At 71.3% G+C, this 57,671-nt stretch carries 56 protein-coding genes (1 of these 56 only partly in view); 43 read left to right on the top strand and 13 right to left on the bottom strand.

Annotated features, from left to right (window positions below):
- A protein-coding gene (locus K377_RS25430) for an ABC transporter substrate-binding protein (protein WP_111665814.1) crosses the window boundary here: on the top strand, positions 1-517 show its final stretch. 1,088 nt of this gene lie to the left of the window's left edge; 517 of the gene's 1,605 nt are visible here — the last part of the coding sequence; its start codon lies beyond the left edge, outside the window; the stop codon is at positions 515-517.
- Positions 518-589: 72 nt separating this feature from the next.
- On the opposite strand, the gene K377_RS25425 is transcribed toward K377_RS25430, so the two are convergent.
- The gene (locus K377_RS25425) at positions 590-1,261 is read right to left on the bottom strand and encodes a response regulator transcription factor (RefSeq protein WP_111665813.1); all 672 of its coding nucleotides are present in this window, start codon (positions 1,259-1,261) and stop codon (positions 590-592) included.
- 38 nt (positions 1,262-1,299) lie between these two features.
- Positions 1,300-2,220: a PD-(D/E)XK nuclease family protein gene (locus K377_RS25420; RefSeq protein ID WP_111665812.1), complete on the bottom strand. Its 921-nt coding sequence runs from the start codon at positions 2,218-2,220 to the stop codon at positions 1,300-1,302.
- Positions 2,221-2,398: 178 nt separating this feature from the next.
- Here K377_RS25420 and K377_RS25415 point away from each other — a divergent pair, with 178 nt between their 5' ends.
- From K377_RS25415 to K377_RS25405, 3 genes are all read left to right on the top strand, one after another.
- Complete coding sequence (locus K377_RS25415) at positions 2,399-3,877, top strand: site-2 protease family protein (protein ID WP_111665811.1); 1,479 nt, start codon at positions 2,399-2,401, stop codon at positions 3,875-3,877.
- Positions 3,878-3,942: 65 nt separating this feature from the next.
- Positions 3,943-4,848, top strand: a complete 906-nt coding sequence (locus K377_RS25410) for a tRNA (adenine-N1)-methyltransferase (protein ID WP_111665810.1) — start codon at positions 3,943-3,945, stop codon at positions 4,846-4,848.
- A gap of 184 nt (positions 4,849-5,032) precedes the next feature.
- Positions 5,033-5,662, top strand: coding sequence for a hypothetical protein (locus K377_RS25405; RefSeq protein ID WP_237551405.1), 630 nt, complete (start codon positions 5,033-5,035; stop codon positions 5,660-5,662).
- Between the two features lie 66 nt (positions 5,663-5,728).
- Here the strand turns inward: K377_RS25405 and K377_RS25400 are convergent, their stop codons facing one another.
- Complete coding sequence (locus tag K377_RS25400) at positions 5,729-6,043, bottom strand: ferredoxin (RefSeq protein WP_111665808.1); 315 nt, start codon at positions 6,041-6,043, stop codon at positions 5,729-5,731.
- A 275-nt stretch (positions 6,044-6,318) separates the two neighbouring features.
- Here K377_RS25400 and arc point away from each other — a divergent pair, with 275 nt between their 5' ends.
- The 6 genes from arc (at position 6,319) to prcA (ending at position 12,119) form a co-directional block, all read left to right on the top strand.
- Positions 6,319-8,085 (top strand): proteasome ATPase, encoded by a 1,767-nt coding sequence (gene arc / locus K377_RS25390; protein WP_111665806.1) that lies wholly within the window; start codon positions 6,319-6,321, stop codon positions 8,083-8,085.
- Between the two features lie 268 nt (positions 8,086-8,353).
- Entirely contained in the window at positions 8,354-9,865 is a 1,512-nt protein-coding gene (dop, locus tag K377_RS25385; protein ID WP_181512639.1) for a depupylase/deamidase Dop, read from the top strand.
- A 140-nt stretch (positions 9,866-10,005) separates the two neighbouring features.
- Positions 10,006-10,224 (top strand): ubiquitin-like protein Pup, encoded by a 219-nt coding sequence (locus K377_RS25380; protein ID WP_111665804.1) that lies wholly within the window; start codon positions 10,006-10,008, stop codon positions 10,222-10,224.
- Positions 10,225-10,319: 95 nt separating this feature from the next.
- Positions 10,320-10,496, top strand: a complete 177-nt coding sequence (locus K377_RS25375) for an endonuclease domain-containing protein (protein WP_375605953.1) — start codon at positions 10,320-10,322, stop codon at positions 10,494-10,496.
- On the top strand, positions 10,448-11,293 hold the full coding sequence (prcB, locus tag K377_RS25370; protein ID WP_111665802.1) for a proteasome subunit beta: 846 nt from the start codon (positions 10,448-10,450) through the stop codon (positions 11,291-11,293). Before K377_RS25375 ends, prcB begins: the two co-directional genes overlap by 49 nt.
- 61 nt (positions 11,294-11,354) lie before the next feature.
- On the top strand, positions 11,355-12,119 hold the full coding sequence (gene prcA, locus K377_RS25365; RefSeq protein ID WP_111665801.1) for a proteasome subunit alpha: 765 nt from the start codon (positions 11,355-11,357) through the stop codon (positions 12,117-12,119).
- Positions 12,120-12,176: 57 nt separating this feature from the next.
- Here the strand turns inward: prcA and K377_RS25360 are convergent, their stop codons facing one another.
- Complete coding sequence (locus K377_RS25360; protein ID WP_111665800.1) at positions 12,177-13,226, bottom strand: LacI family DNA-binding transcriptional regulator; 1,050 nt, start codon at positions 13,224-13,226, stop codon at positions 12,177-12,179.
- 158 nt (positions 13,227-13,384) lie between these two features.
- Here K377_RS25360 and K377_RS25355 point away from each other — a divergent pair, with 158 nt between their 5' ends.
- The 17 genes from K377_RS25355 to K377_RS25275 all read left to right on the top strand — a co-directional run bounded on the left by K377_RS25355 (position 13,385) and on the right by K377_RS25275 (position 30,628).
- Positions 13,385-14,644 (top strand): MFS transporter, encoded by a 1,260-nt coding sequence (locus tag K377_RS25355; protein ID WP_111665799.1) that lies wholly within the window; start codon positions 13,385-13,387, stop codon positions 14,642-14,644.
- 9 nt (positions 14,645-14,653) lie between these two features.
- Positions 14,654-16,015, top strand: coding sequence for a Pup--protein ligase (gene pafA / locus K377_RS25350; RefSeq protein WP_026246688.1), 1,362 nt, complete (start codon positions 14,654-14,656; stop codon positions 16,013-16,015).
- Between the two features lie 136 nt (positions 16,016-16,151).
- A complete protein-coding gene (locus K377_RS25345) occupies positions 16,152-17,162 on the top strand; it encodes an FKBP-type peptidyl-prolyl cis-trans isomerase (protein WP_111665798.1) in 1,011 nt (336 codons plus the stop codon).
- A 61-nt stretch (positions 17,163-17,223) separates the two neighbouring features.
- Positions 17,224-17,598, top strand: a complete 375-nt coding sequence (locus K377_RS25340) for an FKBP-type peptidyl-prolyl cis-trans isomerase (RefSeq protein WP_111665797.1) — start codon at positions 17,224-17,226, stop codon at positions 17,596-17,598.
- A gap of 162 nt (positions 17,599-17,760) precedes the next feature.
- Entirely contained in the window at positions 17,761-18,714 is a 954-nt protein-coding gene (locus K377_RS25335) for a YafY family protein (RefSeq protein WP_111665796.1), read from the top strand.
- 17 nt (positions 18,715-18,731) lie between these two features.
- Positions 18,732-19,688 carry a YafY family protein gene (locus K377_RS25330; RefSeq protein ID WP_111665795.1) on the top strand — a complete coding sequence of 319 codons (957 nt, stop codon included), beginning with the start codon at positions 18,732-18,734 and terminating at the stop codon, positions 19,686-19,688.
- 67 nt (positions 19,689-19,755) lie between these two features.
- The gene (locus tag K377_RS25325) at positions 19,756-20,025 is read left to right on the top strand and encodes a hypothetical protein (protein WP_181512642.1); all 270 of its coding nucleotides are present in this window, start codon (positions 19,756-19,758) and stop codon (positions 20,023-20,025) included.
- A gap of 9 nt (positions 20,026-20,034) precedes the next feature.
- On the top strand, positions 20,035-20,232 hold the full coding sequence (locus tag K377_RS25320) for a hypothetical protein (RefSeq protein ID WP_111665794.1): 198 nt from the start codon (positions 20,035-20,037) through the stop codon (positions 20,230-20,232).
- A gap of 259 nt (positions 20,233-20,491) precedes the next feature.
- Entirely contained in the window at positions 20,492-20,785 is a 294-nt protein-coding gene (tatA, locus tag K377_RS25315) for a Sec-independent protein translocase subunit TatA (RefSeq protein WP_111665793.1), read from the top strand.
- 61 nt (positions 20,786-20,846) lie between these two features.
- Positions 20,847-21,797, top strand: a complete 951-nt coding sequence (gene tatC, locus K377_RS25310; RefSeq protein ID WP_181512638.1) for a twin-arginine translocase subunit TatC — start codon at positions 20,847-20,849, stop codon at positions 21,795-21,797.
- A gap of 42 nt (positions 21,798-21,839) precedes the next feature.
- Positions 21,840-22,730: a diacylglycerol kinase gene (locus K377_RS25305; protein ID WP_111665792.1), complete on the top strand. Its 891-nt coding sequence runs from the start codon at positions 21,840-21,842 to the stop codon at positions 22,728-22,730.
- Between the two features lie 43 nt (positions 22,731-22,773).
- Complete coding sequence (locus K377_RS25300) at positions 22,774-25,581, top strand: RNA helicase (RefSeq protein WP_111665791.1); 2,808 nt, start codon at positions 22,774-22,776, stop codon at positions 25,579-25,581.
- Between the two features lie 353 nt (positions 25,582-25,934).
- Positions 25,935-27,578 carry a sensor histidine kinase KdpD gene (locus K377_RS25295; RefSeq protein WP_111665790.1) on the top strand — a complete coding sequence of 548 codons (1,644 nt, stop codon included), beginning with the start codon at positions 25,935-25,937 and terminating at the stop codon, positions 27,576-27,578.
- On the top strand, positions 27,575-27,982 hold the full coding sequence (locus K377_RS25290; protein WP_111665789.1) for a roadblock/LC7 domain-containing protein: 408 nt from the start codon (positions 27,575-27,577) through the stop codon (positions 27,980-27,982). Before K377_RS25295 ends, K377_RS25290 begins: the two co-directional genes overlap by 4 nt.
- On the top strand, positions 27,979-28,434 hold the full coding sequence (locus K377_RS25285) for a DUF742 domain-containing protein (protein ID WP_111665788.1): 456 nt from the start codon (positions 27,979-27,981) through the stop codon (positions 28,432-28,434). The genes K377_RS25290 and K377_RS25285 overlap by 4 nt, the downstream gene beginning before the upstream one ends.
- Entirely contained in the window at positions 28,415-29,068 is a 654-nt protein-coding gene (locus K377_RS25280) for an ATP/GTP-binding protein (protein ID WP_375605952.1), read from the top strand. The genes K377_RS25285 and K377_RS25280 overlap by 20 nt, the downstream gene beginning before the upstream one ends.
- A 54-nt stretch (positions 29,069-29,122) precedes the next feature.
- A complete protein-coding gene (locus tag K377_RS25275) occupies positions 29,123-30,628 on the top strand; it encodes a cytochrome P450 (protein WP_111665787.1) in 1,506 nt (501 codons plus the stop codon).
- On the opposite strand, the gene K377_RS25270 is transcribed toward K377_RS25275, so the two are convergent.
- A complete protein-coding gene (locus tag K377_RS25270) occupies positions 30,622-31,590 on the bottom strand; it encodes a pseudouridine synthase (protein WP_111665786.1) in 969 nt (322 codons plus the stop codon). The genes K377_RS25275 and K377_RS25270 overlap by 7 nt on opposite strands.
- Positions 31,591-31,738: 148 nt before the next feature.
- Here K377_RS25270 and K377_RS25265 point away from each other — a divergent pair, with 148 nt between their 5' ends.
- Positions 31,739-33,196: an FG-GAP-like repeat-containing protein gene (locus tag K377_RS25265; RefSeq protein ID WP_111665785.1), complete on the top strand. Its 1,458-nt coding sequence runs from the start codon at positions 31,739-31,741 to the stop codon at positions 33,194-33,196.
- A gap of 150 nt (positions 33,197-33,346) precedes the next feature.
- Positions 33,347-34,195, top strand: coding sequence for an SDR family NAD(P)-dependent oxidoreductase (locus K377_RS25260; protein WP_111665784.1), 849 nt, complete (start codon positions 33,347-33,349; stop codon positions 34,193-34,195).
- On the opposite strand, the gene K377_RS25255 is transcribed toward K377_RS25260, so the two are convergent.
- Positions 34,192-35,028, bottom strand: a complete 837-nt coding sequence (locus K377_RS25255; protein ID WP_111665783.1) for a siderophore-interacting protein — start codon at positions 35,026-35,028, stop codon at positions 34,192-34,194. The two genes, K377_RS25260 and K377_RS25255, sit on opposite strands and share 4 nt — an antisense overlap.
- Positions 35,029-35,078: 50 nt before the next feature.
- Complete coding sequence (locus tag K377_RS25250) at positions 35,079-36,038, bottom strand: 5'-3' exonuclease (protein WP_237551427.1); 960 nt, start codon at positions 36,036-36,038, stop codon at positions 35,079-35,081.
- A gap of 251 nt (positions 36,039-36,289) precedes the next feature.
- Here K377_RS25250 and K377_RS25245 point away from each other — a divergent pair, with 251 nt between their 5' ends.
- The 6 genes from K377_RS25245 to K377_RS25220 all read left to right on the top strand — a co-directional run bounded on the left by K377_RS25245 (position 36,290) and on the right by K377_RS25220 (position 42,753).
- Complete coding sequence (locus K377_RS25245) at positions 36,290-37,405, top strand: glycine betaine/L-proline ABC transporter ATP-binding protein (RefSeq protein WP_111665781.1); 1,116 nt, start codon at positions 36,290-36,292, stop codon at positions 37,403-37,405.
- Positions 37,398-40,019, top strand: coding sequence for an ABC transporter permease/substrate binding protein (locus K377_RS25240; RefSeq protein ID WP_111665780.1), 2,622 nt, complete (start codon positions 37,398-37,400; stop codon positions 40,017-40,019). The genes K377_RS25245 and K377_RS25240 overlap by 8 nt, the downstream gene beginning before the upstream one ends.
- A gap of 167 nt (positions 40,020-40,186) precedes the next feature.
- Positions 40,187-41,161 carry a hypothetical protein gene (locus K377_RS25235; RefSeq protein WP_111665779.1) on the top strand — a complete coding sequence of 325 codons (975 nt, stop codon included), beginning with the start codon at positions 40,187-40,189 and terminating at the stop codon, positions 41,159-41,161.
- A gap of 111 nt (positions 41,162-41,272) precedes the next feature.
- Positions 41,273-41,848 (top strand): helix-turn-helix domain-containing protein, encoded by a 576-nt coding sequence (locus K377_RS25230; protein WP_111665778.1) that lies wholly within the window; start codon positions 41,273-41,275, stop codon positions 41,846-41,848.
- A gap of 9 nt (positions 41,849-41,857) precedes the next feature.
- Positions 41,858-42,568 (top strand): helical backbone metal receptor, encoded by a 711-nt coding sequence (locus K377_RS25225; protein WP_111665777.1) that lies wholly within the window; start codon positions 41,858-41,860, stop codon positions 42,566-42,568.
- Positions 42,565-42,753, top strand: a complete 189-nt coding sequence (locus tag K377_RS25220; protein WP_161195007.1) for a hypothetical protein — start codon at positions 42,565-42,567, stop codon at positions 42,751-42,753. The genes K377_RS25225 and K377_RS25220 overlap by 4 nt, the downstream gene beginning before the upstream one ends.
- Positions 42,754-42,775: 22 nt before the next feature.
- Here K377_RS25220 and K377_RS25215 read toward each other — a convergent pair whose 3' ends face one another.
- Complete coding sequence (locus K377_RS25215; RefSeq protein WP_111665776.1) at positions 42,776-43,903, bottom strand: TDT family transporter; 1,128 nt, start codon at positions 43,901-43,903, stop codon at positions 42,776-42,778.
- Between the two features lie 133 nt (positions 43,904-44,036).
- Here K377_RS25215 and K377_RS25210 point away from each other — a divergent pair, with 133 nt between their 5' ends.
- Positions 44,037-44,927: a LysR family transcriptional regulator gene (locus tag K377_RS25210; protein ID WP_111665835.1), complete on the top strand. Its 891-nt coding sequence runs from the start codon at positions 44,037-44,039 to the stop codon at positions 44,925-44,927.
- Between the two features lie 18 nt (positions 44,928-44,945).
- Here K377_RS25210 and K377_RS25205 read toward each other — a convergent pair whose 3' ends face one another.
- Positions 44,946-45,644 (bottom strand): gamma-glutamyl-gamma-aminobutyrate hydrolase family protein, encoded by a 699-nt coding sequence (locus K377_RS25205; protein WP_181512637.1) that lies wholly within the window; start codon positions 45,642-45,644, stop codon positions 44,946-44,948.
- A 162-nt stretch (positions 45,645-45,806) separates the two neighbouring features.
- Entirely contained in the window at positions 45,807-46,532 is a 726-nt protein-coding gene (locus K377_RS25200) for a FadR/GntR family transcriptional regulator (protein WP_111665775.1), read from the bottom strand.
- 85 nt (positions 46,533-46,617) lie between these two features.
- Here K377_RS25200 and K377_RS25195 point away from each other — a divergent pair, with 85 nt between their 5' ends.
- The 4 genes from K377_RS25195 to K377_RS25180 are packed head-to-tail and all read left to right on the top strand — an operon-like array spanning position 46,618 to position 51,442.
- Complete coding sequence (locus K377_RS25195) at positions 46,618-47,976, top strand: glutamine synthetase family protein (RefSeq protein WP_111665774.1); 1,359 nt, start codon at positions 46,618-46,620, stop codon at positions 47,974-47,976.
- Positions 47,977-47,987: 11 nt separating this feature from the next.
- Complete coding sequence (locus K377_RS25190; protein WP_237551404.1) at positions 47,988-49,337, top strand: aldehyde dehydrogenase; 1,350 nt, start codon at positions 47,988-47,990, stop codon at positions 49,335-49,337.
- An 8-nt stretch (positions 49,338-49,345) separates the two neighbouring features.
- A complete protein-coding gene (locus tag K377_RS25185; protein ID WP_111665772.1) occupies positions 49,346-50,128 on the top strand; it encodes a 3-oxoacyl-ACP reductase in 783 nt (260 codons plus the stop codon).
- A gap of 33 nt (positions 50,129-50,161) precedes the next feature.
- The gene (locus K377_RS25180) at positions 50,162-51,442 is read left to right on the top strand and encodes a haloacid dehalogenase-like hydrolase (RefSeq protein WP_111665771.1); all 1,281 of its coding nucleotides are present in this window, start codon (positions 50,162-50,164) and stop codon (positions 51,440-51,442) included.
- A gap of 45 nt (positions 51,443-51,487) precedes the next feature.
- Here the strand turns inward: K377_RS25180 and K377_RS25175 are convergent, their stop codons facing one another.
- On the bottom strand, positions 51,488-52,690 hold the full coding sequence (locus K377_RS25175) for an amino acid deaminase/aldolase (protein WP_111665770.1): 1,203 nt from the start codon (positions 52,688-52,690) through the stop codon (positions 51,488-51,490).
- Between the two features lie 535 nt (positions 52,691-53,225).
- On the opposite strand from K377_RS25175, the gene K377_RS25170 reads away from it, so the two are divergent.
- Positions 53,226-54,128, top strand: a complete 903-nt coding sequence (locus K377_RS25170; RefSeq protein WP_309252247.1) for a hypothetical protein — start codon at positions 53,226-53,228, stop codon at positions 54,126-54,128.
- Positions 54,125-55,288, top strand: coding sequence for a type VII secretion-associated serine protease mycosin (gene mycP, locus K377_RS25165; RefSeq protein WP_111665768.1), 1,164 nt, complete (start codon positions 54,125-54,127; stop codon positions 55,286-55,288). Before K377_RS25170 ends, mycP begins: the two co-directional genes overlap by 4 nt.
- Here mycP and K377_RS25160 read toward each other — a convergent pair.
- Positions 55,269-56,201: a serine hydrolase gene (locus K377_RS25160; protein ID WP_111665767.1), complete on the bottom strand. Its 933-nt coding sequence runs from the start codon at positions 56,199-56,201 to the stop codon at positions 55,269-55,271. The two genes, mycP and K377_RS25160, sit on opposite strands and share 20 nt — an antisense overlap.
- A 96-nt stretch (positions 56,202-56,297) precedes the next feature.
- On the opposite strand from K377_RS25160, the gene K377_RS25155 reads away from it, so the two are divergent.
- A complete protein-coding gene (locus K377_RS25155; protein ID WP_111665833.1) occupies positions 56,298-57,029 on the top strand; it encodes an SseB family protein in 732 nt (243 codons plus the stop codon).
- A gap of 9 nt (positions 57,030-57,038) precedes the next feature.
- Here the strand turns inward: K377_RS25155 and K377_RS25150 are convergent, their stop codons facing one another.
- Entirely contained in the window at positions 57,039-57,419 is a 381-nt protein-coding gene (locus K377_RS25150; protein WP_111665832.1) for a DUF1844 domain-containing protein, read from the bottom strand.
- Positions 57,420-57,671 lie beyond the last annotated feature (252 nt).

Raw genomic sequence — 57,671 nt, 5'->3', positions numbered from 1 at the left:
GGGCATCACCACGCCCGTCAAGCTGTCGCTGCACTACACCCAGGACCACTACGGCCCGGTCATGAAGAAGCAGTTCCAGCTGCTGGCCCAGCAGCTCAACGACAGCGGCCTGTTCAAGGCGGAGATCCACGAGACCAAGAAGTGGACCAAGTTCCGCACCGAGGAGCTGGCCGGCAAGTACCAGGTCTACGGCATGGGCTGGGTCGCCGACTTCCCCGACGCCGACAACTTCCTGGCGCCGTTCCTCGACAAGGACAACTTCCTCGGGTCGACGTACACCAACTCCACGATCACGCGGGACCTCATCCCCGCCTCCCGTCGTGAGTCCGACCGCGCCGCCGCGTCCAAGACGCTGAAGCGGATCCAGGACATGGTCGCCAACGACGTCCCGGTGCTGCCGCTGACCCAGAGCAAGCAGTACATCGCCGCGGGCGACGACATCACCGGCGCCGAGTGGGCCCTGTCCTCCACCTCGCTGCTCCAGCTGTGGGAGCTGGGCCGGGGCGTCAGCGGCTGATCCCCTCCCCGTACGCACATGAAGGCGGCGGCCACCGAAAGGTGGCCGCCGCCTTCATGGTGTCGTCAGGGCCTACTGGGCGCCCGGCCGGACCAGTCCGCTCTCGTACGCGTACACCGCCGCCTGCACCCGGTCGCGCAGTCCCAGCTTCGTCAGCACATGGCCGACATGGGTCTTCACCGTCGTCTCGCTCACGAACAGGTCGGCGGCGATCTCCGCGTTCGACAGCCCGCGCGCGACCAGCTTGAGCACCTCGACCTCGCGCTCGGTCAGCGTGTGCAGTGTGTCCGGCACCGGCTCGTCGCCCGACGGCAGATGGTCCGCGTACTTGTCGAGCAGGCGGCGCGTGATGCTCGGCGCCAGCATCGCCTCACCGGCGGCCACCACCCGGATCGCCTGGACCAGCTCATTGGCCGGGGCGTCCTTGAGGAGGAAGCCGCTGGCCCCCGCCTTCAGCGCCTCCACGACGTACTCGTCCAGATCGAAGGTCGTCAGCACGAGCACCTTCGCCGGGCCGTCCCGCCCCGGGCCGGTGATCTGCCGGGTCGCCTCGACCCCGTCCATCCGCGGCATCCGGATGTCCATCAGCACCACATCGGGCTGCAGCGCGCGCACCTGATCGAGCGCCTGGAGGCCGTCCCCGGCCTCACCGACGACCGCGATGTCCTGCTCGGCCTCCAGAATCATCCGGAAGCCCGTACGCAGCAGAGGCTGGTCGTCGACCAGTAGGACACGGATCGCCACGAAACACTCCTTCGGTAGTCCGGGCCCATTCTGCCCTGCTAGACCTCGCCCGACTCGGCCGCCCTGACCGACTCCTGCGCGGGCGGCGGCACGGCCGCCACGATCTGCAGCGGATAGGGCGGGGGAGTACCGCCGAATTCCGGACAGACGGCCTGGTGATCGCACCAGCCGCAGAGCTTCGTCGGCCGCGGCCGCCAGTCCCCGCTCTCCGTGGCGAGCTGGATCGCCTCCCACAGCGCGTGCAGCTTCCGCTCCACCCGCTCCAGGTCGGAGATGACCGGGTCGTACGTGATGACGTCCCCGCTCCCGAGATAGACGAGCTGCAGCCGCCGCGGCACGACCCCCTTCAGCCGCCACACCACCAGCGCGTAGAACTTCATCTGGAACAGGGCGCCCTCGGCGTACTCGGGGCGGGGCGCCTTGCCCGTCTTGTAGTCGACGATCCGCACGTCGCCGGTCGGCGCCACGTCGACCCGGTCGATGATCCCGCGCAGCCTGAGCCCCGACTCCAGCTCCGCCTCGACGAACAGCTCCCGCTCGGCGGGCTCCAGACGCGTCGGGTCCTCCAGCGTGAACCAGCGGTCGACCAGCCGCTCGGCATCCCCCAGCCAGCGGGTCATCCGCTCGCCCGCGGCACCTTCGTCGGCGTCCGCGAACAACTCGGCCAGCTCGGGCCGCGCCTCGCGCAGCCGGTCCCACTGCCCCGGGATCAGCGACTTGGCGCGCTGCGCCGTCCGCTCCAGCGCCGGGGCGTCGAAGAGCCGCTCCAGCACCGCATGGACCAGGGTGCCTCTGGTCGCCGCCTCGCTCGGCTTCTCCGGCAGCTTGTCGATCACCCGGAACCGGTACAGCAACGGGCACTGCATGAAATCGCTCGCGCGCGAGGGCGACAGCGAGGCCGGCCGCGCGGCGGGCTTTTCCGGGCCGCTCTCAGGGCCCGTCGTCGTACTGGTCTCCATGCCTCACCACGTTACGGCCCGCCACCGACAGTCAGGCACCTGCGCGCTCCACCGCGTCTTGCGTACCGTGGCCCGGGGGAGTCGGCGGGGGCCGACGGACACCGTCCGCATACCATCGACGCCAGAACGTCCCGCCCGGCGGCGGGAGACGCTCGAACGAGGGGACCGAGGGATCACCGTGGACGAGAGCGGGCAGCCGCAGTCCGGCACCGGCGAGGCGACCCCGCCCGCGGAGCACACCGGGGCGCGTCCCGCGACGGACCGGGCCGACACCATGGCCGAGCGCACAGGCTCCGGCCCGGACGACGCATCCCGGCGGGACACCGCCGGACCGGACCGGGAGGAACAGGGCCCCGGGCCCGACGCCTCGGCGACCCCCGACGAGGCGCCGACCCCCGACAAGCAACCGCACGCGACCGACGCGCAGGCGACCGGCCCCCACGACCGGCACCCCGAGCGCGCCGCCGCCACCTCCGGCCGGCGCAAGGGTCCCGCCAAGCCGCCCGAGCCCCGCGGCGGTCTGCTGATGGGCCGCCCGTTCGGCGTCCCGGTCTATGTGGCGCCCAGCTGGTTCCTCGTCGCCGCGCTCATCACCTGGGTGTTCGGCGGCCAGCTCGACCGGGTGCTGCCGGAGCTCGGCGCCGCCCGCTACCTGGTCGCCCTCTTCTTCGCCGTCGCCTTCTACGCCTCCGTGCTCGTCCACGAGCTCGCCCACACCGTCGCGGCCCTGCGCTACAAGCTTCCGGTGCGCCGGATCCGGCTGCAGTTCTTCGGCGGCGTCTCGGAGATCGAGAAGGAGTCCGAGACCCCGGGCCGCGAATTCGTGCTCGCGTTCGTCGGCCCGCTGCTCTCCCTCGTCCTCGCCGGCGTCTTCTACCTCTGTATGAAGGCGGTCGAACCGGGGACCGTGCCGGGCGTGCTGCTCGCCGGCCTGATGGTCTCGAATCTCATCGTCGCCGCGTTCAACCTGCTGCCCGGCCTGCCCCTCGACGGCGGCCGGATGCTGCGCGCCGTCGTCTGGAAGATCACCGGCAAGCCCATGAGCGGCACGATCGCCGCCGCCTGGGTCGGCCGCGCCCTCGCCATCGCCGTCCTCATCGGCCTGCCGCTGCTCACCCAGACCGACGCCCTGGGCTCGAACACGCAGGACACGAGCAGCATGGACACGGTCACCGACGCGCTCCTGGCCGCCATCCTCGCCGCGATCATCTGGACCGGCGCCGGCAACAGCCTGCGCATGGCCCGGCTGCGCGAACACCTGCCGGAGCTGCGCGCCCGCAGCCTGACCCGGCGCGCCGTCCCGGTCGAGCACACGACCCCGCTCTCCGAGGCCCTGCGCCGGGCGAACGAGGCGGGGGCCCGCGCCCTGGTCGTCGTCGACCCCGACGGCGAACCCCGCTCGATCGTCCGCGAGGCCGCCATCGTTGGCGTCCCCGAGCACCGCCGCCCCTGGGTCCCGGTCAGCGGCCTCGCCCAGGACCTCACGGACGGCATGCGCGTCTCGGCGGAGCTCGCCGGCGAGGACCTCCTCGACACCCTCCGCGCGACCCCGGCGACCGAATACCTGGTGGTCGAGGAGAACGGCGCGATCTACGGCGTCCTCTCCGCGGCCGACGTCGAGCGCGCGTTCGTCAAGGCGATGGCCCGCCCCAACTGAGAGCACCGCTCCGCGGCCGCTCCACGGTGGTCGGCGCCGCGCCCCGCGCCCGGTATTCTGGTCACATGTCCGAACCGACCGGTGCCGCCCGCCGACGCGGGCCCTTCAAGGTCGGGGACCAGGTTCAGCTGACCGACCCCAAGGGCCGCCACTACACGTTCACGCTCGAAGAGGGAAAGAACTTCCACACCCACAAGGGTTCCTTCCCGCACGACGAGCTGATCGGCGCTCCCGAGGGCAGCGTTGTCCGCACCACCGGAAACGTCGCCTATCTGGCGCTGCGCCCCCTGCTCCCCGACTATGTCCTGTCCATGCCCCGCGGCGCCGCCGTGGTCTACCCCAAGGACGCGGGGCAGATCCTGGCCTTCGCCGACATCTTCCCCGGCGCGCGCGTCGTCGAGGCGGGGGTGGGCTCCGGCTCGCTGAGCAGCTTCCTGCTCCGCGCCATCGGCGACGAGGGCATGCTGCACTCGTACGAGCGCCGCGAGGACTTCGCCGAGATCGCCAAGGGGAACGTCGAGCGCTACTTCGGCGGCCCGCACCCCGCCTGGCAGCTCACCGTCGGCGACCTCCAGGACAACCTGTCCGACGGCGACGTCGACCGCGTCATCCTGGACATGCTCGCCCCCTGGGAGTGCCTGGACGTCGTCAAGAAGGCGCTCGTCCCCGGCGGCATCCTCTGCTGCTACGTGGCCACCACCACCCAGCTGGCCCGCACCGTGGAGTCCATCCGCGAGATCGGCTGCTTCAACGAGCCGACCTCCTGGGAGTCGATGATCCGCAACTGGCACGTGGAGGGCCTCGCGGTCCGTCCCGACCACCGGATGATCGGCCACACCGGCTTCCTGCTCACCGCCCGCCGCCTCGCGGACGGCGTCGAGCCGCCCATGCGCCGCCGCCGCCCCGCCAAGGGCGCCTACGGCGAGGACTACGAGGGCCCGAACGCGGACGGCGGTGCCCGCGGCCGCTGAGCCGGGCCCGTCACCCGTACCACCGCACAACGCACCGACGCCGCCGCCGAGTTCCCCGTCCCGTACGGGAACTCGGCGGCGGCGTTCGCACGTTGACCCTCCGGCAGCACTGAGCACTGAGCACTGAGATCACCTGGGAAAACAGGCGACCCCGCCGTTCCCCTCCTGTGTGACGTATGGCACGATGCTGGCCACCCCACCGGCACAGCCCTCACAGGAGACGCTCCTAGTGCAGCAGCCCCCCCGGCCGACGCTCCCGGAACTGGCGCACACCACCACCCGTCCCATCCACTGGCTCGCCACCGCGGCGGCCCTCGCCGGCGTCGTGGCACTCTCCGGCTTCCTGCAGCCGGGCTCCGCCACCGCGGCCCAGGCGGACACCGCGTCACCCGCCGCGCACGGCGCGGCCGTCACCCCGCCCGACCCGGCGAAGGCCGACTTCCCGCTCGACTGCGGGCCGGTCGAGGTCCTCGTCCAGAAGAAGGCCACCGGAGACCTCGACGGCGACGGCCGGCCCGAGACGGTCGCGGTCGTCCGCTGCGACGCCGGCTCCGGCACCCCGCCGAACGGCGTGTACGTACTGACCCGCTCCGGCGACGGCAAGCCCCGCGTCGTCGCCACCCTCGTCGACCCGAAGGACTCCTTCACGGTCACCGGCCTCGCGGTGCGCGACGGAGCCGTCACGGCTTCCCTCGACGGCTACTCGTCGCCCGACGTGCCCCGCTACCGGCCCGACGTCCACGAGAAGGCCAAGTGGCAGTGGAAGAACGGCGCGTTCGTCCGCTCCACCCCCGCGGCCGCACAGAGCGCCTGACCTCGCGCGCGAAAGGGCCCCGCACACCCGGTGTGCGGGGCCCTTTCGCGCGCGAGGATCAGTCACTCACTCCGCGTCCGGCCCGTAGACCTCGACGCTGTCCGAAACGCGACGTACATGGATACAGTCACCCGGGCACTCCTTCGCGGACGCCACCACGTCCGTGAGGAGCGGCAGCGGCACCGGCGTGGCGGCCCCCGGCTGCTGGAGCAGCTCGTCCTCCGCGTCCTTCACATAGGCGAGCCCGTCGATGTCCAACTCGAAGACCTCGGGCGCGTACTGGGCACAGATCCCGTCGCCGGTGCACAGATCCTGGTCGATCCAGACCTCCAGCGCCTCACTGGTGTCGGTGCCGGATCCGGCCTCTTGCTGCACGGTCATGATCTCCTGCCGCTCCCTGTGTCGGGCTCTGCCGCACTGTCCGGAAACCGACTTCACAGACGCAAGTCGGGCCAGCCCTGACGGGTGTTGAACACTTCGACCCTACAACCGGCCGCTTTCCGATGTTGTTGGGTGGGTATTCCACTGGCGTGAGGGAGAGCGCAAGGGTGAAGATCGGACACACCTCGACCGTCTTTGTGATCTAGGGGTTTCAATCGACACCCGCCCAGGTAGGGTCTGGAAGCGTCCAGCTCCCCTTGGAGGAGGTGAGGACCGTGGCAGCCCACGACGACGACATCAACCGCGGCATCCGCCCGGGACGAGGGTCCGACGACCCTGCCGGACAGATTGCCTATCTCGAGCAGGAAATCGCCGTCCTGCGGCGCAAGCTCGCCGACTCTCCGCGTCATACGAGGATTCTCGAAGAGCGGATCGTCGAGTTGCAGACCAACCTGGCCGGCGTGTCCGCCCAGAACGAACGGCTCGCGAATACGCTCCGCGAGGCCCGCGACCAGATCGTGGCCCTCAAGGAGGAAGTCGACCGGCTCGCACAGCCGCCGGCCGGTTTCGGAGTCTTCCTCACCGCGAATGAGGACGGCACCGCCGACATTTTCACCGGCGGCCGCAAACTCCGCGTGAACGTGAGCCCGAGCGTCGAACTCGAAGAGCTTCGGCGCGGCCAGGAAGTAATGCTCAACGAAGCGCTCAACGTGGTCGAGGCCATGGAGTACGAGAGCGTGGGCGACATCGTCACCCTCAAGGAGATCCTTGAGGACGGCGAGCGCGCCCTCGTCACCGGGCACACCGACGAGGAGCGGGTGGTGAGGCTCGCCGAGCCTCTGCTGGACGTCACCATCCGCCCCGGCGACGCCCTTCTTCTCGAACCCCGATCCGGCTATGTCTACGAAGTCGTACCGAAGAGCGAAGTCGAGGAACTGGTCCTCGAAGAGGTCCCGGACATCGGCTACGACCAGATCGGCGGCCTGGGCAACCAGATCGAGCTGATCCGCGACGCGGTCGAGCTGCCGTACCTCTACCCGGACCTCTACCGGGAGCACGAGCTGCGGCCGCCCAAGGGCGTCCTGCTCTACGGGCCCCCCGGATGCGGCAAGACCCTCATCGCGAAGGCGGTCGCCAACTCCCTCGCCAAGAAGGTCGCCGAGGTGACCGGACAGGGCCAGGGCAAGAGCTTCTTCCTGAACATCAAGGGTCCCGAGCTTCTCAACAAGTACGTCGGTGAGACCGAGCGGCAGATCCGGCTCGTCTTCCAGCGCGCCCGTGAGAAGGCCAGCGAGGGCACCCCCGTCATCGTCTTCTTCGACGAGATGGAGTCCCTGTTCCGCACCCGTGGCTCCGGTGTCAGCTCGGACGTGGAGAACACCATCGTCCCGCAGCTGCTCGCCGAGATCGACGGTGTGGAGGGCCTGCAGAACGTCGTGGTGATCGGCGCCTCGAACCGCGAGGACATGATCGACCCCGCCATTCTGCGACCCGGCCGGCTCGATGTGAAGATCAAGATCGAGCGCCCGGACGCCGAGGCCGCGAAGGACATCTTCGGGAAGTACCTCACGGACCGCCTGCCGCTGCACACCGAGGACCTCGGCGAGCACGGCAGCGACAAGGCCGCCACGGTCCACGCCATGATCCAGACGGCTGTGGAGCACATGTACGCGGAATCCGAGGAGAACCGCTTCCTGGAAGTCACGTACGCCAATGGCGACAAGGAAGTCCTGTACTTCAAGGACTTCAACTCCGGCGCGATGATCGAGAACATCGTGGGCCGCGCCAAGAAGATGGCCATCAAGCAGTTCCTCGACCAGAACCAGAAGGGCCTCCGGGTCGCTCATCTCCTCCAGGCTTGCATCGACGAGTTCAAGGAGAACGAGGACCTGCCGAACACCACCAACCCCGACGACTGGGCCCGAATCTCCGGAAAGAAGGGCGAGCGGATCGTCTACATCCGCACGCTCGTCACCGGAAAGCAGGGCGCGGACACCGGACGCTCCATCGACACGGTGGCGAACACCGGTCAGTACCTGTAAAAAGCAGGGTGGCTGCGGGTGCCCGAACCGGGTACCCGCAGCCCACTGTTTTTCCAGGCAACCATCGGGCCACCACCACGCGACCGCCCGCCCGACGTCGGAGCAAAGCAATGACGCAAATGATCTCCCCACCAGCGCAAAGGCGTTCTAGGCTCTTCTCTGCCGCCGAGTCGCGCCGTGCGGGGACGGGCACCGCACACGCACCGGAGAACCAGCGGTACTTGAGCGCCGCCCCCGACCGAGGGCGCCGCCGGGCAAGGAGGGCCGCATGACCGTACGGCGAGTAATGGGCATCGAGACCGAGTACGGAATCTCCGTGCCCGGCCACCCCAACGCCAATGCCATGCTCACCTCGTCCCAGATCGTCAACGCCTACGCCGCGGCGATGCACCGGGCCCGCCGGGCCCGCTGGGACTTCGAGGAGGAGAACCCGCTGCGCGACGCCCGAGGCTTCGACCTCGCGCGGGAGGCCGCCGACTCCAGTCAGCTCACCGACGAGGACATCGGCCTGGCCAATGTCATCCTCACCAACGGCGCGCGGCTCTACGTGGACCACGCGCACCCCGAATACAGCTCCCCGGAGATCACCAATCCCCGGGACGCCGTCCTGTGGGACAAGGCCGGCGAGCGCATCATGGCCGAGGCCGCGGAGCGGGCCGCCCAGTTGCCCGGGGCGCAGCCCATCCACCTCTACAAGAACAACACCGACAACAAGGGCGCCTCCTACGGGACGCACGAGAACTACCTGATGAAGCGGGAGACCCCCTTCTCGGACATCGTGCGGCACCTGACGCCCTTCTTCGTCTCCCGCCAGGTGGTCACCGGCGCCGGCCGCGTCGGCATCGGTCAGGACGGCCACGAGCACGGGTTCCAGATCAGCCAGCGCTCCGACTACTTCGAGGTCGAGGTCGGCCTGGAGACGACGCTCAAGCGGCCCATCATCAACACGCGCGACGAGCCGCACTCGGATGCCGAGAAGTACCGGCGCCTGCACGTGATCATCGGCGACGCGAACCTCTCCGAGATCTCGACCTACCTGAAGCTCGGCACGACGGCCCTGGTCCTGTCCATGATCGAGGACGGGTTCATCGCCGTGGACCTGGCGGTGGACCAGCCCGTCCGCACCCTCCACCAGGTCTCGCACGACCCCACCCTCCAGCACCTGATCACCCTGCGCAGCGGCCGCACCCTCACCGCGGTACAGCTCCAGATGGAGTACTACGAGCTGGCCAGGAAATATGTCGAGGAGCGCTTCGGCGCGGACGCCGACGAGCAGACCAAGGACGTGCTGTCCCGCTGGGAGGACGTCCTCGGCCGCCTGGAGACCGACCCGATGAGCCTCTCCGGCGAGCTGGACTGGGTCACCAAGCGGGAGCTGATGGAGGGCTACCGGCGCCGGGACGGCCTCGACTGGGACGCGGCCAAGCTGCACCTCCTCGACCTTCAGTACGCCGACGTACGCGCCGAGAAGGGCCTGTACAACCGTCTGGCGGCCCGGGGCAAGATGAAGCGCCTCCTGGACGAGGCGGAGGTCGAGCGGGCCCGTACGCAGCCTCCGGAGGACACCCGGGCGTACTTCCGGGGGCGCTGCCTGGAGCAGTACGCGGACGACGTCGCCGCGGCCTCCTGGGACTCGGTCATCTTCGACCTGCCCGGCCGGGACTCGCTCCAGCGCGTCCCAACCCTCGAACCCCTTCGCGGTACGCGTAATCACGTGAAGGAGCTCCTTGACCGGTGCCGGACGGCCGAGGATCTGGTCCGGGTCCTGTCCGGCGGCTGATCCGCGGCTGAAATCCCGGGTGAAGGGGAATCACAGAGGTGGGCCCCGCATTGGACGAAGTGCGGGGCCGATGTCAGAGCCGACAAGTAGGGTTCTGATCACGAACGACCTGTATCTCGAACCGAGCGGGGTGAGCTGAGATGGCGACCAAGGACACCGGCGGCGGGCAGCAGAAGGCGACGCGTTCCACCGAGGAGGTCGAGGAGCAGGCGACTGACGCGCAGGCTTCCGAGGACCTCAAGGAGCGCCAGGAGAAGCTGAGCGACGACGTCGACTCGGTTCTGGACGAGATCGACGACGTCCTGGAGGAGAACGCCGAGGACTTCGTCCGTTCGTTCGTTCAGAAGGGTGGACAGTAGTCCACGGATGTGAACGACCGGATGTGAACGACATCTCCTGGTGGCAGTGAGGGGCGGCAGGACTCCTGTGCGTCCTGCGCCCTCGAAAAGACCATGTGGATCACTGCCCCAAGACGGGTAGGGTCCGGGGCACAACGTGCTTCAACTGCAATTCGGCCATCGGTACGTTGGGAGACGATCCCGACGCTGCACGGAGGCTCGCCGCTTACTTGGAAGGAAACGTGTGGAAGCCAACCCTCGTAGCACCGGGCGTCTACCAGCAGCCTTCCTGACGCCTGGGTCGTCGTCCTTCATGGACTTCCTGTCCGAGCATCAGCCCGAAATGCTGCCGGGCAACCGGCAGTTGCCGCCGACGCAGGGTGTCATCGAGGCCCCGCACGGCACGACCATCGTCTCCGTCACCTTCCCCGGCGGCGTGGTGCTCGCCGGTGACCGCCGGGCCACGATGGGGAACGTCATCGCGCAGCGCGACATCGAGAAGGTCTTCCCGGCCGACGAGTACTCGGCCGTCGGCATCGCCGGCACCGCCGGTCTCGCCGTCGAGATGGTCAAGCTCTTCCAGCTGGAGCTGGAGCACTTCGAGAAGGTCGAGGGCGCCCAGCTGTCGCTGGAGGGCAAGGCCAACAGGCTGTCGACCATGATCCGGTCGAACCTGGGCATGGCCATGCAGGGACTCGCTGTCGTGCCGCTGTTCGCCGGATACGACGTGGACCGCGAGAAGGGCCGCATCTTCTCGTACGACGTCACCGGCGGCCGGAGTGAGGAGCACGGATTCGCCGCGACCGGTTCCGGTTCGGTGTTCGCGCGGGGAGCGATGAAGAAGCTCTACCGCGGCGATCTGACGGAGGAGCAGGCGACGACGCTGGTCGTGCAGGCGCTGTACGACGCGGCGGACGACGACTCGGCGACGGGCGGCCCCGACATGGCGCGGCGGATCTTCCCGATCGTCACAGTGATCACGGACGACGGATTCCGCCGGCTCACCGACGACGAGTCGTCGGAGATCGCCCGGTCGATCCTGGAGCGGCGTCTCGAGCAGCCGGACGGCCCCCGCGCCGCCCTGCTGTGAGCCGCCCCCTCTTTGTTGCTGCCTACTCACCGAGTCACTGACAGGAAGGGACGGATAGCCGGTGTCGACGCCGTTCTATGTCTCACCCCAGCAGGCGATGGCCGACCGCGCGGAGTACGCGCGCAAGGGCATCGCCCGCGGTCGCAGCCTGGTCGTGCTGCAGTACGCCGACGGCATCGTGTTCGTCGGCGAGAACCCGTCCCGTGCGCTGCACAAGTTCAGCGAGATCTACGATCGGATCGGCTTCGCGGCCGCCGGCAAGTACAACGAGTACGAGAACCTGCGGATCGGCGGTGTGCGCTACGCGGACCTGCGCGGCTACACCTACGACCGGGACGACGTGACCGCACGCGGCCTGGCGAACGTGTACGCGCAGACGCTGGGCACCATCTTCTCCAGCGCAGGCGAGAAGCCGTACGAGGTGGAGCTGGTCGTCGCCGAGGTGGGGGAGACCCCCGAGGGCGACCAGATCTACCGGCTTCCGCACGACGGCTCGATCGTCGACGAGCACGGCTCGGTCGCGGTCGGGGGCAACGCGGAGCAGATCAGCACCTTCCTCGACCAGCGGCACCAGGACGGCATGACGCTGTCCGAGGCGCTGAAGCTGGCCGTCCAGGCGCTGTCGCGGGACACCAATGGGAGCGAGCGGGAGATCCCCGCCGAGCGCCTCGAGGTGGCGGTCCTGGACCGTACGCGGCCGCAGCAGCGGAAGTTCAAGCGGATCCCGGGGCGTCAGCTGTCGAAGCTGCTCAGCGCCGAGGGAGCCGCCGCCACCACGGAGGCGGAGTCGGAAGCCGTCTCGGACGAGAGCCCGTCCGACGACTAGGACGACACGAGCACGTGTGCCCCGGCCGGTTCGACAACCGGCCGGGGCACACGTGTGTCAGGAGCCGGAGGGTGCCGGGCCGGTCGAACCGCGCACGACCAGCTCGACGGGGAGCGGGGCGGTCTCGGGCGTCCGGCCGTCGAGCACGGCGAGGAGCGCCGCCATGCCCCGCTCGCCGAACGCCTCCGCGGGCAGCCGCACGGTGGTGAGTTCGGGCTCGATCGCCGTCGCCAGCGACAGGTCGTCGAAACCCGTGACGGAGAGGTCGTCGGGGATAAGCAGGCCCGCGCGGCGGGCGGCCTTGTAGGCACCGGCGGCGAGTTTGTCGTCGTCGCACACCACGGCGGTGGGCCGGACCGGACCCAGGTCTCCCAGCGCCCGGTCCATCACCGTGACGGCGTCCTCGACCGTCAGCGCGGAGCGGACCGTCCGGACGGTCGTACCGGGCACCCGGGCGGTGCGGGCGGTCAGTTCGTCAGCACGGACGTCGAAGGTCCAGGAGTCGACGGCCGAGGCGAGATGCAGGAAGTGCCGGTGGCCGTGGGCGAGCAGATGGTCGGTGATCCGGCGCATCCCGTCGGCGAGATCGAGGTTGACGGTGGTCGCGCCGGGGGCGCCGGCCGGATCGCTGTCGAGCATCACGAGCGGCAGGTCGTCGCCGCGCAGCGCGGTGACGGCACCGGCGGCCATGGACGAGGCGAGGATGCCGTCGAGGGCGGCGCGGGCGCTGGGGAACGGATCGCGGGCCGGGCCAACGCCGTCGGGGGAGGGGTAGAGGACCACGCCGAAGTCGTGCCGGGCCGCGACACGGGCGGCGCCGGTGTAGACGCCCGCGAAGAACTCGTTGGTGAGCGCGGGCACGACGAGGAGCGCGGTACGGGTGCGGCCGAGGCGGAGGTTGCGGGCCGCGAGGTTGGGCCGGTAGCCGAGCCGGTGCGCGGCGGCGCGGACACGCTCGGCGGTGGTCTCGGCGACCCGGCCGCGCCACTTGTCGCCCAGGACGAGGGAGACGGCGGCCTGCGAGACACCCGCCGCCCGTGCCACGTCCCGGCTGGTGGGGCGGGAGCCGCCCGCTCCGGCCGCCGCCGCGTCGGTGCCGCTGGTCACTGGTGCCTCCGTGCGTCTGATGCCGTGGTGCGGTGGTTCTGGGGTTGTCGACGTTAGCGGGTGGCCCTTGTCGCAGCGTACGTGGTACGTATGACGGCGCGACGTTATACGTAACACTTCCCGGACGTCGCCGATGACGTCGAGGACAGGGTGGGGCGATGGCCGCGGGTTATGCGGAGATCCTCAGAGCACGGCACGCGATGCGGCTGCTCACGGGGACGCTGGTGGGCAGGCTGCCCAATGCCACGGCGGCGATCGCCATCGTGCTGTTCATCCGGGACGAGGGCGGCACGTACAGCCTGGCGGGCGCTCTCGCCGCGGTCTACGGAGTGGCGAACGCGATCGGCCAGCCGGTCCTCGGCCGCCTCGTGGACCTGCGCGGACAGCCGAAGGTGCAGCTCCCCGCGGCCGTGCTGTCCGGCCTGGCCATGACCGTCTTCGCGTTCGCGGGGACCGGCTCGCTGCCGCTCGCGTACGCGGCCGTGGCCGCCGCCGGGCTGTTCACCCCGCCGCTGGAGGGCGGCCTGCGGGCGCTGTGGCCGACCGTGCTGCCGCGCGAGGAGCAGGTGCACACGGCGTACGCGATGGACGCGATCGCCCAGGAAGTGATGTTCACCGTCGGCCCGTTGCTGGTGACGGTGTGCGTGTCGCTGTGGTCGGCGCAGGCCGCCCTGATCGTCCTGAACGTCATCGGGGTGCTCGGCGCCCTGTCGGTGGTCGTGTCCAAGCCGTCCCGCGCCTGGCGTTCCGCGCCGCGCGAGGCGCACTGGCTGGGGGCGCTGCGCTCCCCGGGCCTGCTGGTGCTGCTCGCCGCGTTCCTGTTCATCGGGCTCGCGCTCGGCTCGATCACCGTCGCCGGGGTCAGTTACGCGGACGGCAACGGCGGGGACGCCACGTACGGCTGGATGATGGCGGCGCTCGGGCTCGGCGCGCTCGTCGGCGGCACGGTCTATGGCGCCCGGCAGTGGGGTGGCGCCCCGGAGGCGCGGCTGCGGTGGCTGGTGGCCCTGCTCGCCCTGTTCTACGTGCCGCTGGTGCTGATGCCGGGACCGGTGGGGATGGTGGCGCTGAGCGCGGTGGCGGGCGTCTTCCTCGCGCCGTCGATCGCCTGCGCGTTCATCGTCGTGGACCGGCACGCCCCGCGGGGGACGGTGACGGAGGCGTTCTCCTGGCTCGTGACGACATTCACGGTGGGCGCGAGCGTGGGCACGGCCGTCGCGGGGCCGGTCGTCGAGTGGGGCGGCACCCGCTGGGGCTTCGCCGTGCCGGCGGTGACCGGGGCCGTGGCGCTGCTCGTTCTGCTGGCCACGGGCGGGGTCCTCACGGCACCGCGCACATCCGGGCGTGTCGCGCTCTCGTCGGAAAATGATCCAAACCGTGCCGTCGAACCCCGTTTCAGCTCGGGGGATCGGGCGTAATGTTCAGTCATGGACCGCCGCATTTTCGGGCTGGAGAACGAGTACGGCGTCACATGTACGTTCAGGGGACAGCGCCGTCTGTCACCTGACGAGGTGGCGCGGTACCTCTTCCGCCGTGTCGTGTCATGGGGCCGCAGCAGCAATGTCTTTCTGCGGAACGGCGCCCGCCTCTATCTGGACGTGGGATCGCATCCGGAATACGCAACTCCCGAATGTGACAACGTGACCGAGCTGGTCACCCACGACAAAGCAGGCGAGCGCATTCTCGAAGGCTTGCTCGTCGACGCAGAGCGCCGTCTGCACGAGGAGGGCATCGCAGGCGACGTATACCTGTTCAAGAACAACACCGACTCGGCCGGCAACTCCTACGGCTGCCACGAGAATTACCTGGTGGCGCGGCACGGGGAGTTCTCCCGACTCGCGGACATTCTCATTCCGTTCCTGGTCACGCGTCAGCTGCTGTGCGGCGCGGGCAAGGTGCTGCAGACTCCGCGCGGTGCCGTGTACTGCGTGAGCCAGCGCGCCGAGCACATCTGGGAGGGCGTCAGCTCTGCGACGACCCGCTCCCGGCCGATCATCAACACCCGCGACGAGCCGCACGCGGACGCCGAGCGCTACCGCAGGCTGCACGTCATCGTCGGCGACTCGAACATGTCCGAGACGACCATGCTCCTCAAGGTCGGCGCCACCGACCTCGTGCTGCGCATGATCGAGGCGGGCACGGTGATGCGCGACCTGACCCTGGAGAACCCGATCCGGGCCATCCGCGAGGTCAGCCACGACATCACGGGCCGCCGCAAGGTCCGCCTCGCCAGCGGCCGCGAGGCCTCCGCCCTGGAGGTCCAGCGCGAGTACTACGAGAAGGCCGTCGACTTCGTGGAGCGCCGGGGCATCCGCACCGGCACCGTCGACCAGGTCCTGGAGCTGTGGGGCCGCACGCTCGACGCGATCGAGGCGGAGGACCTCGACCGCATCGGCACCGAGATCGACTGGGTCATGAAGTACAAGCTCATCGAGCGGTACCGGGCCAAGCACAACATGACCATGTCGCACCCGAGGGTCGCGCAGATAGACCTCGCCTACCACGACATCCACCGCCGTCGTGGGCTCTACTACCTCCTGGAGAAGAAGGGCCAGGCCACGAGGATCTGCAACGACCTGAAGATCTTCGAGGGCAAGTCGGTGCCGCCGCAGACCACGCGCGCGCGGCTGCGCGGCGACTTCATCCGCCGGGCCCAGGAGCAGCGCCGTGACTTCACGGTCGACTGGGTGCACCTGAAGCTGAACGACCAGGCGCAGCGCACGGTGCTGTGCAAGGACCCGTTCCGCAGCGTGGACGACCGGGTGGAGAAGCTGATCGCGGGCATGTAGGTGACCGGTCGCACACGCGGCCGATCCGGCTCAGGGCCTCGTACGAATCATTCGTACGAGGCCCTTCCGCGCCCTCTGAAACGGTGAGTGAGGGCCTAGAGTGGCCGGACCCCATCCGAGCGATTTGAGGATCCCTGTGCGACGCCGACTTGCAGCTCTACTGATCGTGCCGGCACTGGCGCTGACCGCGACCGCCTGTGGCGGCGACGACGGCAAGAAGGACGCGGCGGACAAGGCGGACTCGTCCTCGCAGTCCACCGCCGTGCCCAAGCCGGTGGACACCGCGGACCCGATGCCGAAGGTCTCGGGCGCGTACGGCAAGACGGCGACGATCACGATGCCGAAGGCCGACCCGAGCGACAAGTTCGTCGTGCACACCGTCTCCGAGGGCAGCGGCGCCACGGTGAAGAAGAACGACCTGGTGTCGTTCAACTACACGGGCAAGATCTGGAAGGGCGCCAAGGACCTCGGCTCCACCTACGGCGCGAAGGGCGGCGGCGACCAGCTCGTCACCGCGGGCGCCGCCGGCCAGTTCCCGGCGTTCGCCGACGCCGTCGTCGGCCAGAAGGAGGGCAGCCGCGTCCTCGTCGTGGCCCCGCCGGCCGCGGGCTTCGGCAGCCAGGGCAACCCGCAGTTCGGGGTCTCCGCCAAGGACACGCTGGTCTTCGCCGTGGACGTCAAGAAGGTGGAGCCCAAGAAGGTCGAGGGCACCCAGGCCGCCATCCCGTCGAACCTGCCGCAGATCAAGGCCGACGAGGAAGCGCCGGCCACGATCTCCGTGCCGAAGAACGACCCGCCGAAGAAGCTCGTCGACCAGGTCCTGATCAAGGGCAAGGGCGCCGAGATCAAGAGCGGCCAGAGCGTCAGCATGCAGTACAGCGGTGCGGCGTGGAAGCTGAACGAGGGCAAGGCGAAGGCCACCCTGTTCGACTCCTCCTGGAACCGCGGCGGCCAGCCGTTCACCACGACCATCGGCCAGGGCCAGGTCATCAAGGGCTGGGACACGGGCATCGTCGGCAAGCACGTCGGTGACCGGGTGCTCCTGGTGATCCCCGCCGACCAGGCCTACGGAGCCAAGGACCAGGGCAAGACCCTGCCGGCCAACTCGACGCTGGTCTTCGTCGTCGACATCCTCTCGGCGCACTGACCCGCCCTTCGATGGCAGACTGACCCGGTTGCCCAACAGCCAACAAGCAGGAGCAATTCACGTGAGCATCGACAAGCCCGAGGTCGACTTCCCCGTAGGCGAGCCGCCGGCGGACCTCCAGATCAAGGACCTCTGGGAGGGCGAGGGCACCGAGGCGAAGGCGGGCGACACCGTCTCCGTCCACTACGTGGGCGTGGCCTTCTCGTCCGGCGAGGAGTTCGACGCCTCCTGGAACCGCGGCACCCCGCTGCAGTTCCAGCTCGGTGCCGGCCAGGTCATCGCCGGCTGGGACCAGGGCGTCCAGGGCATGAAGGTCGGCGGCCGTCGCGAGCTGACCATCCCCGCCCACCTCGCCTACGGCGACCGTGGCGCCGGCGGCGGCCGGATCGCCCCGGGCGAGACGCTGATCTTCGTCTGCGACCTCGTCGCCGTCTGAGTCGGTCACCCGACGACCACAAGCGGTCATCAAAGAGCCCGTGCCTGATGGCACGGGCTCTTGCGCTGCCCCTGGCTTTTGCCACGACACCCCGGGGCGGTACGGTCGTCCGTCGGGAGCTTTACGGGGACCACGGGGAAAACACCAGGGGAAAGGGCGTCGATGGCGATTGCCAAGGCCGAGCGGCTGATGAATCTGGCGCTGTGCCTGCTCGGGACGCGCCGCCCGCTCAGCAAGCGCGAGCTGCGCGGCTCCATCGAGGCCTACCTGGAAGCCGGCAACGACGACTCCTTCAACCGGATGTTCGAGCGCGACAAGGACGACCTGCGCGAGCTCGGCCTGGTCATCGAGACCGTGGAGAACCTGGACGGCGAGGTCGGCTATCTGGCCCGCCGCGACAGCAACCACCTGCCGCCCGTCACCCTCGACGCCGAGGAGGCCGCCGCCCTCGGCCTCGCCGCCAAGGTGTGGCAGCAGGCCCGCCTCGCCGGTGCCGCCAGCGGCGCCCTGCAGAAGCTGCGCGCCGCCGGGATGCCCGAGGACGTGGACCCGTACGAGAGCCATGGCGCGCTGGAGCCCCGCATTCCCGTGCACGAGGCGTCCTTCGAGCCGCTGATGCTGGCCTGCCGCGACCGGCGCCCCGTCGTCTTCGACTACCGCAAGGCGACCGCCGCCCGGCCCGAGCAGCGGCACGTCGAGCCGTGGGCCCTGGAGTGCTGGCGCGGCCACTGGTACCTCGCGGGCTGGGACCGCGACCGGCAGGCCGAGCGGGTCTTCCGGCTGTCGCGGATCACCGGCAAGGTGCGCTCGCGCGCCGGACAGTTCAAGGCGCCGGTGCCGGACGTCGTCACCGTGCGCGAGACCGTCGCGGGCTGGGCCGGCGAGACCGCCGACCGCTCCGCGCTGATCAGGCTGCGCGCGGGCGCCGGATATCCGCTGCGCGCCAAGGCCGTCTCCGTGCGGGAGCTGGGCGACGGCTGGGACGAGCTGGAGATCCCGTACGGGCACGGGCTCGACGCCTGGCTCGTGGAGTTCGGGCCGGATGTCGTCGTGCTGGAGCCGGCCGAGCTGCGGGCCGACGTCGTCGACCGGCTGCGCGCCGTGGCCAAGGGCTGAGGGGAGTACGGAGAACCATGGCTGCCAACGCCATCGACCAGACCCGGCGGATGCTGTCCCTCGTGACGTATCTGCGCGAGCGCCCCGGCGCGCGCGTGGAGGACGTGGCCCGGGCCTTCGGCATCACCCAGGACGAGCTGATCTCCGACCTGGACGTGCTGCCGCTGTGCGGGACGAGCTTCCGCGGCGGTGACCTCCTCGACATCGACACCGACGGCGACCGCATCTGGTGGCACAACCCCGACGACGTCGCCGCCGCGCTGCGGATCTCCGCCGACGAGGCGACCGCCCTTCTCGTGGCGGCCCGCGCGGTGGCGACGCTGCCCGGCCTGCGCGAGGGCGACCGGCTCGCCCTGCTGCGGGCGACCGCGAAGCTGGAGGCGGCGGCCGGTGAAGTGGCCGGAGCGAGCGCGCGGCTCAGCGTCACCTTCGAGTCCGAGGGCGGCGTCTTCGCCGACGTCGACCGGGCGATCTCCGAGCGGCGCCGGCTGTGGATCCGCTACTACTCGCCCGCGCGCGACGAGGTCACCGAGCGCGAGATCGACCCGATCCGGCTCGTCTCCGTCGGCCACACCTACGTGGAGGCGTGGTGCCGCAGGTCGGAGGCGCGGCGCACGTTCCGGCTCGACCGGGTCGCCGAGATCAGGATCCTGGACGAGGCGTCGGCGCCGCCGGAGATCGAACTCCGCGACCTGTCCGAGGGACTGGTGCAGCCGGCCGCCGAGGACCCCGAGGTCGTCGTCGAGGTCGGGCCCGGCGGACGCTGGGTCGCCGAGTACTACCCGCACGACAGCGCCGAGGAGTTGGCGGACGGTGGTCTGCGGATCACGCTGCGTACGCCGGACCCCTCGTCGCTGCGCCGGCTCGCGCTGCGGCTCGGCCGGGACGGGCACATCGTGGCCCCCGCCGAACTCGCGGACAGCGCGCGGGACGCGGCCCGGGAGGCGCTGGCCGCGTACGACGGGGCGGCGTGAGCCGCCCGCATCGGCTCGAACGGCTCGAACGCACGGAAGGTACGAGGTGGGGGAAATGACCGGGACGATGGATGTGGCCGGAATCACCCGGATGTCCGCCGTGACCGACGGTCCGGCCGCCGTCGTCTTCCGGGCTGCCTGCCCGGACTGCCGTGCCAGCTTCGAACTCGACGCGGCCGCGATCCGGTTGGCGATCGGCGGCAGCCGCCGTACCACCTTCTACTCCTTCACCTGCCCCGAGTGCGAGGCCGCGGTGCGCAAGCCCGCCGGTGAGCGGATCGTCGAACTCCTTACCGGTGGCGGGGTGCGCACCCTCCGTCTCCACCAGACCGTCTAGGCTCGGCGCATGTTCTGGGCGATGGTGGCGGTGGCCGTGGGGTTCGTGGGGCTTGCTGTGCTCGCCTTCTTCGCGGTGAAGGTGTTCATCGAGGCGGAGCGGCTGGGGAACCAAGTCGCGGACACCACACGGCAGATCAACCGGGCCGCCGAGGAGCTGGAGCGGGCCGCGGTCGGTGTGGCCCGGGCGGGCGGCGACACGGTCTGACATCCGGGGACGTCGAGGTTGTCCCTGTGGAAACCGCTTTACCGCTGTGACCTGTCGGGCGCCCGGGTGGGCCGGGTACGCTCCTTAACGCGACCCAGGAGTGAGGCGCGGGCCGCAACGGGGAGTACGCAGAGGGATTGCCCCCTGTTTACCCCCACGGGATACGATCGCTGGCAGCACGGTGGTCGGACACACGTCCGAAGTCCGACCGGGTACCGGCAGTCCCGCCCCTGCCGCCTCAGTGAGAAGGTAAACGCATATGTTCGGTGGAAAGATCGGCGCCCCCGAGTTGATCATCCTGCTCGTGGTCATCCTCCTGCTGTTCGGGGCGAAGAAGCTCCCGGACATGGCGCGCTCGCTCGGCAAGTCCGCTCGCATCCTCAAGAGCGAGGCCAAGGCCATGAAGAGCGAGGGTGGCAACAACGCGGCCGCTCCGTCGGACCCGCCGGCCAAGGATGAGCAGGGCCAGGCCCCGCGCACCATCCAGGCCGCGCCCGGCGACGTCACCAGCTCGCGTCCGGTGACCGAGCCGACCAACACGACGAAGAGCTGAACAAGAGCTGACCCAAGGCCGCCCCGTCTCGGCGGCCTGCCGCACGAGATGAGGACGTGGGTTGCTCAAGACTGCCCGCCAGCAGGAGAAGGACCCCGAGGGGCGGATGCCGCTCGCGGATCACCTGCGTGAGCTTCGCAATCGGCTGGCGAAGGCGCTGCTCGCCGTTGTCGCCATCACGATCGTCGCTGCCTTCTTCTACAAGGACATCGTCGATCTGATCACCAAGCCGATCCTTGACTCGGTCGGCTGCGAGCAGACGTTCTCGCAGCTGTCGAAGGTCAAGACCGAGCCCTGCGCGGAAATCACCATCAACGGCTTGCTGACGCCGTTCACGCTGGCCCTGAAGATTTCCCTCATGGCGGGCATCGTGTTCGCCTCGCCGGTCTGGCTCTACCAGCTGTGGGGCTTCATCGCGCCCGGTCTGCACAAGCACGAGAAGAAGTACGCCTACGGGTTCGTGGGCACCGGTGTTCCCCTGTTCCTGTGCGGCGCCTACTTCGCCTACGCGATTCTGCCCACCACGGCGAAGGTCCTGATCGACTTCACGCCGGGCAACGCCTCCAACCTGCTGCCCCTGGACGACCTGCTCGACCTCGTGACGCGCATGGTGATCGTCTTCGGCCTCTCCTTCGAGCTGCCGCTGCTGCTGGTGTTCCTCAACCTCATCGGGGCCATCACGGGCAAGCGGATGCTCGGCTGGTGGCGCGGAATGATCATGGGCATCACGGTCTTCGCGGCGGTCGCCACGCCCAGCACGGACCCGCTGTCGATGCTGGCCCTGGCCGCTCCCATCTGGGTGCTGTACTTCGCCGCCACCGTCTTCTCGCTCCTCAACGACAAGCGCAGGCGGCGCAACAACCCGGACGCGGACCTCGACGACGACGAGGCGTCCGACCTCGACCTGACCCCTGAGCGGGTCGACGGCGTCGAGAGCGTGAGCGCGAGCCGGACCCCGCTGCCCGAGCAGACGACGACGGACCGGATCAACGGTTACGACGATGTGACCTGAGGCAACTCCTGTTCGCGACGGGACGGTTGTTAAGGTCCGGCCGTGAGCAGTGAGATCACCCTCTTCGTCAATCCCACCGCGGGACGCGGCCGGGGCGCAGGTGCTGCGCAGCCGGCCGCTTCCGCGTTGCGGGCCGCCGGGTTCTCCGTCCGGAGCGTCATCGGCGAGGACGCGCCCGATGCCCTGGCACGCGCGCGTGCCGCCGTGCGGGAGGGAACCGGAGCGCTGGTCGCCGTCGGCGGGGACGGCCTGGTGAATCTCGCCCTTCAGGCGGTGGCCGGGACCCGGACGCCGCTCGGCGTCGTCGCGGTCGGCACCGGCAACGACTTCGCGCGCTCGCTCGGGCTCCCGATCCGCGAACCGGCCGTGGCGGGCGCGCTGGTCGCGGACGCGCTCAAGAAGGAGCGGATACGGGAGATCGACCTCGGCCGGATCGGCGACCACTGGTTCGGCACCGTGCTCGCCTCCGGCTTCGACTCCCGGGTCAACGACCGCGGCAACCGGATGCGGCTGCCCCTCGGCCGCTTCAAGTACGACCTGGCGATCGCCCTCGAACTGGCCGCCTTCAAGCCGACGCGGTTCCGGCTGACGCTGGACGACGGCACCGTGCGCGAGATCGACGCCACGCTGGTGGCCGTCGGCAACGGAACCTCGTACGGCGGTGGCATGCGGATCTGCGCCGACGCGGCGATGGACGACGGGCTCTTCGACGTGACCGTCGTCGGCGACTGCTCGCGCGCGACCCTGCTGCGGGTCTTCCCGCGCGTGTACAAGGGCACGCATCTGACGCATCCCGTGGTCAGTGTGTTCCGGGCGGCACGGGTGGAGCTGGCCGCGGACGCCGTCACGGGGTACGCGGACGGCGAGCCCGTGGGGACGCTGCCGCTGGTGGCGCGGTGCGTGCCGGGAGCCGTGCGGGTCCTTACCGGATAATGATCGTCCGTTGTCGGTGGCGGCCGGTAGGCTCGAAAGCACGATGACAGAGGACCTCTCACCGGCCGAGCGGTACGCGGCAGCCCGTAAGCGGGCCGTCGAGCAGGCCACCGCGCTAGCTTCCTTCCGCGAGATGTACGACTTCGGTCTCGACCCCTTCCAGATCGAGGCGTGTCAGGCACTGGAGGCGGGCAAGGGTGTCCTGGTGGCCGCGCCCACCGGCTCAGGCAAGACGATCGTCGGCGAGTTCGCCGTGCACCTCGCCCTTCAGCAGGGCAAGAAGTGCTTCTACACGACACCCATCAAGGCGCTGTCGAACCAGAAGTACCAGGACCTCGCGAAGCGCTACGGCGCGGACAAGGTCGGCCTGCTGACCGGCGACAACAGCGTGAACAGCGACGCTCCGGTGGTCGTCATGACCACCGAAGTGCTGCGGAACATGCTGTACGCGGGCTCGCAGGCGCTGATCAATCTCGGCTATGTGGTCATGGACGAGGTGCACTACCTCTCCGACCGCTTCCGCGGCGCCGTATGGGAAGAGGTGATCATCCACCTCCAGGAGTCGGTCACCCTGGTCTCCCTGTCGGCGACGGTGTCGAACGCCGAGGAGTTCGGCGACTGGCTCGACACCGTGCGCGGCGACACCGAGGTGATCGTCTCCGAGCACCGGCCCGTACCGCTGTTCCAGCACGTGCTCGCCGGGCGCCGGATGTACGACCTCTTCGAGGAGGGCGAGGGCGCCAAGAAGGCCGTCAACCCCGACCTCACGCGCATGGCGCGGATGGAGGCCAGCCGCCCCTCGTACCAGGACCGCAAGCGCGGGCGGAACATGCGGGAGGCGGACCGGGAGCGGGAGCGCAGGCAGCGTTCCCGGATCTGGACGCCGGGACGGCCGGAGGTCATCGAGCGGCTCGACTCGGAAGGGCTGCTGCCCGCGATCACCTTCATCTTCAGCCGCGCGGCCTGCGAGGCCGCCGTGCAGCAGTGCCTCTACGCGGGCCTGCGGCTGAACGACGAGGAGGCGCGGGCCAGAGTCCGGGAGATCGTCGAGGAGCGCACCGCCTCCATCCCGGACGAGGACCTGCACGTCCTCGGCTACTACGAGTGGCTCGAAGGACTGGAGCGGGGCATCGCCGCCCACCACGCGGGCATGCTGCCGACCTTCAAGGAGGTCGTGGAAGAGCTGTTCGTCCGCGGACTGGTCAAGGCGGTCTTCGCCACGGAGACCCTGGCGCTCGGCATCAACATGCCGGCCCGGTCCGTGGTCCTGGAGAAGCTCGTGAAGTGGAACGGCGAGCAGCACGCCGACATCACCCCGGGTGAGTACACCCAGCTGACCGGGCGGGCCGGTCGGCGCGGCATCGACGTCGAGGGCCACGCCGTGGTGCTGTGGCAGCGCGGCTTCAGCCCCGAGCACCTGGCCGGCCTCGCCGGTACGCGTACCTATCCGCTGCGCTCCAGCTTCAAGCCGTCGTACAACATGGCGGTCAATCTGGTCGAGCAGTTCGGGCGGCACCGCTCGCGCGAACTCCTGGAGACCTCGTTCGCGCAGTTCCAGGCCGACAAGTCGGTGGTCGGGATCTCCCGGCAGGTGCAGAAGAACGAGGAGGGACTCGAGGGCTACAAGGCCTCGATGACCTGCCACCTGGGCGACTTCGAGGAGTACGCGCGGCTGCGGCGCGACCTCAAGGACCGGGAGACCGAGCTGGCCAAGCAGGGCGCCGCCCAGCGCCGGGTACAGGCCGCCGCCGCGCTGGAGAAGCTCAAGCCGGGCGACATCATCCATGTGCCGACGGGGAAGTTCGCGGGCCTCGCGCTCGTGCTCGACCCGGGGCTCCCGGCCGGCCGGTCCAACGGGCACCGCGGGTTCGAGCACCACGACGGCCCGCGCCCCCTGGTGCTGACCGCCGAGCGCCAGGTCAAGCGGCTCGCCTCGATCGACTTCCCGGTGCCGGTGGAGGCGCTGGAGCGGATGCGGATCCCGAAGTCGTTCAATCCGCGCTCCCCGCAGTCGCGGCGGGACCTCGCCTCGGCGCTGCGGACCAAGGCCGGGCACATCGTGCCCGACCGGCACAAGAAGGGCCGCGCCCCGGCCGCCGACGACCGGGAGATCGCCCGGCTCCGCTCCGAGCTGCGCGCCCACCCCTGCCACGGCTGCGACGAGCGGGAGGACCACGCGCGCTGGGCCGAGCGCTATCACCGGCTGCGCCGGGACACCGTGCAGCTGGAGCGGCGCATCGAGGGCCGGACGAACACGATCGCGCGAACCTTCGACCGCATCGTGAAGCTGCTGACCGAGATGGACTATCTCCGCGGCGACGAGGTCACCGAGCACGGCAAGCGGCTCGCGCGGCTCTACGGCGAACTCGATCTGCTCGCCAGTGAGTGCCTGCGGGACGGCGTCTGGGAAGGACTCGACCCGGCCGAACTCGCCGCGTGCGTCTCGGCGTTGGTGTTCGAGGCGCGCGTCGGCGACGACGCCCTCGCGCCCAAGGTGCCCTCGGGCAAGGCGAAGGCCGCGCTCGGCGAGATGGTGCGGATCTGGGGCCGGCTCGACGCCCTGGAGGAGGACTTCCGGATCAACCAGGCGGAGGGCGTCGGCCAGCGCGAGCCCGACCTCGGGTTCGCCTGGGCCGTCTACCAGTGGGCCTCGGGCAAGGGGCTCGACGAGGTGCTGCGGGAGGCGGAGATGCCGGCCGGCGACTTCGTCCGCTGGTGCAAGCAGGTGATCGACGTGCTGGGACAGATCGCCGCGGCCGCGCCCACGGGGGACTCCACCGTGCCGCGCAACGCCCGCAAGGCCGTGGACGCGGTGCTGCGCGGGGTGGTGGCGTACTCGTCCGTCGGGTGAGTAGCGCGGTGAGCGGGTGAAGAGGGCGCCGTCCTGAGGGGCGGCGCCCTCTTGCGTGTGCGGCGCCGGGTGATTCGGACGGGCGGACGCCTTCACTCCATGTGTGCGAAAGGAAGCTGAGCGTGTAAATGGGCGAGTGTATTCCTCTCGGTGAGCCGATTTCAGGCCCTTGCGGAATATGACCCGGCGATGATCCGGCGCGACTAAGCTCGCCCGCAGCGCGCCGAGTTGAGATGGATTCGGCCGCTTGTTCCCGTGTGCGTCGATGGTTCGCATTGATCCAGGGAACGGCAGACCGAGAAAAACGACGAACCGTCGCAAACTTCCCCGACACGACCGTTCAGAGGGCATACATGGTGAGTGTTCAATCGCCTCCCGGTGGCCGAGAAGTCCCGTACGCACGCGTGCTGTTGCTGCCCGCGATGGTCATGGCCGCCGCCACCGGAGCGGCCGTCGCCCTGGTCACCGAGCCCGCGCGGCTCGCCGTCGCCCTGTGCGGCGCCCTCGGCACGCTCCTCGTGGTGGCCGTCGCGGCGGAGGCCGTGCGCCGCGGCCGGATCGTCCGGGAGCAGCGCACCCAGTACGCCCGCCACGTCGCCGAGTTGGAGACCCGGATCGCCGACCAGGAACACCGCACGATGCGGGTCGCCAAGGAGGTGCTGCCGCACGCGCTGTACCGGCTGCGCATCGGCGACAACCCCGCGGACGCGGTCCGCACCACCTGCGACTCCGAGCCGGCCTTCCGCGACGTCACCCGCGGCGAGCGCGAGCTGCTCAGCGCCTGCCTCAAGGAGATCGACCGCGAGGCGGCGGCGAACGACGCGGCCCAGCGCGCGTTCGTCTCCATCGCCCGCCGCGTCCAGGCCATCGTGCACAAGCAGGCCCAGGAACTCCGCGAGATGGAGGAGGACCACGGCCGCAACCCCGAGGTCTTCGACGACCTGCTGCGCATCGACCACGGCACGGCCCTCATCGGCCGCCTCGCCGACTCCGTCACCGTCCTCGGCGGCGCCCGCCCGGGCCGTCAGTGGGCCAAGCCGGTCAAGCTCTACAGCGTGATGCGCGGCGCCATGTCGCGCATCCTGGAGTACCCGCGCATCGACCTGCACGCCATCTGCGACATCGCCATCAAGGGCATCTCCGTCGAGCCGCTGATCCACGCCATCGCCGAACTGCTCGACAACGCCACCCGGTACTCGCCGCCGCAGACCCGCGTGCACGTCACCGCGGTCGAGGTGCAGACCGGCGTCGCCATCGAGATCGAGGACGGCGGCGTCAGCCTCGGCGAGGAGCAGCGGGCCAGGGTCGAGCGGATGCTGGACCGCGCCAAGGCGGGCGTCGACCTCAACGACCTCGGCGAGAACCCGCGCCTCGGTCTGTCGATCGTCGGCCGGCTGTGCTCCATGTACGACATGCAGATCTCGCTGCGCCAGTCCGCGTACGGCGGCGTCCGCGCCGTGCTCGTCGTCCCGCGCGACATGATGAGCAGCGAGCCCGCGCCCGGCCTCGCCCACGGCATCGGCGCCACCGCCGTGCCGCGCGTCGACCACAACGGCGTGCCGATCAAGGAAGAGCCGCGGCTGAAGAAGACCCGCCGCCCCACCACGGGCCCGCGTCCCTCCGCCCCGCTCCTCGCGCTGGAGGACGACGTCCCGGTGGTCACCGAATGGCGGGCCAACGGGCTCCCGCAGCGCCGCAGGAAAGTCGACACGAAGATCATCGAGAACCAGATCATCGTGACCCCGCGCAACCCCGATCTCTCCATGCCGCCGCCGGAGGCGCAGAGCTACGGGGGAGCGCCCGTCCCGACCCCGTCCGTGGAGCCGGAGCACCACAAGCCCGAGCCCGACGAGCCGGAGCAACCCGAACCCGGCCTGTGGGTCGAGGCGTTCATGAACGGGCTGAAGCCCGATCCGGACGCCGAGGCCGACGGGGCCGCCGAGAAGCCGCACGACGACGCGTACAACCAGCAGGTCGACGAGGGAGACCGTCAGTGATCCAGCAACGCGCCAACTTCGACTGGATGCTCAAGGAGCTCGCCGACAGTGTGGCGAACGTGCAGCAGGTGGTCGTGCTGTCCGCCGACGGACTGCGCATCGCCCGCTACGGCGGCGACCCCGACGCCGCCGACCGGATCGCCGCCGCCTGTGCGGGACTTCAGTCCCTCGCCTCCGCGGTGGCCACGGAGATCCCCAGCTCCAGCGGCAAGATGAACATGGTCATCATCGAGGTCGACGGCGGCTTCTTCTATCTGATGGCCGCCGGCAAGGGCGCGTACCTCGCCGTCCTCGCCAATCAGTTCGTCGACGCCGGAATGATCAGCCACCAGATGCGCGACCTGGTCATCCGGATCGGCGCACATCTGACCAGCCCGCCGCGGCGCAACGGGCAGACCGTATGACGCCTCCGCCCCAGCCCCCCTACCGAGAGCCCCCGCCGCCGCGGCGCGAGCGGCGCTCGCCCCAGAGCCCGCACAATCCCCAGAGTCCGCAGGGAGCGCAGGGCGCCAAGGGCCCGCAGGACCCCAAGGACCTGGAGCGCCTGTACGTCATCACCGGCGGCACCGACGGCGGCGAGCGTGCTCCGCTCGACCTGGTCACGCTGATCGTGGCCCGCACCGAGCCGAAGCCGACGGCGCCGCCCGAACAGGCCGCCGTGCTGCGGATGTGCCGGACCCCCCTGTCCACGGCCGAGATCTCGGCCTACCTCAATCTGCCGTTCAGCGTGGTCACCGTGCTGCTCGGCGAACTCCTCGCGGCCGAACAGGTCCAGGCCCGCGCGCCGGTCATCCGGGGCGCCGTCGCGGACCGTTCCCTCCTCGAAGCGGTGATGCATGGACTACAGAAGCTCTGAGAGCACGACCACCGCCGCAGGTGGCCTCGGCAGCGGCGTGCACATCCCCGGACCGCGCGCCGAGGACCGGATGCCCGAGACGGTCACCTCGGCCGTCAAGATCGTGATCGTCGGCGGATTCGGGGTGGGCAAGACCACGATGGTCGGGTCGGTCAGCGAGATCCGCCCGCTCACCACCGAAGAGACCATGACGCAGGCGGGCATCGGCGTCGACGACGACTACGGCTCCGACACCAAGACGGCCACCACCGTGGCCATGGACTTCGGCCGGATCAGGATCACCGACGAACTCGTCCTGTACCTGTTCGGGACACCGGGCCAGGAGCGCTTCTGGTTCCTGTGGAACGGGCTGTTCGAGGGCGCGCTCGGCGCCGTCGTCCTGATCGACACCCGCCGCCTGGAGGTCAGCTTCGACGTGATCGGGCGCCTCGAGGAGCGCGGCGTCCCGTTCGTCATCGCCAACAACGCCTTCCCGGACGGCCCGCGCTACCCCGCCGAGGAGCTGCGCAGCGCCCTCGACCTGGACCCGCAGGTCCCGATCATCGAGTGCGACGCGCGCCGCCGCGCCTCCAGCCGCGATGTGCTGATGACCCTGATGCGCTACCTGCACGAGATGGCCCTGCACCGCGCCTGAGCCCCGACTTCCGCGTCCGACAGACCAGTCCACCAATCGACCGGAGCGATTTCCGTGACGCCTCCTCCCCCCAACCCCTCCCAGTCACAAGCCGGATACGGCGACCTCGACGGCTACGGCGAGGCCCCGCCGCCCGGCTGCCCCGCGCACGCGCTCGGCCCGGACGGACTGCGCCGGCTCTACGGACCCGAGGCCGACGCCGACATCCCGGCCCTCTACGAGAAGCTGCGCGCCGAACACGGCCCGGTCGCACCGGTGCTGATCCACGAGGACGTCCGCATGTGGGCGGTGCTCGGCCACACCGAGAACCTGCACATGGTGCGCAGCACCTCGCAGTACACCCGGGACGCCCGCATCTGGACCCAGATGAAGAACGGCACGTTCAAGCCCACGCACCCGCTCGCACCGGTCGTCAGCTGGCAGCCCATGGCGTCCTTCGTCGAGGGCGCCGAGCACGCCCGGCTGCGCGGCGCGGTCACCGCCGCCATGTCGACCATCGAGCACCGCAGCCTGCGCCGGTCCATCAACAAGGGCACCCAGGAGATCATCAACCGGTTCTCCGAGCGCGGCACCTGCGACATCGTCAGCGAGTTCGCCGAGCATCTGCCGATGATGGTGATGCTCGACGTGATCGGCGCGCCCGAGGCCTACAGCGAGCGGATCGTGCAGAACGCCCGCGACTTCCTCAAGGGCACCGAGACGGCCATCGCCAGCAACGAGTTCATCATGGGCGTCCTGTTCGACCTCGTGGCCCGCCGCAGGGCCCACCCGGTCGAGGGCGACTTCACCAGCGGCCTGATCGGCGACCCGGCCGGGCTCACCGACGAGGAGGTCGCCCACCACCTCCGCCTCGTCCTCATCGCCGGGTACGAGGCAACGGCCAACCTCATCGCGAACGTGCTGCGCGTCGTGCTCACCGACCCGCGTTTCCGCGCCCAGCTCAACGGCGGGCAGATGACCGTGCCCGAGGCGGTCGAGCAGTCGCTGTGGGACGAGCCGCCGTTCAGCGCCATGATCGGCTACTTCGCGAAGGTGGACACGGAGCTGGGCGGGCAGCAGATCCGCGCGGGCGACGGCCTGCTCTTCGGGATCCAGCCGGGCAATGTGTGCCCGATCGTCCGCCCCGACCCGACCGCCCACATGATGGGCAACCGCTCGCACCTCGCGTTCGGCGGCGGGCCGCACGAGTGCCCCGGCCAGGACATCGGCCGCGCCATCGCCGAGATCGGCGTCGACGCGTTCCTGATGCGGCTGCCCGACACCGAACTCTCCGTCGACGAGAGCGAGTTGAAGTGGCGCTCGTCGATCCTGTCCCGGCATCTGGTGACGCTCCCGGTGACGTTCACGCCACGGGCGCAGCAGGACGTCAGCGGCAAGCCCAGCATCACCCCGCCGCGCAGGCCCGACTGGCAGGTCTCGTCGGCTCCCGCGCCGGCCGTGCCCCCGCCGCCCGCCGCGCCCGTGGAGCCCACGGTCCACGCCGCCCCGGTGCCGCAGGCCGCGCCGGAGCCGCCGGTCGGTGCCTGGCAGCGGTTCCTGCGCTGGTGGCGCGGTTACTGATCGGCCGGTTCGGTCGCCCAGGAGTCGTACGACGTCCAGGCGCGCAGGGTGCGAGCACTGACGAACCGGTGCTCGTGCCCGGTCACCGGATCCCGGAACTCCAGTGAGCGCGCGAGGAGTTGGAGCGGCCGCCGGAAGTCGCCGGGCGCGACCGGGCCGGTGACCTCCGGGTACAGGGGGTCGCCGAGGATCGGCAGGCCCAGGCTGTTCATGTGCACCCGCAGCTGATGGGTGCGCCCGGTGTGCGGGGTCAGCCGGTACAGCGCGAGCGGCCCGGCGCGGCCGTCGAGCCGGACGCCGGTCTCGGCGTTGGGCTCGCCGCCCGGGACCTCCCGGGCGGCGAGCACCCCGCGCTCCTTCTCGATCCGGCTGCGCAGGACCGCGGGCAGCGGCACCGCGGGATCGTAGGGGGCCACCGCCTCGTACTCCTTGCGCACCAGCCGGTCCCCGAACAGCGTCTGGTACTTCCCCCGCTCCTGCGGCTGTACGACGAACAGCACGAGCCCCGCCGTCAGCCGGTCGAGCCGATGCGCGGGGCCGAGGGCCGGAATACCCAGGTCGCGGCGGAGGCGGGCGAGCGCGGTCTCGGTGACATGGCTGCCGCGCGGCATCGTGGCCAGGAAGTGCGGCTTGTCGGCGACGACGATGTGGTCGTCGCGGTACACGATGCCGACGGGGAACGGCACGGGCGTCTCGGGCGCGAGGTCGCGGTGGAACCAGACGGTGCCGCCCGGTTCGTACGCGGCCGTGGCGGTGACCGCGCTGCCGTCGGTCCGCACGATGCGGCCCTCGGCGATCATCGCGTCGATCACGCCGTCACCGGCGCTGAGCCGTCCCACGAGATGGTCACGGAGCGTGGCCCAGCTCTCCGCGCCGTCGACCGGCAGCCGGACCCGTACCGGGTCGATGCCGTCGCGCTGGCGGAGCGGGGCCGGTGGGGTGCGGGGTCTTCGGCGCGTCACCAGGTCAAGGGTACGGCGACCCGAAGACGCCTCCTAGAACTGCGCCGCGTTCACGCCCAAGTCCCTTTCGCACAACCCTTCGTACACCTCGCGCGTCACACTGCCCGGAACAGCTTCCCCGTCCTTCTCGATCTCCGGGAGAACCACCGTGCGTGTAGGAACCCTGGGTGCCACCGCGGCCGTCGCGGCCCTCACCGCCGCCGGGCTGACCCTGCCCCTCGCCGGGACCGCGGCCGCCGCGACCCCGGTGCACGCCGACTTCAACGGGGACGGGTTCACCGACCTCGCGGTGGGCGTGCCGTCGGCGACGGTGAACGGCAAGGCGCAGGCCGGTTACGTCAATGTGGTCTGGGGCGGCTTGAACGGGCTCGGCCCCAACAGCTCCACCGGCGTCATCAGCCAGTCCTACCGCGCCGTGCCCGGCACCCCGGAGGCCGGGGACCGCTTCGGCTCCGCGGTGGCCTCCGGCGACCTCAACGGCGACGGCGTCGCCGATCTCGTCATCGGCGCGAGCGGCGAGGCCCTCACCGACACGGGCTACGGCCACGAGGGCAGCGTCACCGTGCTGTACGGCTCCCGGCTGGGCTTCGGCACCCACGACAGCGTCGGCTTCACCGCCGCCAAGGGCGAGGGCGAGTTCACCCAGCTCGGCGGCCGCATCTCCGTGGGCGACTACGACCACGACGGCGACCAGGACCTCGCGCTCGGCGCGGCCGGCGAGGAGAGTGGCTCGCTGCGGCTGCGGCCCGGCCCGCTCACCCCCGGATCGCCCACCACGACCGAGGTCGTCGCGCAGTACAGCATGGGCGGCCGCACCCGCGACCTCGCGACCGGCGACTTCGACGGGGACGGCGAGGACGACCTCGCGGTGACGTACAAGGAGCTGGAGGGAGCGGGCAGCTTCATCCTGCGCTGGGACGCCGCGGGCCACCCCGCCCGGTACTGGACCAGCGACGACTACGGCCAGTCGCTGGCGGCCGCGGACTTCGACCGGGACGGCAGGGACGACCTGGCCATCGGCTACTACCAGCCCAACCCCGAGTCCGAGGAGGCACCGCGCTGCGCGGACGAGCGGACCGGCGGCGTGGTCGCCCTGGTGCGCAGCGGGGGAGCCGCGTTCGGGTCCGCGCAGGACTGCCTCACCCAGGACAGCCCCGGTGTCGCCGGGGCCTCCGAGGCCGGTGACTGGTTCGGCTTCTCCGTCGCCGCGGGCGACCTGACCGGCGACGGCCTTCCGGAACTGGTGGTCGGCGTGCCCGGTGAGGACATCGGCACCGTCAAGGACGCGGGCGCGTACGTCGTCCTGCGCGGCACCGCCACCGGCCCGTCCGGCGGGGTCGCGCGCAACCAGGACAGCCCCGGCATGCCCGGCACCGCCGAGGCAGGCGACCAGTTCGGCGCGCAGGTGACCACCGGCGGCTTCGACCCCGACCGGCTGGGCGACGTCGCCGCGAGCGCCCCCTCGGAGAACGCGGGCGAGGCCCGCTCGGGCGGCGTCTGGTACGCGCAGAGCACCGAGACCGCCGATGTCGTCGGACGGTCGCTGACGCCGTACGGGCTCGCCCTGCCCACCGGCACGAAGTACGGCGAGGTCATCGGCGAGTAGGCGCCGCACCCGAGCGGATCCGTGCGCCGGGCCGGTGCGCCCGCGCGCCCGCGGGCGCTCCCGCAGCAGGGCTGACGAGGGCAAGGCGCCGCCTCCACCATGAGGTGCTGCCATGCGGGCGGCGCACGAACGGGCGGCCGGGGGAACGCAATGGGACGACGCTGGCTCATCACGGGATGTTCTTCCGGCCTAGGCCGGGCGCTGGCGGGCGCGGCCGCCGCGGCGGGCGACGACCTCGTGGTCACCGCGCGCAAGACCGCCGACCTGGAGGATCTGGCCGCCGCCTGGCCCGGCCGCGTCACCGCCGTCGCGCTGGAACTGCGCGACGCCGCCTCCTGCGCGGACGCCGTCCGGTGTGCGGCCGAGCGCCTGGGCGGCATCGACGTCCTGGTCAACAACGCGGGCGGCGGTCTGTTCGGCGCGGTCGAGGAGACCTCCGACACCGAACTGAGCGACCTGCTGGACGTCCTGCTCGTCGGCCCCTGGCGCCTGACGCGGCTCGTCCTGCCCCTGATGCGCGCCCAGGGCGCGGGACACATCCTCAACGTGTCCTCGGTGGCCGGGCACATCACCCTCTCCGGCACGGCCGCCTACGCGGCCGGGAAGCAGGCGCTGGAGGCCATGAGCCAGACGCTCGCGGCCGAGGTCGAGCCCCACGGCATCCGCGTCACCGTCCTGGAACCCGGCATGTTCGCCACGCGCTACGGCACCGCCATGACCGAGACCCACGACCACGTACCGGCCTACGACGAGGCCAACGGCCCCATGCTCGCGGCCTTCCGCGCCCTGGCCGACACTCCGCAGGTCGGTGACCCCGAGGACTTCGCCGCCCGGGTGCTCGCCATGGTCGCCACCGAGGGGCCGCTGCCGCTGCGGATCCCGGTCGGTGACGACGCGTTCGGCTATCGGGAGGCCGCGGCCGAGGCGGCCCGGGCGGATCTGGCCGAGGCGCGACGGCTCTTCGGCAGCGGAGCCGCCCGGGCGGGAGACAGGGTCTAGCCCTCCTGCTCCGCCTCCACCTGCGCGTTCCAGTCGCGCTTCGAGGCCTGCCAGCCGTCCTCGTTGTGGCCGAGGCGCCAGTAGCCGGAGATCGACAGGTCCTCGCGGGGGATCTGCCGCTCGACGCGCAGGTAGCGGCGCAGCTCCTTCACGAAGCCGGCCTCGCCGTGCACGAAGGCGTGCAGCCGGCCCGCGGGGAAGTCGAGTCCGGTGACCGCCGCGATCAGCGCCTGGCCGACCGGACGGCCCGCCCGGTGCAGCCAGGTGACCTCGACCGGGGTGTCGATCTTCTGCTCCTCCTCGGGGCCCCCGATCTCGATGAAGGCGTGCGCCCGCGTCCCCTCCGGCAGCACCTCCAGCGCGGCCGCGATCGCGGGCAGCGCGCTCTCGTCACCGGCGAGCAGGTGCCAGTCGGCGGCGAGGTCGGGGCGGTAGGCGCCGCCCGGGCCCATGAAGTGGATCGTCTCGCCCGGCTGCGCGGCGGCCGACCAGGGACCGGCCAGGCCCTCGTCGCCGTGGACCACGAAGTCGACGGTCAGCTCGCGCGCGGCCGGGTCCCAGGCGCGCACCGTGTACGTACGCGTCACGGGCCACTGCTCGCGCGGCAGCTCCTCCCGGATCCGCTCCACGTCGAAGGGCTCCTCGTACGCGACACCGGGCGGCGCGAACAGGAGCTTCATGTAGTGGTCGGTGTACTCCAGCTCGGCGGGGAAGTCCGCGAGGCCGTCCCCGCCGAGCACCACCCGCTGCATGTGAGGCGTCAGGCGCTCCGTGCGCACGACCTGTGCGGAGCGGGCCTTGCGGGGCTTGCGCGCTGCGGGACGCTCGGCCATGTGCGGTCTCCCTTGATCCACTGCTACTTAGGTATACCTAAGCTAACACCTCATCCCGAGAGTGTGGCGAGGAGCCGCTGCAAAGAACCTCCCAAGCCCCAGCGGGCCCCCAACTGCTCGACCATGGCCGCGTCGTGCGGTGTCCTGGGCAGGGCGGTGTCCACGGCGGGCAGCGGGACGTCGCCCGCGACCTGCACGACCTTCGGCGCCACCGCCAGGTACGGGCGCGACTCGTCGAGCCGCTTGCGCTGCGTCGGCGTCAGCTTCGCCTTCGGGTCGTCGACCGCGGCCATGATCCCCGCCAGGTCCCCGAACTGTGCGAGCAGCTTCGCGGCCGTCTTCTCGCCGATGCCGGGGACGCCCGGCAGACCGTCGCTGGGGTCGCCGCGCAGCAGCGCCATGTCCGCGTAGCCGGAGCCGTCCACCCCGTACTTCTCGCGCAGCAGGTCCTCGTCGGTGATCTGCAGCGTGCCGACGCCCTTGACCGGGTAGAGCACGCGCCGCTCCCGCTTGTCGTCGACGAGCTGGAACAGGTCGCGGTCGCCGGTGACGATGTCCACCGGGCCGCTCGCCCGCCCGGTGAAGGTGCCGATCACGTCGTCCGCCTCGTACCCGGCGACACCGACGCGCGCGATGCCCACCGCGTCCAGCACGGCCTCGATGATCGGGACCTGCGGCGCCAGGGTGTCCGGCACCTCCTCCTCGTCCGGAGTCCCGGAGGGCGTCTCCTCGGCGACGCGGTGCGCCTTGTACGACGGGATCAGGTCGACGCGCCACTGCGGACGCCAGTCCGCGTCCATGCACGCCACCAGGTGCGTGGGGTGGTGGTCGTGGACGAGGCGGGTGATGAATTCGAGCAGTCCGCGCACCGCGTTCACCGGAGTGCCGTCCGGGGCCTTCACGGAGTCGGGCACGCCGAAGTAGGCCCGGAAGTACAGGGACGCGGTGTCGAGCAGCATCAGACGCTGCTGCGCGGAGGGGGCTGCGGGTCCTTGGGTCACCTTGCGCATCATGCCGTAGGCCACTGACAAACGCCGACAGATGCCGACAGCCGCCGGGCACGTGGTGAACGGAATGTGAACTGGACCACTCATGTGTTTGCTCTGCATAAGGCCGGGCAGGCGCCGAGCCGGAGCGAACCCGGTCTCACGTTCAACTAATGAACGGTTGGGCGAGGTCGGCCGGACGGACAGAATCCGTCTCGCTCCGCGGCCCGCCGGCGGGGGAGGCGGGCCGTCCTGCTTCAACCCGAGAGGTGTATGTGTCCAGGCTTGAAGCCGAAGACCTGTACAAGGTGTTCGGAAGACGACCCGCTGAGGCGGTGGAAAAACTCCGCCGCGGAGCCGACCGTGATGAGCTGCGCGCCGACGGCACCACAGCCGCCGTCATCGAAGCGTCCTTCACCGTCGAGCCGGGCCAGATCTTTGTCGTCATGGGTCTGTCCGGATCAGGCAAGTCCACGCTGCTGCGCATGCTCAACGGACTCCTGGAGCCCACGGCGGGACACGTCCGCTTCGACGGCCAGGACCTGACGCAGCTGTCCGCACGCGACCTGCGCGAGGTGCGCTCCAAGAAGATCAGCATGGTCTTCCAGCACTTCGCGCTCTTCCCGCACCGCTCCGTCCTGGAGAACGCGGCCTACGGGCTCGAGGTGCAGGGCGTGCCGCGCGCCGAGCGCGAGAAGCGCGCCCACGAGGCGCTGGAGCTGGCCGGTCTGAAGGGGTGGGAGAAGTCCTTCCCCGACGAGCTGTCCGGCGGTATGCAGCAGCGTGTGGGCCTGGCCCGCGCGCTCGCCACCGACGCCGACATGCTCCTGATGGACGAGTCGTTCAGCGCGCTCGACCCGCTGATCCGGCGCGACATGCAGGACCAGCTGCTCGAACTGCAGAAGACCCTGAAGAAGACCATCGTCTTCATCACCCACGACCTGAACGAGGCCATGCGCCTGGGCGACCGCATCGCCGTCATGCGCGACGGCCGCATCGTCCAGATCGGCTCCGCCGAGGACATCCTCGTCACGCCGGCCAACGACTACGTCGCGTCCTTCACCCAGGACGTCGACCGCTCCCGCGTGCTGAGCGCGGGCGCGATCATGGCCACCCCCGACCAGGGGTACAAGGCGGCCGAGGCCCCGGCGACGGTCACCGAGGACACCCCGATCATCGAGCTGTTCACGCCCTGCTCGACCAGCGAGATACCCGTGGCCGTGACCGACGACTCCGGCAAGCTGCTCGGCGTCGTCCCGCGCCAGCGGCTGCTCGCCGTGCTCGGCGAGCCGATGAAGACCGTAGAGATCTCAGATGCCGCACAGGACTCCGAGGCCCCGCAGGACTCGGAGGGCGACGGCCCGGTGGAGAAGGTGAACGCCGGTGCCTAGGCTTCATTTCGGTGACTGGGTCGAGGACGCGGTCGACTGGCTCCAGTCGCACCTGACCTGGCTGTTCGACTTCATCCAGACGGTTCTGGGTGGCATGTACGACGGCGTGGACGCGGTCCTCGGCGGCGGCGAGCCGCTGCTGATGGCGGGCATCCTCGCCGTGATCGCGTGCTGGCTGCGCGGTCTGCTCCCCGGCGTCCTGGCCTTCGTCGGCATGGCGCTGATCGACTCGCTCGGCTTGTGGGACGACGCGATGGACACCCTGTCCCTCGTGCTCGTCGCGGCGGTCATCACGATCGTCATCGCCGTGCCGGTCGGCATCTGGGCCGCGCGCAGCAGCCGCGTCAGCAGCGCCATCCGGCCCGTGCTCGACGTCATGCAGACGATGCCTGCGTTCATCTACCTGATCCCCGGCGTCATGTTCTTCGGCGTCGGCACCACCCCGGGCCTGCTCGCGACGGTCATCTTCGCGATGCCCCCGGGCGTGCGCATGACCGAGCTGGGCATCCGGCAGGTCGACGGTGAGCTGATCGAGGCGGCCGACGCGTTCGGCACCAGCCCGCGCTCCACCCTGACGCGCGTCCAGCTGCCCCTGGCGCTCCCGACGATCATGGCGGGTGTCAACCAGGTCATCATGCTGGCTCTGTCGATGGTCGTCATCGGCGGTATGGCCGGTGCGGGCGGCCTCGGTGAGCAGGTCTACTCGGCGATCACCCAGCTCAAGGTCGGCCTCGCCGCCGAGAGCGGTGTCGCGGTCGTCGTCCTCGCCATGTACCTGGACCGGATGACGGGCGCCCTCAACGAGCGGGTCTCCCCGCTGGGCCGCCGCGCCGCCGCCAAGCTGGCCGCGACCCGCAGCGGGTTCTCCTTCGCGCACTACAAGCCGGCCGGCGTCGTCGCCGTCGTCGGTGTGGTCGCCCTGGCGCTGGTCGCCGGCGGGATGAACCTCGCGGGCTCGGACGACTCCGCCACCGCGGGCAAGAGCACGAACGTCGGCCAGGGCAAGAAGATCAACATCGGCTACATCCCCTGGGACGAGGGCACCGCCTCCACGTTCCTGTGGAAGGAGCTGCTGGAGCAGCGCGGCTACGAGACGGACGTCAAGCAGCTCGACCCGGGCCCGCTGTACTCCGGCGTGGCGCGCGGCGACATCGACTTCCAGACCGACTCCTGGCTGCCGACGACCCACAAGGCGTACTGGGACAAGTACAAGTCCCAGCTCGACGACATGGGTTCCTGGTACGGCCCGACGTCGCTGGAGCTGACGGTCCCCTCGTACGTGAAGGGCATCGACTCGCTCGCCGACCTCAAGGGTCAGGGCAAGAAGTTCGACGGCAAGATCATCGGCATCGAGGCCAGCGCCGGAATGATGGGGACCCTCAACAAGAAGGTCCTCAAGGAGTACGGCCTCGACGGCGAGTACAAGGTCGTCTCGTCCAGCACCTCGACGATGCTCGCCCAGCTGGAGCGCTCCCTCAAGAAGAAGGAGCCGGTCGTGGTGACCCTGTGGTCGCCGCACTGGGCGTACGGCAAGTACGACCTGAAGAAGCTCAAGGACCCGAAGGGCGCCTGGGGCAAGGGCGAGAACCTGCACACGGTCGCCCACAAGGGCTTCGCGAAGAAGGACCCGACGGTCGCCAAGTGGCTGAAGGACTTCAAGCTCACCGAGAAGCAGCTCACGAGCCTGGAGAACGACATCAAGGCCGCCGGTGAGGGCCACGAGCAGGACGGCGTGCGCACCTGGCTGAAGAAGAACCCTGGCCTGGTCGACCAGCTGGCCCCGGTTCCCGGCGGCGGCGCGCAGAAGCAGGGCAAGGACGCGGGCAAGACCGTCAACATGGGCTACTTCCCGTGGGACGAGGCCATCGCGACCAGCTACCTGTGGCAGAACATCCTGGAGGACCGCGGCTACAAGCCGAACCTCAAGCAGCTCGACCCGGGCCCCCTCTACACCTCGCTCGCGCAGGGGCAGATGGACGTCCAGCTCGACAGCTGGCTGCCACAGACGCACAAGCAGTACGTGGACAAGTACAAGGACCAGCTCTCCGACATCGGCTCCTGGTACGGGCCCACGTCACTGGAGCTGACGGTCCCGTCGTACGTGAAGGGCATCGACTCGCTCGCCGACCTCAAGGGTCAGGGCAAGAAGTTCAACGGGAAGATCATCGGCATCGAGGCCAGTGCCGGAATGATGGGAACGCTGAACAAGAAGGTCCTGAAGGCGTACGGCCTGGAGGGCGAGTACAAGGTCGTCTCCTCCAGCACCTCGTCGATGCTGGCCGAGCTGAACCGCTCCATCAAGAAGAAGGAGCCGGTCGTGGTGACGCTCTGGTCGCCGCACTGGGCGTACGGCAAGTACGACCTGAAGAAGCTCAAGGACCCGAAGGGCGCCTGGGGCAAGGGCGAGCGGATCCACATCGTCGGCAAGAAGGACTTCGCCTCGGACTTCCCCGAGTTCACCAAGTGGCTGAAGAACTTCAAGATGACCGACAAGCAGCTCGCCTCGCTGGAGGTGGAGATCCAGAAGGGCGGCGCGGGCAACGAGAAGGCCTCCGCGCGCAAGTGGCTGGACTCCCAGCCGGGCCTGGAGGACAAGCTGGCTCCCGTCTCCTGACTCTCCTGATCAGGACGACGCACCAGGAGCGGTGAGCAGGACACGGGGTGGGCCCCGACGGTACGTACCGTCGGGGCCCACCCGTCTGCCGTCCCCGGGGTCTGTGGCGCACCCCACGCGCCGGACGGGCCGTACGGCCGCCGTCCGCTCGTACGCTCGATGGCACCGTGACCGCCGCCCGGCTCAGCGCCTTCGTCGCCGCCGCGCTCGCCGTGGTCCTGCTGCTGACGCAGCTGCCCGGGGCCAGCGCCCACCCGGCCTCGGCGGCCACCGCCCGTTTTGTCGCGCTTGCCGCCGACGTCACCGCGGCGGACGGACACCGCTACGGCCTCACCGACGACACCGGCGCCACCATGGACGCCGCCCAGATCGTCCAGGCCGGCAGCGGAACGTATCTGGCCGTGTACCACACGATGCGGGCCGACGGCCGCTTCCACTCGGCCATCGCCACCTCCGCGGACCTGCTGCACTGGCAGCGCCGCCACGACTTCGGCGCGGGCTCCAGCCAGCCGGCTCTCGCCGCCGACGGCCACGGCGGCTACGTCCTGGCGTACGAGAAGGACCCCCGCAACCACATCGCCGTACGCGCCTACGACGATCTGGACGCACTCCTCACCGGCCGCGCCGCCCACCGCTTCGACGCGCCCCGCACCCTCTCCGCCTGCGCCGAGGGCACCCCCGCGATCACCGCCGTGCACGGCGACACCGTCGAGCTGACCGGCCACTACCGCGCCGACTGCGACACCGACCGCCAACTCACCGCCACGCTGAAGGACTTCACCACCTGGAGCGCCACCCCCGACCACCGCCTCGACCGGGCCGTGGAGCGGTACGGCACCAGCGGCAACATAGGGGACCGCGACCGGGTCGGCCTCGCCGGAGAGCCCATGGTGCTCATCGAGGGGCAGCGGTGGCGGGACGACTTCGGCAGCTGGTCGGCGTACGCCTACGATCCCGCGTCCGGCCGAGCCGACCGGGTCCCGCTGCGCACCGGGGGCGGCTCCACCTCCTTCGCCAATCCGTCCGCGACCCGGATCACGGACCCTGGCGGTCACCGGGCGCTCCTGGTAAGCCTGTTCATCCCGGCGGAGGGGGCCGCGCCGGGGGAGGCGGGGCAGCTCGTGTACTGGCGCGAGCTGTAGCACACGGCCGGATCCGGGACCGCGGCTTGTGCCGCTCGCATGAAACGTCGAGACGAACATGCGTAGGGTGCAATCAAACGGACAGGCCGGCGGTGGGAGGGAGCGGACGTCATGGATGAACACAAGGAGTCACTCCGCGTGGGCGCGGCCGTCCGGCGCCGCCGCCGGACACTGGAGCTGACGCTGTCCGCCGTCGCCGAGCGCAGCGGCCTGTCGGTGCCCTTCCTCAGCCAGGTGGAGAACGAGCGGGCGCGGCCCAGCCGCCGCTCCCTGGAGAAGGTCGCCGACGCCCTCGGCACCACCGCCGTCGAACTGCTCGCCGCCGCCGACCCGGCCCGCACCGTCGATCTGGTCCGCGCCGACGACACGGGCGTCGAGGAGGACTCGGCGGGCGGCGTCGTGCGGTCCCTGGTGCGCGGGCACCACCAGATGCAGGCCCAGGAGTTCGTGGGGGACCACGACCCGGGCCGCGAGTTCCAGCTGCGCAACGACGTGCTGATGCATGTCACCGAGGGTGCCGTCGAGGTGGAGGCCGAGGGACGCGCGTACCGGCTCGTGCGCGGTGACACCCTGTATCTGACCGGTGGCGTACGGCACCGGTGGCGGGCGACCGTGCCGGACGCGCGGGTGCTCGTGGTCGCCGTCGGGGAGCACATCGAGGCGGTCGACGAGCCAGGACCCAAGTAGGGCCCCGGCATGCGCGTCGTCTCCCTCGTGCCGTCCCTGACCGAGGCGGTCGCCGTCACGCTGCCGGGCGTCCTCGTCGGCGCCACCGACTGGTGCACCCACCCGGCCGGCCTGGACGTGCCCCGGATCGGCGGCACGAAGAACCCCGACGTCCCGGCGATCGCCGCGCTCCGCCCCGACCTGGTCGTGGCCAACGAGGAGGAGAACCGCGGCCCCGACCTCGCCGCCCTGCGCGCCGCCGGGATCGAGGTCCTGGTCACCGAGGTGCGCACCCTGCCGCAGGCGACGGCGGAGCTGGACCGGGTGCTGCGCGCGTGCGGGGCGCGCTCCCGGCCGCGCTGGCTCGACGAGGCCGAGGCCGCCTGGGCCGCTCTCGCTCCGCCCGCCCGCCGCCTCCGGGCCGTGATCCCCATCTGGCGGCGCCCGTGGATGGTCGTCGGCCGCGACACCTTCGCCGGCGATCTGCTCGCCCGCCTCGGCGTCGACAACGTGTACGCGGACCACGCCGAGCGCTATCCCCGCGTCCCGCTCGACGCACTGGACGCCGTGGAAAAAGACGTGGTGGTGCTGCCCGACGAGCCGTACCGTTTCACCGCCGACGACGGACCGGAGGCGTTCACGGCCCCGTCGGCACTGGTCAGCGGCCGCCATCTCACCTGGTACGGGCCGTCGTTGGCCCGGGCGCCCGAGGTGCTGGGAAGGGAGCTGGGGGAGCGGTGAGCAAGCGGCGCTACGTGGCACGAGGCGTCCCGGGCGGCTATCGCGTCTGGGACAACCGGGGCAGGCGCTGGTGGGGCGACCACTACGAGCTGTGCCCCGACGACCTGCTGACCGAGCTGAACGGCGCGGCCGACCGGGACCGGATCACCGCGCTGCTCAGGCGCTACCGCGCCCTGAAGCGCTGATCCCGGCGACCGGCGCCGACCGTCAGGCTCGCGCGGGCGGCGCGAGCAGCCGCCCGTCGAGCAGACCCCGCACCGTCCGCACCGACGCCACCGCCCAGGCCGCGACCAGGGCCACGTACAGCACGAGCGCGAGCCCGTCGAACACGGCGAGCCCCATGTGCTTGCCCAGGCCCTCCGCGCCGGTGACGCAGGTCCCGACGGGGAACGTGAACGCCCACCACGTCATCGCGAACCCCATCCCCCGACGCCGCGCCCGCACCACCATCGCCACGGCGAGCGCCAGCCACAGCAGCGCGAAGCCCATCACCGGCACCCCGTACAGCACCGCGAACACCGTGAAGCCCTGCGCGTACGAGGCCGGGAGCACGCCGGACGCGACATCGGCGAACTTGTTCGCGGCCGTCGTCGACTGGCCCAGCGGGCCGAGGACGAGGAAGAGGGTCGGGGTCAGCATCAGGGGCAGCGGCCCCGCCGTGACCAGCCGGGCGAAGATCACCGGCAGCATGACCAGGGTGGCCAGCAGGCTGAGCCCGAACATCGCGTAGCAGGCGAGGAGGAACGACTCCTGCCAGGCCCCGGCCGGCAGGTGCGGCACGAGGAGCGGGCCGACCGCCGCCGACACCATCGGCGCGACCACGGGCAGCAGCCACACGGGCGACGCCTGCCCCGGCTCGATCCGGTGCCGTACGACCATCAGGTACGGGATCGCGACGGCAGCGGCGAGCCCGACGACCGTCCCGGCGACGAACAGCACGGTGTCGACCGCCACGGCGGCGCCGAGGCCGATCCAGTCCTGCCCGACGAGCAGCGTCCCGGCGCCGACCGCGAGCAGCGCCATCGACAGACAGCCGTAGAAGGGCGCCACCGCCGGGTCGAGGAGATGGGCGCGGGCCTGGTCGCGGTGGTGCGTCCAGTGCAGGGCCCGCGCGGTCAGCACCGCGGCCAGCAGGACGCACGAGAGCGCCCACACCACTGTGCAGGCGGTCCGCAGCCCAGGGAACCCGACCGGCAGCGTGGCGCCCGCGTTGGCGACGATCGCGGTGCCCATGACGGCCGCGTACCAGTTGGGTCCGAGGTGACGGACGGCGGCGGCGCGGACGGCGGGGGCGCCGGTGGCGGGGACGGTGCGGGGCTGGGCGACAGTGACCATGCCTTCACGATGCGCCGACCGAACGCCCCCCACCAGGGACGTTCCCTGTATGAGGGCATAACCTGGCCTTATGGGCGAGGAACGGCAGAGGCAGCAGGAGCAGCAGGCGACCGGGCGCGAGCCCCCGCCCGGGATGCTCGCCCACCGCGTGCCCGACCTCGGCGCGCTCGAACTGCTCCTCGCCGTGGCGCGCCTGGGCAGCCTCGGCGCCGCCGCCCGTGAACTCGGCATCACCCAGCCCGCGGCCAGCAGCCGGATCCGCTCCATGGAACGCCAGCTCGGCCTGGCCCTGGTCGACCGCTCGCCGCGCGGCTCCCGGCTGACCGACACCGGCGCGCTGGTCACCGACTGGGCGCGGCGGATCGTGGCGGCGGCGGAGGAGTTCGACGCGGGGGCGCAGGCGCTGCGCGACCGCAGGGACTCGCGGCTCACCGTGGCGGCGAGCATGACGATCGCCGAGTACCTGCTGCCGCGCTGGCTCCTCGCGCTGCGGGCCGCGCGGCCCGACACGGCGGTCTCGCTGCTGGCCGGGAACTCGGCGGTGGTCGCGGAGCGGCTGCTCGCGGGCGAGGCGGACCTGGGGTTCGTCGAGGGCCTCACCGTTCCGGCAGGACTGGACTCGACGGTCATCGCCCACGACCGGCTGATCGTGGTGACGGCCCCGACGCACCCCTGGTCCCGGCGCCGCAAGCCACTGGCGCCCGACGAGCTGGCCGCGACCGCGCTCATCCTCCGCGAGGAGGGCTCGGGCACCCGGCAGGTCCTCGACGCCGCGCTCGGCGGTCTGGCCCGCCCGCTGATCGAACTCTCCTCCACGACGGCGGTGAAGGCCGCCGCGGTGAGCGGCGCGGGCCCCTCGGTCCTCAGCGAACTGGCCGTCGGCGAGGAGCTGACCGCCCGCCGCCTGGTCGAGATCCCGCTGGACGCCGCCCCGCTGACCCGCGCCCTGCGCGCCGTCTGGCCCACGGGACACCGGCCGACGGGACCGGCCCGCGATCTGCTGGGCCTGACCCGTACGGGCTGAGCGTCATTCCCGGCGGGTTCAGAAGCCGTGCGGGGTGCCCGCCGCGCGGACCAGGCCCTCCGTGACGCGCTTGTCCTCACCCATCTCGGGGTGCCACTGCACCCCGATCACCCAGGACATGCCGGGGAGTTCGACGGCCTCCACGGTGCCGTCCGCAGCGTGCGCGGAGGCGACCAGGCCCCGGCCCAGACGGTCCACCGCCTGATGGTGATAGGTCGGCACCTCCGACGGCTCCGGGACCAGATCCCCGTACCGCGTGCCCGGCACCGGCGTCACCGCGTGCCGGCCGAAGACACCGGTCTCCACGACATGGCCGTCGATGTGCTGGGTGAGCGTGCCGCCGAGCGCGACGTTCAGCAGCTGCATCCCGCGGCAGATGCCGAGCAGCGGGGTCCCGGAGGTCAACGCGGCTTTGATCAGGGCCAGTTCCCAGGTGTCCCGCTCCTCGGCGGACGGGCCGGTGCGCGGGTCGCGCTCGGCCTTGTACCGCTCCGGCGCCACGTCGGGGCCGCCCGCGATGATCAGCCCGTCGAGCCGGGCCACGACCGACGGCGCGTGCTTCGCGTCGTCCGGCGGCACCGTCGCGGCGAGCCCGCCGGAGGACTGCACCAGCTGCGGGTAACCCGCGGGCAGGAGGGTCGCGGGCATCTCCCACACCCCCCAACTGGCCTTCTTCTCCAGGTAGGTGCTGATGCCGATCAGCGGCCTGCTCACCATGCTGCTGCGCTCCCGACCTCTGTTGTGCGACAGGGACCCCAGAGGGTACGAGATCATGGCGCCGCACACCGGGGCGTTCAGTATGCGGTCACCGGGGCCGGGCCCAATGGATTGGATCCGGACCTTTCGCGATGCGGGCCCCTTCGGATCGGTGCGGTCTCTTCAGGTCAGGAAGCCGCGCAGCAGTGCCGCCGTGCCCGCGCAGTGCTCGCGCATCGCCGCCCGCGCGCCCTCCGCGTCCCCGGCGAGCACCGCCTCCACCAGGGCCGTGTGCTGGCGCTGGGAGTGCTCCAGGTTCCGCACCAGCAGCGGGATGCAGTCGAGCAGGTCGTTCACACTCGCGCGCACCGCCGCGTAACTCCCGGCCAGCGTCGGCGAACCGGACAGCTCGGCGAGGGTGAGGTGGAGCAGCGTGTCCTGGCGGCGGTAGTCCGCGAGCGGCGCGTCATGGGTGTGCGCGAGCGCCGTGCGCAGCCGCAGGGCGCGGGCGTCGTCGAGGCCGTGGTCCGCGCACAGGCCGGCCGCCCCGACCTCCAGGACCTCGCGGAAGCGCAGCACGTCCTCGATGTCCACGTCCCGGATCCGGCGCCGCAGCTCGTCCCCGCCGCCCGCCTCGGGGCGCGGCAGCACGAACGTCCCGCCGTACCGGCCGCGCCGCGCCGCCACGAGCCCCTGGTCCTGGAGGACCTTCAGCACCTCGCGCAGCGTCACCCGGCTGATCGCGAGCCGCTCCGCCAACTCCCGCTCGGACGGCAGCCGTTCACCGGCCGGAACCAGACCGAGCCGGACCACCTGGAGGATCTGCTCCAGCGCCTCCTCGAAGCCGTTGCCCGCCCGCACCGGGCGCAGCACCGTCGCGAGTCCCCCGTCCACATCCGTGCGCGACATGAGCCCTGGTCCCCTTCCCAACCAATGGTTCCACCCCATACCTTATGGCGCATCGGCTCATGGCGGACCCGAGGAGGCCTTTCCCGTGGCAGACCGCACACCCCCGCTCCCCGTCGAGGAACTGCGCGCCCTCGTCGCCAGCGGAGAGATCGACACCGTCGTCCTGGCCTTCCCCGACATGCAGGGACGGCTCCAGGGCAAGCGGTTCGCCGCCCGCTTCTTCCTCGACGAGGTCCTGGAGCACGGCACCGAGGGCTGCAACTACCTGCTCGCCGTCGACGCCGAGATGAACACCGTCGACGGGTACGCGATGTCGTCCTGGGAGCGCGGCTACGGCGACTTCGCCATGCACCCCGACCTCGGCACGCTGCGCCGCGTCCCCTGGAACGAGGGGACGGCGATGCTCGTCGCCGACCTCGCCTGGGACGACGGCGCGCCCGTCGTCGCCGCGCCCCGCCAGATCCTGCGCCGCCAGCTCGACCGGCTCGCCGCACTCGGGCTCACCGCCCAGGTCGGCACCGAGCTGGAGTTCATCGTCTTCAAGGACACCTACGAGCAGGCCTGGGACGCCGACTACCGCGGCCTCACCCCGGCCAACCAGTACAACATCGACTACTCCGTCCTCGGCACCGGCCGCGTCGAGCCCCTGCTGCGCCGGATCCGCAACGAGATGGCGGGCGCCGGCCTCACCGTCGAGTCGGCCAAGGGGGAGTGCAACCCCGGCCAGCACGAGATCGTCTTCCGCTACGACGAGGCCCTCGTCACCTGTGACCAGCACGCGATCTACAAGACGGGTGCCAAGGAGATCGCCGCCCAGGAGGGCGTCTCGCTCACCTTCATGGCGAAGTACAACGAGCGCGAGGGCAACTCCTGCCACATCCACCTCTCGCTCGCCGACGCGGACGGCGCCAACGCCATGGCCGACGGCCGGGAGATGTCGCCCCTGATGCGGCACTTCCTCGCCGGGCAGCTCGCCGCGCTGCGTGACTTCTCCCTGCTCTACGCGCCGCACATCAACTCCTACAAGCGGTTCCAGCCGGGCTCCTTCGCCCCGACCGCCGTCGCCTGGGGCCACGACAACCGCACCTGCGCGCTCCGCGTCGTCGGCCACGGCCGCTCCCTGAGATTCGAGAACCGGCTGCCCGGCGGCGACGTCAACCCGTACCTCGCCGTCGCCGGACTCGTCGCCGCGGGCCTCCACGGGGTCGAGCAGGAGCTGGAGCTCCCCGAGGCCTGCGCGGGCAACGCCTACGCCGCCGACTACGCGCACGTCCCCACCACCCTGCGCGAGGCCGCCGACCTCTGGGAGAACAGCCCCGTCGCGAAGGCCGCGTTCGGCGACGAGGTCGTCGCCCACTACCGCAACATGGCGCGGGTCGAACTCGACGCGTTCGACGCCGCGGTGACCGACTGGGAGCTGCGCCGCTCCTTCGAACGCATGTGAGGAACCCCCTTTTGCTCCAGGTACTCAACCCGGCGACGGAAGAGATCGTCGCGACCGTGCCCGCCGCCGACGCCGAGGACGTCGACCGTGCCGTCGCCCGAGCCCGCACCGCCCAGCGCTCCTGGTCCGCGGCCGCCCCCGCCGACCGGGCCGCGCTCCTGCGCCGCTTCGCCGACACCGTCGACCGACACCTCGAAGAGCTGGCGCAGCTGGAGGTCCGCGAGGCCGGACACCTCATCGGCAACGCCCGCTGGGAGGCGGGCAACGTACGGGACCTCCTCCACTACGCGGCCGGTGGCGCCGAACGCCTCAACGGCGCACAGATCCCGGCCCCCGGCGGCTGGAACGTCACCTTCCACGAACCGCTCGGCGTCGTCGGCGTCATCGCCCCCTGGAACTTCCCGATGCCGATCGCCGCCTGGGGCACGGCCCCCGCGCTCGCGGCGGGCAACGCGGTCGTCCTCAAGCCCGCCGAGACGACCCCGCTCACCGCCCTGCGCCTGGCCGAACTGGCCCTGGAGGCAGGGCTTCCCGAGGGCCTCTTCCAGGTCCTGCCGGGGCACGGGAACATCGCGGGCCGCGCCCTCGTCGACCACCCGGACGTCGCGAAGATCGTCTTCACCGGGTCGACCCGCACCGGCCGCGAGATCATGGAGCGCTGCGCCGCCCTGGTCAAGCCGGTCACGCTCGAACTCGGCGGCAAGAGCCCCAACATCGTCTTCGCGGACGCGGACCTGACGAAGGCCCTCGACCCGTTCTCGTTCCTCGACAACTCCGGCCAGGACTGCTGCGCCCGCACCCGCATCCTCGTCCAGGAGACGGTGTACGAGGAGGCCGCGGCGCTGCTCACGGACGCGATCGGCGCCGTGGTCGTCGGCGACCCGCTGGACGAGAAGACGCGGATGGGGCCGCTGATCTCGCGGCAACAGCTCGACCGCGTACGGCACTTCGTGCCCGACTCCGCCACCGGCATCCGGGGCACCGCGCCCACCGGGCCCGGCTTCTGGTTCCCGCCGACCGTGCTGACCGGCGAAGCCGCCGACGCGCCCGCGGCCGTGGAGGAGATCTTCGGGCCCGTCGCCGTCCTGCTGCCCTTCACCGACGAGGCCGACGCGATCCGTCTCGCCGACGCCACCCCGTACGGGCTCGCCGGTTCGCTCTGGACCCGCGACCTGGGCCGCGCCCTGCGCGTCTCCCGAGCCGTCCGCGCCGGGAACCTGTCCGTCAACTCGCACTCCGCCGTGCGCTACTGGACCCCGTTCGGCGGCTTCAAGCAGTCCGGCCTCGGCCGCGAACTGGGCCCCGACGCCCTCACCGCCTTCACCGAAACCAAGAACGTCTTCATCAGCACGGAGGCCTGAGAAAACCCATGACCGAAGAGAACATCTGCCGCCGCCTCGTCGGCCGCACCGCCGTCATCACCGGCGCGGGCAGCGGCATCGGCCTCGCCACCGCGCGCCGGCTCGCCTCCGAGGGCGCGCACGTCGTCTGCGGCGACATCGACGAGAGCGCGGGCAAGAAGGCCGCCGAGGAGGTCGGCGGCACCTTCGTGCGGGTCGACGTCACCGACGCCGAACAGGTCGAGGCACTCTTCAAGACGGCGTTCGACACCTACGGCAGCGTCGACATCGCCTTCAACAACGCGGGCATCTCACCGCCCGACGACGACTCGATCCTCGACACGGGCCTGGAGGCGTGGAAGCGCGTCCAGGACGTCAACCTCACCTCCGTGTACCTGTGCTGCAAGGCCGCGATCCCCTACATGCGGCGGCAGGGCAAGGGCTCCATCATCAACACCGCCTCGTTCGTGGCCCGGATGGGCGCGGCGACCTCCCAGATCTCCTACACCGCGTCCAAGGGCGGCGTCCTCGCCATGTCCCGCGAACTCGGCGTGCAGTTCGCCCGCGAGGGCATCCGGGTCAACGCCCTGTGCCCGGGCCCGGTCGACACCCCGCTGCTGCGGGAGCTGTTCGCGAAGGACCCCGAGCGCGCGGCACGCCGCCTCGTGCACATTCCGGTCGGCCGGTTCGCCGCCGCCGACGAGATCGCGGCCGCCGTCGCCTTCCTGGCCAGCGACGACGCCTCGTTCGTCAACGCCACCGACTTCCTGGTCGACGGCGGTATCTCGGGCGCCTACGTCACGCCTCTGTAGGGGACCCGACCGATAGGTGTACGGTCACCGGGCATGCGTAACAGCAATGTTTCCGCGTGGACTTCGGCCGTGGTCACCGCCCTGGTGGCCACGGCTCTCGTCTCTCCTGCGGCCGCCGCCACGTCCGCCCCCACCCCCGACCGCGCCTGCCCGCAGCTGTCGAAGAAGCTGCCCTGGTACGGCGACAACCGGGCGAAACTCCAGCGCATGATCGACGAGCGCGGGAGCTGCGGAGGCCACCACGGCCCGCGCCCCGTCGCCGCGTTCGACTGGGACAACACCGTCTCCAAGAACGATGTCACCGACGCCACCATCGCCTGGTCCCTCAAGCACGACAAGATCCTCCGCCCCGCGAGCTGGAAGAAGACCAGCAAATGGCTGACGGACGACGCCGACAAGGCGCTCACCGCGGCCTGCGGCACCGACGTCCCCGTGGGCGCCCCGCTGCCCACCTCCACCGACACCGACTGCACGGACGAGATCTTCAACATCCGTGAGTCGGGGAAGACCATGAGCGGCGCCGCGGCCTTCGCGGGCGACTGGAACCACCGCCGCACCGTGCCCCAGTACGCCTGGGTGCCGCAGCTGTTCGCCGGGCACACGGTCCCCGAGCTGGAGTCCTACGCGGCCGCCGCCCGCAAGGAGGCCCTCGCCGCCCCGGTCGGCGCCACCCAGACGCTCGGCACCCACACGATCCCCGGCTACGTCCGCTACTACGAGCAGCAGCGCGACCTCATCCGTACGCTCCAGAAGGCCGGCTTCGACGTCTACATCGTGTCGGCCGGGTCCGAGCCCGTCACCGAGGTCTGGTCACGGGGCGTCGGCATCGACCGCGCCCACACCATCGCCATCCGCTCGGTCCTCGACCGCAAGGGCCGCATCACCACGTACAACGAGGGCTGCGGCGGCACCGGCCGCACCCAGGGCGAGGCCATCCCGTACATCGACGGCAAACGCTGCTGGATCAACCAGGACATCTACGGGATCAAGGGCAAGGCCGCCTGGGAGAAGCAGTCCTGGGGCAAGCGCATCGCCTTGGGCGGTGGTGACGCCGACACCGACGTGACCTTCGTCGGCGACGCGACCGGCGCCCACCTCGTCCTCAACCGGAACAAGAACGAGATCATGTGCCGGGCCTACGACGACGCCGACGGACGCTGGGTCGCCAACCCCATGTTCATCGAGCCGCTGCCGAAGAAGACCGGTACGTACCCGTGCGCGACGGCCGCGTACAACAAGCCGGAGGGCGGCTTCGGCCCGCTCCTGCGCGACGACGGCTCGGTCGTGCCGGACCAGGTGGACGCCGTCCACTAGCCGGCGTGTCCGGGGCCGCGGCGCACCCGCCGCGGCCCCGGACCCTCACAGGAACGTGTAGCCCTCACCGCGGTACGTCGGCACCGTCTCCGTCACCGTGTCCCCGGACACCAGGTGCAGCACCTCGAACCGCTCGCACAGCTCCCCGGCCTTCGCGTGCCGGAACCACACCTTGTCGCCGATCAGCAGATCGTCGGCGGGGGAGCCCAGCAGCGGCGTCTGCACCTCACCGGGCCCCTCCTGCCCGTCGTAGCGCAGCCCCTCCGGCAGATACGGCACCGGCAGCCGGTCCGGACCCGCCGCGCCGGACGCCGGATAGCCGCCGCCGAGCACGGTGACCACGCCGACCCCGGGCCTGCGCACCACCGGCTGGGCGAACAGCGCGGCCGGACGCCCGCTGAACGACGTGTAGTTGTCGAAGAGCCGCGGCACGTACAGCCCCGACCCGGCGGCGATCTCGGTGACGGCGTCCTCGGCGGCCGTGTGCTGCACACTGCCCGTGCCGCCGCCGTTGACGAACTCCAGGTCCGGCGCCACCGCCCGCACGGCGCGCACCACCGCCGCGCGCCGCGCCGCCAGCTCCCGGCGCGCGGACGCCTGCATCAGCCGGATCGCCCGGGACCGCACCGGCCGCCCCGCCACCGCGTCGCCGACCCCGGCCACATGACCCTCGTACGCCATGATCCCCACCAGCCGGAACCCCGGCCGCCGGGCCACGACCCGGGCCAGATCGGCGAGTTGGGACGGGGTGCGCAGCGGCGAGCGCAGGGCGCCGATCCGCACCCGGCCGCCCAGCATCCGCAGCGAGGTGTCGAGTTCGAGGCAGACCCGGATCTCCTCGGTGCCGCCATCCCGGGCGTCGTCGATCAGCCGCAGCTGCGCGGGGTCGTCGATCATCACGGTCACCGCGGCGGCCAGCTTCGGATCGTGCGCCAGCTCAGCGAACCCGGCGCGGTCCGCCGACGGATACGCGAGCAGCACGTCCTCGAACCCCGACCGCGCCAGCCACACCGACTCGGCCAGAGTGAACGACATGATGCCCGCGAACCCCTCCCGCGCCAGGACCCGTTCGAGCAGGGCGCGGCAGCGGACGGACTTGCTGGCCACCCGGATCGGCTTGCCTCCCGCGCGCCGCACCAGATCGGCGGCGTTCGCGTCGAAGGCGTCCAGGTCGACGATGGCCACGGGGGCGTCGAGGTGGGCGGTGGCCCGGTCGAAGCGGGCGCGATCGGCTGCACGGGGTGTCATGTCCGAAGCCTGCCAGACTCGATTACCGCAGGGTAGGGGGATGTTCCGGGCAGATCGGCCGGGTGTGCGGACTGCGTCCTGCCGTACCCGGTTCCGCCCGTTAGAGTGACGCGCACGCAGGCTGAGGAAACGGGGAGGCATGAGTACGGAAGCCGGACGCGTCCCTCCGCGCCCCTCAGTGCCACCGCGCCCCCCGGTCCCGCCGCGCCCCGCGCAGCCCTCCGGTCCCGAACTCCCGCCCGAGGTCCCCCCGTTGCCGCCGACCCCACCCCCACCGCCCCCGTCGGCCCGCTTCCCCGACACACCCCCACAGGGCCCCGCCGGCGGCGCTCCGACACGGCCCGGGGCAAGCCCCGTCAGGGGCGCGGGGAACGGCGCGACCAGCCACGACGCACCCGCACCCGCCCCCACCCACCGCACCCCCAGCGGCGCGCCCGCGCACCCCGGCCCACTCCCGCCGGAGGTCCCGGGCGCCCTCGCCACCGAGACGACGACCCGCCTCCGCCCGATCCCACCCGCACCCCCGCGCCCCCCGATGAGCCCGCCGCCCCCGCGCAGACCCGTCGGCACCGTCGACCTCACGCCGATCCCGGGCACGGCCGGCAGGCCCTTCGTACGGTTCGCGCCCCCCGAGCACTACGACGACCGCACCACCAGGCTGCGCCCCATCGGCGCCCGCCTCGCCCCGCGCGTCGCCGCGGCCGCCGCCTGCCTGGTGCTCGGCCTCGGCCTCATCGGCGGCGCCGCCACCGGCTCCCTGCTCACCGGCGACGACGGCGACGGCACCGTCTCCGCGCACAGCTCCTACACCCGGGCCGGGCAGCTGTGGCACAGCATCCCCGTCGACCAGCTCTTCCCGCGCACCCTCAAGGGCGAGGGCGCGGGCCCCGGCGGCGCCGACCGCACCTGGACCCGAATCGCCGTCGCCCCCGACACCACCTGCGCCAAGGCCTTCGACCCGCTCCTGCACAAGGCGCTGAGCTCCGTCGGCTGTCTGCGGCTGCTGCGCGCCACGTACACGGACGCCACCCAGAGCAACGTCACCACCGTCGGGCTGCTGTTCACCAAGGCCGACCAGGAGGCGACCCAGGCGCTGCGCACCCGCTTCACCGACCAGGGCCTGGACCGCCGCGCCGACCTCATGCCGCGCCCGTACCCCGCCAAGGGCACCGCCGCCGCGGACTTCGGCGACGCCCAGCGCGCGTCCTGGACCCTCAACGTGCTGACCGACGCCCCGGTCGTGGTCTACGCGGTCTCCGGCTTCGCCGACGGCCGCACCGTCTCCGACCCGCAGCCCGCCGCCGACGCCATGAAGTCCGGCGCCACCACGGCCCCCGCCCAGGCGGGCCTGGGCAACGAGGCGCAGGGCATCGCCGACCGGATAGAACGCGGCCTGCGCAAAGCGGTCCAGAAGCAGTCCACGGAGCAGCCGTCATGAACCGCCGCCGCACCCTCGCCGCCCTCACGACGGTGGCGTCCCTCGCGCTGCTCCCCGCCACCGCGGCGCACGCCGACTCGGTCCGCGCCCAGCAGTGGGGCCTCGACGCCCTGCACACCCAGGAGGCGTGGCGCACCACGAAGGGCAAGGGCGTCACCGTCGCCGTCCTGGACACCGGCGTCGACGACGAGCACCCGGACCTCAAGGGCAACGTCGCCACCGGCAAGGACTTCATCGGCTTCGGCGCGCAGCGCGGCGACCGCCCCTGGGCCCGCCACGGCACCGCCATCGCCGGAGTCATCGCGGGCCACGGCCACGGCAAGGACCACGGCGACGGCGTCATGGGCGTGGCGCCCGAGGCGACGATCCTCCCGGTCCGCGTGATCCTGGAGGACGGCGACCCGGACCGCGCCAAGGCCCGCGAGAGCCGGGGCGACGCGCTGGCGGAAGGCATCCGCTGGGCCGCCGACCACGGCGCCGACGTCATCAACCTCTCGCTCGGCGACGACTCGTCCACCGCCCACGCGGAGGCGAGCGAGGACGACGCCATCCAGTACGCGCTGAAGAAGGGCGTCTCCGTCGTCGCCTCCGCGGGCAACGGCGGCGAGAAGGGCGACCACATCTCCTACCCGGCCGCCTACCCGGGCGTCATCACCGCCACGGCCGTCGACTCGACCGGCTCGCGCGCCTCGTTCTCCACCCGCCGCTGGTACGCGACGGTCGCCGCGCCCGGCCGCGGCATCGTCACCCCGGATCCCGACCGCAAGTACTACGCGGCCTGGGGCACCAGCGCCGCGTCGGCGTTCGCCTCCGGCGCCGTCGCGCTGATCCGCGCCGCGCACCCGGGCCTGAGCCCCGCCCAGATCAAGAAGCTCGTCGAGGACACGGCCCAGGACCCGCCCTCCGGCGGCCGCGACGACTCGCGCGGGTTCGGCATGATCGACCCGGCGGCGGCGATCACCGCGGCGCGGAAACTGAAGCCGGAGGGCCTGAAGTCGGCCGCGTACGGCGAGCAGTACTTCGGGACGGGCCCGGCCGACCCCGACGACACGGGCCAGGCCACCTGGGTGAGCCTGGTCGCGGGCGGCCTGGGCGTCGTCCTGCTGGGCGGCGCCGTCTATCTGTGGCGCAGCCACCGCCTCATGCGTCGTCGTCGCTGAGCGCCGGCACCGCGGCCTTCGCGACGGCCTCCACGAGATCGATCCCGGCGTCCTTGGTGGTGTTCCCGTCGGAGACCACGGCGACCAGGTACTGCTTCCCGTCGACGGTCACCCGCCCGATGCTGTTGATGTCCCACAGCTGGGTGGTGCTCCGCCGCAGCCATCCGTTCTTCAGCGCGAGCCCGTCACCGCCCGCCGCCGAGACGCCCCACCGCTGATCGGACTCGACGTCCGCCATCAGCCCCTGGACGTACGCGCGTGATTCCGCGTCCAGGACGGAGTCGCCGCCGGTGCCGAACACCTGCTGGAGCAGGACGAGTTGATCGGCCGCCGTGGTCTGGGTCAGTCCCCACAGCGGTCCGTCGCCGCCGCTGGTCCCGGTGAGCCCGAGCCGCTCGTTGGCGGCGTCGAGCCCGTCCGCGCCGCCGATCGTCTCCCACAGCGCGGTGGTGGCGGAGTTGTCGCTGTTCCGGATCATCGCGGCCGCGTAGGTCTTCTCCTGGGAGGTCAGCGAGCGGCCGTCGTCCTGCGCCCGGAGCAGCAGCGCCGCCAGCACGTCGACCTTCACGATGCTCGCGGTGTCGTACGTCGCGCCGTCGTCGGTGGCGTACGCGGCCGAGGTGCCGGCCGACACGTCGAGGACGGCGACGGAGAAGGACCCGTCCAGACCGTCCACGGCCGCGGCGAGCAGGGCGTTCCGGTCGACGGCGGGAGTGGGGGAGGACGACACGGAGGAGCCCCCTTCGGCTGCGGACGTCTGCGACACCAGCGCGGTCGCATCGTGCGCCTGCGCCTTCACGTAGACCGTAGTGGCGGCGGTACCGCTCAGAAGCACCGTGGAGGCGACGGCCGCGTACAGCAGGGGCCTGCGGCGGGACGCGGCCGACCGCCGGCGACGGGAAGCAGAAGACATGGGGCCGATGCTCCGGCCCGGTCCTGTGGGGACCATGAGGCCGGGCTCAGGGTCCGCTGAGAACCTGTGGCCGCGCCCTCGGTAGGGTCGGTGAACGTGGCGAACAAGAACATTCCCGACCCCGGTTTCTCCGACGACGACGGCTCGGCGGACCCGCGCCTGGCCGAGGCACTGGCCGCCTGGTCGACGGACCGCACGGCCCACGGCCCGGTCCTGGAGGCGCTGAAGGGCGCCCGGCTCCTGGTGCCCGTCGTCGCCGTGCTCGGCGAGGTCGAGGAGGACGAGAACGGCCTGCGCCGCGAGAAGACGTCCGACATGGCGGTGCCGACCCTGAAGGCGGGCGACCGCACGGCGCTCCCCGCCTTCACCTCCACCGCGTCCCTGGCCCTGTGGGACCCCGAGGCCCGCCCGGTCGCCGTGCCCCTGCACCAGGCGCTCCAGGCCGCCGCTCACGAGAAGGCCGACACCGTCGTCCTGGACCTCGCGGGCCCGGTGCCCTACGAGCTGACGGGCTCCGCCCTGTACGCCCTCGCGGAGGGCCGCACGAGCGCTGACCCGCTGACCGACCCGGCGGTCACGGGCGCGGTGCGCGCGGCGGTCGCGGCCGAGCCGGCGGTGGCCCGCGCCTATCTGGGCCCGGGCCAGGCCGACGGCACACTGGCCCTGGTGGTCGACGCGGACGCCGATGTGCAGGGCGCGGCCCGGGCGGTGGCCGCCCGTATCGCCGCCGACGAAACACTGAGGGCCCGCCTGGCACGCGGCCTCGACCTGGCACTGCTGCCGGCCGAGGCCACCCTGCCGGGCGAGCCCTTGTACGTACGGGACTGAGCGGGCGTCCTAGCCGTAGACGGCGCCCGTGTACTTCTCGCCGGGGCCCTGGCCGTGCTCGTCCGGCACGATCGACGCCTCGCGGAACGCCAGCTGGAGCGACTTCAGGCCGTCCCGCAGCGGCGCCGCGTGGAAGGACGAGATCTCGGTCGCGCTGCCGTCGAGCAGCCCGGCGAGGGCGTGGATCAGCTTGCGCGCCTCGTCCAGGTCCTTGTGGGCGTCGCCCTCCTCGGTGAGGCCCAGCTTCACCGCGGCGGCGCTCATGAGGTTGACCGCCACCGTCACGATGACCTCGACGGCGGGCACCTCCGCGATGTCGCGGGTCAGCGCGTCGTAGTCGGGGGACTCGGGGGAATCAGCCGAAGGGGCTGCGGGAATGGCGTCACTCATGAGGCCCACGATAAGCCGCCGCCCACTCGGTTGGGCGCACCCCCCAAGAGCTGCTAACCTTGTGTAACGACCGGCCGGACACCTGCGTGCTCCGGCCCACAAGTGGAGGCTCCGATCTCCCACCTGGCCGTCCGTACAGGACGGCGGGTCACCGGTCAGACGGTCCCCATCGTTCCGTACGGACGATGGAGCCGTCCGACAGCGCGCCCCGCGGTTGCCCGTGGCGGTGCTCCGGTAGTTCTTGGAGCCCCC

It is taken from the genome of Streptomyces sp. PsTaAH-137, from assembly GCF_003259365.1.
Taxonomy (GTDB): Bacteria; Actinomycetota; Actinomycetes; order Streptomycetales; family Streptomycetaceae; genus Streptomyces.
The sequence above is the reverse complement of the archived record's forward strand: the minus strand, read 5'-3'. Positions and strand labels throughout refer to the sequence as shown.

Bases quoted from the DNA above. Each gene is read 5' to 3' on its own strand.
- K377_RS25170 (WP_309252247.1), top strand. From the start codon at position 53,226: ATGAGCCCGCCGCCCCCGCGCAGACCCGTCGGCACCGTCGACCTCACG.
- K377_RS25335 (WP_111665796.1), top strand. From the start codon at position 17,761: ATGGCGATTGCCAAGGCCGAGCGGCTGATGAATCTGGCGCTGTGCCTG.
- K377_RS25410 (WP_111665810.1), top strand. From the start codon at position 3,943: ATGTCCGAACCGACCGGTGCCGCCCGCCGACGCGGGCCCTTCAAGGTC.
- pafA (WP_026246688.1), top strand. From the start codon at position 14,654: ATGGACCGCCGCATTTTCGGGCTGGAGAACGAGTACGGCGTCACATGT.
- K377_RS25420 (WP_111665812.1), bottom strand. From the start codon at position 2,220: ATGGAGACCAGTACGACGACGGGCCCTGAGAGCGGCCCGGAAAAGCCC.
- K377_RS25215 (WP_111665776.1), bottom strand. From the start codon at position 43,903: ATGGTCACTGTCGCCCAGCCCCGCACCGTCCCCGCCACCGGCGCCCCC.
- K377_RS25330 (WP_111665795.1), top strand. From the start codon at position 18,732: ATGGCTGCCAACGCCATCGACCAGACCCGGCGGATGCTGTCCCTCGTG.
- tatA (WP_111665793.1), top strand. From the start codon at position 20,492: ATGTTCGGTGGAAAGATCGGCGCCCCCGAGTTGATCATCCTGCTCGTG.
- K377_RS25355 (WP_111665799.1), top strand. From the start codon at position 13,385: ATGGCCGCGGGTTATGCGGAGATCCTCAGAGCACGGCACGCGATGCGG.
- K377_RS25325 (WP_181512642.1), top strand. From the start codon at position 19,756: ATGGATGTGGCCGGAATCACCCGGATGTCCGCCGTGACCGACGGTCCG.
- K377_RS25405 (WP_237551405.1), top strand. From the start codon at position 5,033: ATGCTGGCCACCCCACCGGCACAGCCCTCACAGGAGACGCTCCTAGTG.
- K377_RS25400 (WP_111665808.1), bottom strand. From the start codon at position 6,043: ATGACCGTGCAGCAAGAGGCCGGATCCGGCACCGACACCAGTGAGGCG.
- K377_RS25200 (WP_111665775.1), bottom strand. From the start codon at position 46,532: ATGTCGCGCACGGATGTGGACGGGGGACTCGCGACGGTGCTGCGCCCG.
- K377_RS25380 (WP_111665804.1), top strand. From the start codon at position 10,006: ATGGCGACCAAGGACACCGGCGGCGGGCAGCAGAAGGCGACGCGTTCC.
- K377_RS25160 (WP_111665767.1), bottom strand. From the start codon at position 56,201: ATGTCTTCTGCTTCCCGTCGCCGGCGGTCGGCCGCGTCCCGCCGCAGG.
- K377_RS25205 (WP_181512637.1), bottom strand. From the start codon at position 45,644: ATGGTGAGCAGGCCGCTGATCGGCATCAGCACCTACCTGGAGAAGAAG.
- mycP (WP_111665768.1), top strand. From the start codon at position 54,125: ATGAACCGCCGCCGCACCCTCGCCGCCCTCACGACGGTGGCGTCCCTC.
- K377_RS25280 (WP_375605952.1), top strand. From the start codon at position 28,415: ATGGACTACAGAAGCTCTGAGAGCACGACCACCGCCGCAGGTGGCCTC.
- dop (WP_181512639.1), top strand. From the start codon at position 8,354: ATGACCGTACGGCGAGTAATGGGCATCGAGACCGAGTACGGAATCTCC.
- K377_RS25150 (WP_111665832.1), bottom strand. From the start codon at position 57,419: ATGAGTGACGCCATTCCCGCAGCCCCTTCGGCTGATTCCCCCGAGTCC.
- K377_RS25210 (WP_111665835.1), top strand. From the start codon at position 44,037: ATGCTCGCCCACCGCGTGCCCGACCTCGGCGCGCTCGAACTGCTCCTC.
- K377_RS25255 (WP_111665783.1), bottom strand. From the start codon at position 35,028: ATGGCCGAGCGTCCCGCAGCGCGCAAGCCCCGCAAGGCCCGCTCCGCA.
- K377_RS25250 (WP_237551427.1), bottom strand. From the start codon at position 36,038: ATGCGCAAGGTGACCCAAGGACCCGCAGCCCCCTCCGCGCAGCAGCGT.
- K377_RS25230 (WP_111665778.1), top strand. From the start codon at position 41,273: ATGGATGAACACAAGGAGTCACTCCGCGTGGGCGCGGCCGTCCGGCGC.
- K377_RS25300 (WP_111665791.1), top strand. From the start codon at position 22,774: ATGACAGAGGACCTCTCACCGGCCGAGCGGTACGCGGCAGCCCGTAAG.
- K377_RS25260 (WP_111665784.1), top strand. From the start codon at position 33,347: ATGGGACGACGCTGGCTCATCACGGGATGTTCTTCCGGCCTAGGCCGG.
- K377_RS25295 (WP_111665790.1), top strand. From the start codon at position 25,935: ATGGTGAGTGTTCAATCGCCTCCCGGTGGCCGAGAAGTCCCGTACGCA.
- K377_RS25175 (WP_111665770.1), bottom strand. From the start codon at position 52,690: ATGACACCCCGTGCAGCCGATCGCGCCCGCTTCGACCGGGCCACCGCC.
- K377_RS25180 (WP_111665771.1), top strand. From the start codon at position 50,162: ATGCGTAACAGCAATGTTTCCGCGTGGACTTCGGCCGTGGTCACCGCC.
- K377_RS25225 (WP_111665777.1), top strand. From the start codon at position 41,858: ATGCGCGTCGTCTCCCTCGTGCCGTCCCTGACCGAGGCGGTCGCCGTC.
- K377_RS25285 (WP_111665788.1), top strand. From the start codon at position 27,979: ATGACGCCTCCGCCCCAGCCCCCCTACCGAGAGCCCCCGCCGCCGCGG.
- K377_RS25320 (WP_111665794.1), top strand. From the start codon at position 20,035: ATGTTCTGGGCGATGGTGGCGGTGGCCGTGGGGTTCGTGGGGCTTGCT.
- K377_RS25185 (WP_111665772.1), top strand. From the start codon at position 49,346: ATGACCGAAGAGAACATCTGCCGCCGCCTCGTCGGCCGCACCGCCGTC.